This window comes from Paraburkholderia atlantica, from assembly GCF_009362785.1.
Taxonomy (GTDB): domain Bacteria; phylum Pseudomonadota; class Gammaproteobacteria; order Burkholderiales; family Burkholderiaceae; genus Paraburkholderia; species Paraburkholderia atlantica.
Genome location: NZ_WHNQ01000005.1, coordinates 1 through 56,496, shown reverse-complemented (window position 1 = coordinate 56,496; position 56,496 = coordinate 1). Strand labels below are relative to the sequence as shown.

At 63.9% G+C, this 56,496-nt stretch carries 54 protein-coding genes (1 of these 54 only partly in view); 22 read left to right on the top strand and 32 right to left on the bottom strand.

Going from position 1 to position 56,496, the window contains the following annotated elements:
* On the top strand, window positions 1-139 hold the end of the coding sequence (locus tag GCT19_RS08915; RefSeq protein WP_018436961.1) for a LysE family translocator. The gene continues 449 nt to the left of window position 1, outside the view; 139 of the gene's 588 nt are visible here — the last part of the coding sequence; its start codon lies beyond the left edge, outside the window; it ends in the stop codon at window positions 137-139.
* Between the two features lie 48 nt (window positions 140-187).
* Here the strand turns inward: GCT19_RS08915 and GCT19_RS08910 are convergent, their stop codons facing one another.
* From GCT19_RS08910 to cadR, 6 genes are all read right to left on the bottom strand, one after another.
* Complete coding sequence (locus tag GCT19_RS08910; protein ID WP_152851674.1) at window positions 188-1,054, bottom strand: AraC family transcriptional regulator; 867 nt, start codon at window positions 1,052-1,054, stop codon at window positions 188-190.
* A gap of 141 nt (window positions 1,055-1,195) precedes the next feature.
* The gene (locus GCT19_RS08905) at window positions 1,196-1,990 is read right to left on the bottom strand and encodes an ABC transporter substrate-binding protein (RefSeq protein ID WP_152851673.1); all 795 of its coding nucleotides are present in this window, start codon (window positions 1,988-1,990) and stop codon (window positions 1,196-1,198) included.
* A 64-nt stretch (window positions 1,991-2,054) separates the two neighbouring features.
* Window positions 2,055-3,209, bottom strand: a complete 1,155-nt coding sequence (locus GCT19_RS08900; protein ID WP_152851672.1) for a pyridoxal phosphate-dependent aminotransferase — start codon at window positions 3,207-3,209, stop codon at window positions 2,055-2,057.
* A 345-nt stretch (window positions 3,210-3,554) separates the two neighbouring features.
* Window positions 3,555-4,958 carry an ATP-dependent RNA helicase DbpA gene (gene dbpA, locus GCT19_RS08895; RefSeq protein WP_018436965.1) on the bottom strand — a complete coding sequence of 468 codons (1,404 nt, stop codon included), beginning with the start codon at window positions 4,956-4,958 and terminating at the stop codon, window positions 3,555-3,557.
* A 23-nt stretch (window positions 4,959-4,981) separates the two neighbouring features.
* Window positions 4,982-5,182, bottom strand: coding sequence for a hypothetical protein (locus GCT19_RS08890; RefSeq protein ID WP_008918000.1), 201 nt, complete (start codon window positions 5,180-5,182; stop codon window positions 4,982-4,984).
* Window positions 5,183-5,307: 125 nt separating this feature from the next.
* Entirely contained in the window at window positions 5,308-5,739 is a 432-nt protein-coding gene (gene cadR / locus GCT19_RS08885) for a Cd(II)/Pb(II)-responsive transcriptional regulator (RefSeq protein WP_013088029.1), read from the bottom strand.
* Window positions 5,740-5,820: 81 nt separating this feature from the next.
* Here cadR and GCT19_RS08880 point away from each other — a divergent pair, with 81 nt between their 5' ends.
* Entirely contained in the window at window positions 5,821-8,271 is a 2,451-nt protein-coding gene (locus GCT19_RS08880) for a heavy metal translocating P-type ATPase (protein ID WP_152851671.1), read from the top strand.
* 31 nt (window positions 8,272-8,302) lie between these two features.
* Here GCT19_RS08880 and eutC read toward each other — a convergent pair whose 3' ends face one another.
* From eutC to dnaA, 5 genes are all read right to left on the bottom strand, one after another.
* On the bottom strand, window positions 8,303-9,094 hold the full coding sequence (gene eutC, locus GCT19_RS08875; RefSeq protein ID WP_152851670.1) for an ethanolamine ammonia-lyase subunit EutC: 792 nt from the start codon (window positions 9,092-9,094) through the stop codon (window positions 8,303-8,305).
* Window positions 9,091-10,485, bottom strand: coding sequence for an ethanolamine ammonia-lyase subunit EutB (locus GCT19_RS08870; protein ID WP_152851669.1), 1,395 nt, complete (start codon window positions 10,483-10,485; stop codon window positions 9,091-9,093). Before GCT19_RS08870 ends, eutC begins: the two co-directional genes overlap by 4 nt.
* Window positions 10,486-11,789: 1,304 nt before the next feature.
* The gene (gene gyrB, locus GCT19_RS08860) at window positions 11,790-14,261 is read right to left on the bottom strand and encodes a DNA topoisomerase (ATP-hydrolyzing) subunit B (protein ID WP_152851668.1); all 2,472 of its coding nucleotides are present in this window, start codon (window positions 14,259-14,261) and stop codon (window positions 11,790-11,792) included.
* A 114-nt stretch (window positions 14,262-14,375) separates the two neighbouring features.
* A complete protein-coding gene (dnaN, locus tag GCT19_RS08855; protein ID WP_013088024.1) occupies window positions 14,376-15,479 on the bottom strand; it encodes a DNA polymerase III subunit beta in 1,104 nt (367 codons plus the stop codon).
* 487 nt (window positions 15,480-15,966) lie between these two features.
* The gene (dnaA, locus tag GCT19_RS08850; protein ID WP_018436971.1) at window positions 15,967-17,565 is read right to left on the bottom strand and encodes a chromosomal replication initiator protein DnaA; all 1,599 of its coding nucleotides are present in this window, start codon (window positions 17,563-17,565) and stop codon (window positions 15,967-15,969) included.
* A 384-nt stretch (window positions 17,566-17,949) separates the two neighbouring features.
* Between dnaA and rpmH the strand changes: the two genes are divergently transcribed.
* The 4 genes from rpmH (at window position 17,950) to yidC (ending at window position 20,615) form a co-directional block, all read left to right on the top strand.
* Window positions 17,950-18,084 (top strand): 50S ribosomal protein L34, encoded by a 135-nt coding sequence (gene rpmH / locus GCT19_RS08845; protein WP_004198824.1) that lies wholly within the window; start codon window positions 17,950-17,952, stop codon window positions 18,082-18,084.
* Window positions 18,085-18,103: 19 nt separating this feature from the next.
* Window positions 18,104-18,583 (top strand): ribonuclease P protein component, encoded by a 480-nt coding sequence (rnpA, locus tag GCT19_RS08840; RefSeq protein WP_013091033.1) that lies wholly within the window; start codon window positions 18,104-18,106, stop codon window positions 18,581-18,583.
* A 112-nt stretch (window positions 18,584-18,695) separates the two neighbouring features.
* The gene (gene yidD, locus GCT19_RS08835; RefSeq protein WP_013091032.1) at window positions 18,696-18,926 is read left to right on the top strand and encodes a membrane protein insertion efficiency factor YidD; all 231 of its coding nucleotides are present in this window, start codon (window positions 18,696-18,698) and stop codon (window positions 18,924-18,926) included.
* A gap of 30 nt (window positions 18,927-18,956) precedes the next feature.
* Entirely contained in the window at window positions 18,957-20,615 is a 1,659-nt protein-coding gene (yidC, locus tag GCT19_RS08830; RefSeq protein ID WP_152851666.1) for a membrane protein insertase YidC, read from the top strand.
* Window positions 20,616-20,752: 137 nt separating this feature from the next.
* Here yidC and GCT19_RS08825 read toward each other — a convergent pair whose 3' ends face one another.
* The gene (locus GCT19_RS08825) at window positions 20,753-21,160 is read right to left on the bottom strand and encodes a transcriptional regulator (protein ID WP_013091030.1); all 408 of its coding nucleotides are present in this window, start codon (window positions 21,158-21,160) and stop codon (window positions 20,753-20,755) included.
* A gap of 380 nt (window positions 21,161-21,540) precedes the next feature.
* On the opposite strand from GCT19_RS08825, the gene mnmE reads away from it, so the two are divergent.
* The 3 genes from mnmE to GCT19_RS42660 all read left to right on the top strand — a co-directional run bounded on the left by mnmE (window position 21,541) and on the right by GCT19_RS42660 (window position 24,719).
* Window positions 21,541-22,935 carry a tRNA uridine-5-carboxymethylaminomethyl(34) synthesis GTPase MnmE gene (mnmE, locus tag GCT19_RS08820; RefSeq protein WP_152851665.1) on the top strand — a complete coding sequence of 465 codons (1,395 nt, stop codon included), beginning with the start codon at window positions 21,541-21,543 and terminating at the stop codon, window positions 22,933-22,935.
* Window positions 22,936-23,120: 185 nt separating this feature from the next.
* Entirely contained in the window at window positions 23,121-24,311 is a 1,191-nt protein-coding gene (locus GCT19_RS08815; protein WP_152851664.1) for a tyrosine-type recombinase/integrase, read from the top strand.
* A 246-nt stretch (window positions 24,312-24,557) separates the two neighbouring features.
* On the top strand, window positions 24,558-24,719 hold the full coding sequence (locus tag GCT19_RS42660) for a hypothetical protein (RefSeq protein WP_013091027.1): 162 nt from the start codon (window positions 24,558-24,560) through the stop codon (window positions 24,717-24,719).
* 97 nt (window positions 24,720-24,816) lie between these two features.
* Here GCT19_RS42660 and GCT19_RS08810 read toward each other — a convergent pair whose 3' ends face one another.
* Window positions 24,817-25,146, bottom strand: coding sequence for a hypothetical protein (locus GCT19_RS08810; RefSeq protein WP_013091026.1), 330 nt, complete (start codon window positions 25,144-25,146; stop codon window positions 24,817-24,819).
* A 273-nt stretch (window positions 25,147-25,419) separates the two neighbouring features.
* On the opposite strand from GCT19_RS08810, the gene GCT19_RS08805 reads away from it, so the two are divergent.
* Window positions 25,420-26,535, top strand: a complete 1,116-nt coding sequence (locus GCT19_RS08805; protein ID WP_152851663.1) for a diguanylate cyclase — start codon at window positions 25,420-25,422, stop codon at window positions 26,533-26,535.
* A 41-nt stretch (window positions 26,536-26,576) separates the two neighbouring features.
* On the opposite strand, the gene GCT19_RS08800 is transcribed toward GCT19_RS08805, so the two are convergent.
* Window positions 26,577-27,416, bottom strand: coding sequence for an SDR family NAD(P)-dependent oxidoreductase (locus tag GCT19_RS08800; RefSeq protein WP_152851662.1), 840 nt, complete (start codon window positions 27,414-27,416; stop codon window positions 26,577-26,579).
* A 175-nt stretch (window positions 27,417-27,591) separates the two neighbouring features.
* On the opposite strand from GCT19_RS08800, the gene GCT19_RS08795 reads away from it, so the two are divergent.
* Together GCT19_RS08795 and GCT19_RS08790 are read left to right on the top strand one after the other, a co-directional pair.
* Entirely contained in the window at window positions 27,592-28,527 is a 936-nt protein-coding gene (locus GCT19_RS08795) for a GlxA family transcriptional regulator (RefSeq protein WP_152851661.1), read from the top strand.
* Window positions 28,528-28,630: 103 nt separating this feature from the next.
* Entirely contained in the window at window positions 28,631-29,056 is a 426-nt protein-coding gene (locus GCT19_RS08790; RefSeq protein ID WP_152851660.1) for an HIT family protein, read from the top strand.
* A gap of 204 nt (window positions 29,057-29,260) precedes the next feature.
* Here GCT19_RS08790 and GCT19_RS08785 read toward each other — a convergent pair whose 3' ends face one another.
* A complete protein-coding gene (locus GCT19_RS08785) occupies window positions 29,261-29,440 on the bottom strand; it encodes a hypothetical protein (RefSeq protein ID WP_013091021.1) in 180 nt (59 codons plus the stop codon).
* A gap of 493 nt (window positions 29,441-29,933) precedes the next feature.
* Between GCT19_RS08785 and sap1 the strand changes: the two genes are divergently transcribed.
* Window positions 29,934-30,272 carry a surface attachment protein Sap1 gene (sap1, locus tag GCT19_RS08780; protein WP_013091020.1) on the top strand — a complete coding sequence of 113 codons (339 nt, stop codon included), beginning with the start codon at window positions 29,934-29,936 and terminating at the stop codon, window positions 30,270-30,272.
* 254 nt (window positions 30,273-30,526) lie between these two features.
* Here the strand turns inward: sap1 and araH are convergent, their stop codons facing one another.
* The 4 genes from araH to GCT19_RS08760 all read right to left on the bottom strand — a co-directional run bounded on the left by araH (window position 30,527) and on the right by GCT19_RS08760 (window position 35,891).
* A complete protein-coding gene (araH, locus tag GCT19_RS08775; protein WP_018436979.1) occupies window positions 30,527-31,531 on the bottom strand; it encodes an L-arabinose ABC transporter permease AraH in 1,005 nt (334 codons plus the stop codon).
* Window positions 31,532-31,605: 74 nt separating this feature from the next.
* Complete coding sequence (araG, locus tag GCT19_RS08770; protein ID WP_152851659.1) at window positions 31,606-33,165, bottom strand: L-arabinose ABC transporter ATP-binding protein AraG; 1,560 nt, start codon at window positions 33,163-33,165, stop codon at window positions 31,606-31,608.
* A gap of 93 nt (window positions 33,166-33,258) precedes the next feature.
* Window positions 33,259-34,263, bottom strand: a complete 1,005-nt coding sequence (locus GCT19_RS08765) for an arabinose ABC transporter substrate-binding protein (RefSeq protein WP_013091017.1) — start codon at window positions 34,261-34,263, stop codon at window positions 33,259-33,261.
* Window positions 34,264-34,442: 179 nt separating this feature from the next.
* Window positions 34,443-35,891, bottom strand: a complete 1,449-nt coding sequence (locus GCT19_RS08760) for an aldehyde dehydrogenase family protein (RefSeq protein ID WP_152851658.1) — start codon at window positions 35,889-35,891, stop codon at window positions 34,443-34,445.
* Between the two features lie 171 nt (window positions 35,892-36,062).
* Here GCT19_RS08760 and GCT19_RS08755 point away from each other — a divergent pair, with 171 nt between their 5' ends.
* Together GCT19_RS08755 and GCT19_RS08750 are read left to right on the top strand one after the other, a co-directional pair.
* Entirely contained in the window at window positions 36,063-37,040 is a 978-nt protein-coding gene (locus tag GCT19_RS08755; RefSeq protein WP_018436982.1) for a LysR family transcriptional regulator, read from the top strand.
* A gap of 142 nt (window positions 37,041-37,182) precedes the next feature.
* Entirely contained in the window at window positions 37,183-37,737 is a 555-nt protein-coding gene (locus tag GCT19_RS08750; protein WP_026228986.1) for a YaeQ family protein, read from the top strand.
* A gap of 45 nt (window positions 37,738-37,782) precedes the next feature.
* Here the strand turns inward: GCT19_RS08750 and GCT19_RS08745 are convergent, their stop codons facing one another.
* Window positions 37,783-38,208: a VOC family protein gene (locus GCT19_RS08745; RefSeq protein WP_152851657.1), complete on the bottom strand. Its 426-nt coding sequence runs from the start codon at window positions 38,206-38,208 to the stop codon at window positions 37,783-37,785.
* Window positions 38,209-38,644: 436 nt separating this feature from the next.
* Between GCT19_RS08745 and ada the strand changes: the two genes are divergently transcribed.
* The 4 genes from ada (at window position 38,645) to GCT19_RS08725 (ending at window position 43,296) form a co-directional block, all read left to right on the top strand.
* Window positions 38,645-39,805, top strand: a complete 1,161-nt coding sequence (gene ada, locus GCT19_RS08740; RefSeq protein ID WP_152851836.1) for a bifunctional DNA-binding transcriptional regulator/O6-methylguanine-DNA methyltransferase Ada — start codon at window positions 38,645-38,647, stop codon at window positions 39,803-39,805.
* The gene (locus GCT19_RS08735; protein WP_152851656.1) at window positions 39,802-40,722 is read left to right on the top strand and encodes a DNA-3-methyladenine glycosylase family protein; all 921 of its coding nucleotides are present in this window, start codon (window positions 39,802-39,804) and stop codon (window positions 40,720-40,722) included. Before ada ends, GCT19_RS08735 begins: the two co-directional genes overlap by 4 nt.
* Window positions 40,723-40,939: 217 nt before the next feature.
* Window positions 40,940-42,556, top strand: a complete 1,617-nt coding sequence (gene gshA, locus GCT19_RS08730; RefSeq protein WP_152851655.1) for a glutamate--cysteine ligase — start codon at window positions 40,940-40,942, stop codon at window positions 42,554-42,556.
* 224 nt (window positions 42,557-42,780) lie between these two features.
* A complete protein-coding gene (locus GCT19_RS08725; RefSeq protein ID WP_026228987.1) occupies window positions 42,781-43,296 on the top strand; it encodes a hypothetical protein in 516 nt (171 codons plus the stop codon).
* A gap of 51 nt (window positions 43,297-43,347) precedes the next feature.
* Here GCT19_RS08725 and GCT19_RS08720 read toward each other — a convergent pair whose 3' ends face one another.
* Window positions 43,348-44,910 (bottom strand): DHA2 family efflux MFS transporter permease subunit, encoded by a 1,563-nt coding sequence (locus tag GCT19_RS08720; RefSeq protein ID WP_152851654.1) that lies wholly within the window; start codon window positions 44,908-44,910, stop codon window positions 43,348-43,350.
* A gap of 211 nt (window positions 44,911-45,121) precedes the next feature.
* Window positions 45,122-45,631, bottom strand: coding sequence for a MarR family winged helix-turn-helix transcriptional regulator (locus tag GCT19_RS08715; protein ID WP_013091006.1), 510 nt, complete (start codon window positions 45,629-45,631; stop codon window positions 45,122-45,124).
* A gap of 259 nt (window positions 45,632-45,890) precedes the next feature.
* Between GCT19_RS08715 and GCT19_RS08710 the strand changes: the two genes are divergently transcribed.
* Window positions 45,891-46,295, top strand: coding sequence for a hypothetical protein (locus tag GCT19_RS08710; RefSeq protein ID WP_152851653.1), 405 nt, complete (start codon window positions 45,891-45,893; stop codon window positions 46,293-46,295).
* A gap of 258 nt (window positions 46,296-46,553) precedes the next feature.
* Window positions 46,554-48,164 (top strand): efflux transporter outer membrane subunit, encoded by a 1,611-nt coding sequence (locus tag GCT19_RS08705; RefSeq protein WP_152851652.1) that lies wholly within the window; start codon window positions 46,554-46,556, stop codon window positions 48,162-48,164.
* Between the two features lie 108 nt (window positions 48,165-48,272).
* Here the strand turns inward: GCT19_RS08705 and GCT19_RS08700 are convergent, their stop codons facing one another.
* From GCT19_RS08700 to gspG, 8 genes are all read right to left on the bottom strand, one after another.
* A complete protein-coding gene (locus GCT19_RS08700) occupies window positions 48,273-49,052 on the bottom strand; it encodes a type II secretion system protein N (protein ID WP_018436990.1) in 780 nt (259 codons plus the stop codon).
* 28 nt (window positions 49,053-49,080) lie between these two features.
* On the bottom strand, window positions 49,081-49,584 hold the full coding sequence (locus GCT19_RS08695; RefSeq protein ID WP_018436991.1) for a type II secretion system protein M: 504 nt from the start codon (window positions 49,582-49,584) through the stop codon (window positions 49,081-49,083).
* A complete protein-coding gene (gene gspL, locus GCT19_RS08690) occupies window positions 49,581-50,990 on the bottom strand; it encodes a type II secretion system protein GspL (protein WP_018436992.1) in 1,410 nt (469 codons plus the stop codon). Before gspL ends, GCT19_RS08695 begins: the two co-directional genes overlap by 4 nt.
* Window positions 50,991-51,018: 28 nt before the next feature.
* Window positions 51,019-52,128, bottom strand: a complete 1,110-nt coding sequence (gspK, locus tag GCT19_RS08685) for a type II secretion system minor pseudopilin GspK (protein WP_152851651.1) — start codon at window positions 52,126-52,128, stop codon at window positions 51,019-51,021.
* 1 nt (window position 52,129) lies between these two features.
* The gene (locus GCT19_RS08680) at window positions 52,130-52,804 is read right to left on the bottom strand and encodes a PulJ/GspJ family protein (protein WP_152851650.1); all 675 of its coding nucleotides are present in this window, start codon (window positions 52,802-52,804) and stop codon (window positions 52,130-52,132) included.
* The gene (gspI, locus tag GCT19_RS08675; protein WP_152851649.1) at window positions 52,782-53,174 is read right to left on the bottom strand and encodes a type II secretion system minor pseudopilin GspI; all 393 of its coding nucleotides are present in this window, start codon (window positions 53,172-53,174) and stop codon (window positions 52,782-52,784) included. The genes GCT19_RS08680 and gspI overlap by 23 nt, the downstream gene beginning before the upstream one ends.
* A 52-nt stretch (window positions 53,175-53,226) precedes the next feature.
* On the bottom strand, window positions 53,227-53,766 hold the full coding sequence (locus tag GCT19_RS08670; RefSeq protein WP_013090997.1) for a GspH/FimT family pseudopilin: 540 nt from the start codon (window positions 53,764-53,766) through the stop codon (window positions 53,227-53,229).
* A gap of 118 nt (window positions 53,767-53,884) precedes the next feature.
* Entirely contained in the window at window positions 53,885-54,349 is a 465-nt protein-coding gene (gspG, locus tag GCT19_RS08665; protein WP_013090996.1) for a type II secretion system major pseudopilin GspG, read from the bottom strand.
* Between the two features lie 136 nt (window positions 54,350-54,485).
* Here gspG and GCT19_RS08660 point away from each other — a divergent pair, with 136 nt between their 5' ends.
* Window positions 54,486-54,899, top strand: coding sequence for a type II secretion system protein N (locus GCT19_RS08660; RefSeq protein WP_018438261.1), 414 nt, complete (start codon window positions 54,486-54,488; stop codon window positions 54,897-54,899).
* 76 nt (window positions 54,900-54,975) lie between these two features.
* On the opposite strand, the gene gspF is transcribed toward GCT19_RS08660, so the two are convergent.
* Entirely contained in the window at window positions 54,976-56,193 is a 1,218-nt protein-coding gene (gene gspF / locus GCT19_RS08655) for a type II secretion system inner membrane protein GspF (RefSeq protein ID WP_013090994.1), read from the bottom strand.
* A 4-nt stretch (window positions 56,194-56,197) separates the two neighbouring features.
* Window positions 56,198-56,496 (bottom strand): ATPase, T2SS/T4P/T4SS family (locus GCT19_RS08650; protein ID WP_456299579.1); only part of this gene is annotated, 299 nt, incomplete at its 5' end.

The window sequence follows — 56,496 nt, the reverse complement described above, 5'->3', positions numbered from 1 at the left end:
CTATCTATCGATAGCGAGCTGGGCCTATGCCGGCACGTTCTTGCGCAGACATCTGCGTGAGGCGAAGCGGGTCCGCGTGTTCAATCGCGTGATGGCGGCGCTGCTCGCGCTCAGTGCGATGTATCTGCTCGTGGAATGACCCGAGTCGCGCCTGCTCGCCGATGCGGCTTCATGCGCCGCGAAACGCTCAGCTGCGATATTGGCCCGGCGTCGCCGCCACCAGCCGCTTGAAGGTGCGCTGCAAGTGCGCCTGATCGGCGAAGCCGGCATCGAGCGCGACCTCGGCGATCAGCGCCCCGCGCCGCAGTTGCGCGCGACTGTACTGAATGCGTCGGTTGATCAGATATGCGTGCGGCGTCATGCCGTAGCGCAGCTTGAACGCGCGTATCAGATGTGAAGCGGACAGCCCGGCGGCTGCGCACACGTCGTCGAGTTTCAGCGCGCTCGTGCAGTTTTCGGCGATGTACTCCGCGGCGCGCGCGAGCTGGCCGCTCGCGGCGCGCTCGGGCAGTCCCGCCGGATTGAGCGTTTGCTGCACGTTGGAGAAGAAAGTGATGGCTGCGCTTTCCTTGCGCAGCGTGTCGATGTCGTCGTCGTTGCTGGTGAGAATCGCGCACAGCCGGTTCAAGCCGTCGAACAACGCGGCGTCGAGCGTCATGATTTGCGAAAACGCCCGGAACGCATGGTTCTCGTTGAAGCCCAGCTCGTGCTGCAGTTTGGTGAACCACGCAACGTCGACGTGCAGCATCCGATACGACCAGCGCTCGCCGGCAACCGGATTGCACGCGTGCACATCGTCGGGGTTCATCATCACGACGGCGCCCGCGCCGATCCATTCTCGCGCGTGGCGGTTCAGATACACGCTGCGGCCACCCGTCACCGCGCCGATCGAAAACGTTTCGTGCGAATGTTTGGCGTAGCAGACCTTGCGGCCATCGTCGATGGAGCGCGCTTCGATGAACGGCAGCGCGTCGCTGCGCCAGAAGCGTGGAGCGTCTGCGCCATTTGCGCGTGCGGTGTTCGCAGCGCCTGCCGCTTCGATCTTCTCGCTCATGCGCGCTCTCCGGTTGATCCGCCGCCTTCGCCGTTGTCTGCGACTTCGTGAAGCCTACGTATCCTAGCCGTCAAACGCATGGCCAACAAGCGAGCGCGCGGCGCCGCTCACGAACGGCGCCGCCAGCCGAACACGATGCGATTATTTCGCGCTGACGTCGATATTGCCGAGGTATTTCGCGGCGAGCGTCTTCACCGTGCCATCGGCTTGCACCTTCGCGATCGCGGCGTTCAACTGATCGCGCAGCGCGGTATCGCCCTTGCGAATGCCGTATGCGATGCCGCTGCCGAGAATCTTGTCGTCACGCACCGGCTGACCGACGAACCCGTAGCCCTTACCTTCGGGCTTCGACAGAAAACCCGTTTGACCGGCCGGCGCGAGCACCAGCGTGCCGTCGAGACGGCCCGCGGTCAGATCGATATAGACCTGGTTCTGATCCTGATACGGCAGCACGGTCACGCCGGCCGGTTCCCAATGCACCTTCGCGAAGGTCTCCTGAATCGAGCCTTGCAGCACGCCGATGCGCTTGCCTTTCAGCGACTCAGGCGTCGGCTGCAGGCCGCTGTCGCTGCGCGCGATCAGCTGCGACGGCACGCGATAGACGACGGTCGTGAAATCGATCGCCTGGCGGCGCTGTTCGGTCGCGTTCATCGCCGAATTGATCGCGTCGAACTTGCGGCCCTGCAGCGCCGGAATCAGGCCGTCGAACGAGGTCTCGACCCACTTGCACGTCATATGCGCGGCCGCGCAGACCGCGTTGCCCACGTCGATATCGAGTCCTTGCAGTTCGCCGTTCGGTCCTTTCGATTCGAACGGCGGGTACTGCGCTTCGAGGCCGAAACGCAGCGTCGCGGTATCGGCGGCACTGGCGGCCGACCATGTGGCGAGCGACGCGCCGGCACAGGCCAGCGCCAACAAGCACTTGAGTAATTTCATAATGTCTCCCTTCTTGCTTCGAATACCTTGATCACTTCGATACCTGGAGTGCGCTCTCGCGCGCTCAGATTTCACACAGGCGCCGCGCGCCTTCGAGCAGCGTCGCGTCGTCCTTCGAGAAACTCAGGCGAATCAGCCCCGAATCCGTACCGTCGGTGTAGAACGCCGACAACGGAATCGTCGCGACGCGCGCATCGCGAATCAGGCGCAGCACGAAATCGCTGTCGCTCTCATCGGAGAAGCCGCGGAACCGGGCGAGCATAAAGAAACTGCCTTCACTCGGCAACAGCTCGAAGCGCGATTCGCGCAGCGCGTGAATGAGCAGATCGCGTTTCTTCTGATAGAAGCCGGACAGGCCGAGGTAGCTGTCGCGATTGGCGAGCGCGTCGACGAACGCGTGTTGCATCGGCGTATCGGCGGAGAACACCATGAACTGATGGACCTTGCGGATTTCGTCCATCAGCGCGGCGGGCGCGAGGCAATAGCCGACGCGCCAGCCGGTCACGTGATACGACTTGCCGAACGACGACACGATCACGCTGCGCTCCGCGAGTTCGCGATGGCGCGCCATGCTCTGATGCTTCGCGCCGTCGAACACCACGTGCTCGTAGACCTCGTCGGACAGAATCACGATGTCGGTGCTGCGCGTGAGCGCCTTCAGCCGCTGGATATCGGCGTCGCTAAAAATCGTCGCGGTCGGATTGTGCGGCGTGTTGACGATGATCATGCGCGTCTTCGGCGTGATCGCGGCGGCGACTTCGTCCCAGTTCACGCGGAAGTGATCGAGCGACAGCTTGATCGCGACCGGCTTCGCGCCCTGCAGGCGCACGATCGGGGCGTAGCTGTCGAACGACGGCTCGAAGTAGATCACTTCGTCGCCCGGATGCACGAGCGCGCTGATCGTCGAATAGAGCCCTTCGCTCGCGCTCGCGAGTACGGTCACTTCGCTGGCCGGGTCGTAGCGCACGCCGTACAGCGTTTCGACCTTGTCGGCGAGCGCTTCGCGCAGCGCGCCGATGCCGGCCATCGGCGCGTACTGATTGTGGCCGGCGCGCATCGCTTGCGCGACACCGTCGACGAGCTGCGGGTCCGGCGCGAAGTTCGGCGCGCCCTGCGACAGGTTCAACGCATCGTGTTTCGCGGCCAGTTGGCCAATCACGGTAAAGATGGTGGTGCCGACGTCCGGCAATTTCGAGCGGGCTTGCATGGCGCTCTGCATAAGACTTTCTCCCTTTCTTCAGCCGCGGGCGGCCGCACGGAACGGCGACGGCGGGGCGTTCCTTCCAGTGGGGTGATTAGGCATCAGCCAAAGAATGCTCACAATCGAAACTTTGTCATGCGTGGCATGCATTTTCGTCATGGCTCGCGCGAAGCCGCCCGACGCGGGCCAAAGCAGGCGGGATCACGGTTTGCGGGAACGCGGCGGGGACTTCGGGGGCTGCGGGTAACTGCGTAGGTATGAAGGAATGTGATGCTATGCGGCCCGGTTGCGAAAACGGCCGCTGACGCGGCCGCTCTTTTTCGAGTTATCGGACTTTCAAGGAAAGCCGGCGCTTCGGGTGAATCAGGCTTCGTCCATCAAACGAACCTTGACCTTGCGCCCCTTCAGCTTGCCCGCGCTGAGCCGGCGCACCGCCTCGCGCGCGATGCTGCGCTCCACCGCAACATAGGTCGACATGTCGGTCACGTTGATCTTGCCGATCTGCGAGCCCGCGAAACCGGCGTCGCCGGTCAGCGCGCCGAGCACATCGCCGGGACGGATCTTGTCCTTGCGGCCGCCGAGGATCTGCAGCGTTTCCATCGGCGGCAGCAGCGGGTCGTTGCTGGCCGCCTTCAGCTCGGCCAGCTTGTGCCATTCGACGTCGCGCTTGTGCGCCTGCTCGATCCCGCCGACACGCCCCATCTCGTCCATGCTCGCGAGACTCAGCGCCCAGCCTTCCTGGTCGGCGCGGCCCGTGCGGCCGATGCGGTGCGTGTGCACTTCCGGGTCCGGCGTCACGTCGACATTGATCACCGCTTCGAGTTGCGCGATGTCGAGGCCGCGCGCGGCGACGTCGGTCGCGACGAGCACCGAGCAGCTGCGGTTCGCGAACTGGATCAGCACCTGATCGCGCTCGCGTTGATCGAGTTCGCCGTGCAGCGCGAGCGCATGAAAGCCCTGCGCGCGCAGCACGTCGAGCAGATCGCGACACTGCTGCTTCGTGTTGCAGAACGCGATCGTACTGACCGGACGATAGTGATTCAACAGCAGGCCGACCGCGTGCAGACGCTCGTCTTCGGTCACTTCGTAGAAGCGCTGACGGATCTTGCTGTCGTCGTGCCGCTCGGCGAGTTTGACTTCCTTCGGGTTGCGCAGGAATTGCTGGCTCAGCTTCGCGATGCCCTCCGGGTACGTCGCCGAAAACAGCAGCGTTTGCCGCTCCTTCGGGCATTGCCGCGCGACCTTCGCGATGTCGTCGAAGAAGCCCATGTCGAGCATGCGGTCGGCTTCGTCGAGGACCAGCGTGTTCAGCGCTTGCAGCACGAGCGTGCCGCGTTCGAGGTGATCCATGATGCGGCCCGGCGTGCCGACCACGACGTGCGCGCCGTGTTCGAGGCTTGCCGTCTGCGGACGCATCGGCGTTCCGCCGCACAAGGTCAGCACCTTGATGTTTTCTTCCGCGCGCGCGAGACGGCGGATTTCCTGCGTGACCTGATCGGCGAGTTCGCGCGTCGGACACAGCACCATTGCCTGCGTGTCGAACTTGCGCGCGTCGAGACGCGCGAGCAGCGCCAGCGAAAACGCCGCGGTCTTGCCGCTGCCGGTTTTAGCCTGGGCGATCAGATCATGGCCGCCGAGCGCGATCGGCAGACTGGCGGCCTGGATCGGCGTCATTTCGACGTAGCCGAGCTGCGTCAGATTCGCGAGCGTCGCGGGCGGTAGCGGCAGTTCGCTGAATGCGGCGCCGGCGGGGGTGGGACTGTTCATAGTGTCGTCTGTAGGAATCGCGATTACTCGGCCATCGGGCCTTGATCCGGGCGGCCCGGCAGCTGCTCGTACAGCACCTCGCCGTCGTCGCCGTCGAAACGCTCGACGTAATTGCGCGCGCCGCACAGCGGACAGCGGAACAGGAGCCCCTGACCTTCGTTCTTGATGACGACGTCGGATTGCTCCCACTGAGCGCCGCAGGACTGGTTTCTACAGGTGAACACGTTGATTCTCCAACTGGATTCGATGATCGAACGGCAAGGTCGCACGCGCGGCCTTGCCGTGTATGGGGTTGTTGCGCCGGCGCTGCGTCGTGTCGCGATAGCGTCGTTCGAAGGCCGGCACGGCGTCAGCCGAGATGCGTATGCCGCGGACGCGGCACGGCCACATCCATGTCGGTCAGGCCGTGCACGATGCCGCAGTCTTCGACCGGATGCTCGCCGTGGCATTGGTCACGCAGCGTTGTCAGTTGCGCCTTCAGCTGCTGCAGTTCTTCGATACGCGTGTCGACGTGCGCGACGTGCTCGTCTATCAGCGCATGCATGCCGCCGCAGCCGTTCGCCGGCGCGTCGGTCAGACGCAGCAAGGCGCGGATTTCGTCGTGGGTCATGTCGAGCGCGCGGCAATTGCGGATGAAACGCAGGCGCTCGACATGCTTTGCCGTGTAACTGCGGTAATTGGCTTCGGTGCGCTCCGCCTCGGGCAGCAGGCGCTCTTTCTCGTAGAAACGGATGGTTTCCGTCGTGCAATGGGCGATTTTCGCCAGTTCGCCGATTTTCATGAACCCTTCCTCCACGCGGCCTTGACCTTGTAGTGGCTTCAAGGTGTTTACTAGACCACAAAACTCACGAGGAAGCCACCAATGCCTGACACCAGCCGTATTGCCACGGATCGTTCGGAACTGGACGAAGCCTGTACGCACGAGGGTTGCGGCGACGTCGATGCGGGCCACGGCGATGCTCATGGCAGGGGCACGGGTGACGGGTGCGGGCATGCGAATGGTGGTGAACGTGCTTGTGGCGCCGACGTGGGCGGCGGTCATCGGCATGAAGGGCATGATCATCACGATGGTCATGATCATGATCATGTGCACGGCCATGCCCGCGATCACGCTGCTGGCGCTTGCTGCGGCTCCTCCACCGGGTTCGCGCCGGCGTCGGTGCGGCTGCCGCCTTCCGAAGCTGTCGGCGGCGATCTGCGCACCGCAATGCGCATCCTGCAGATGGACTGCCCGACCGAGGAAGCGCTGATCCGCAAGAAGCTCGGCCGTATGCCCGCTGTGCGCAGCATGCACTTCAACCTGATGCAGCGCGTGCTGACCGTGGTCCACGCGCCGGAGGCGCTCGAATCGGTTCTCGCCGCGCTGCGTTCGCTCGACTTCACGCCCGAACTGGCAAGCGACGCTGGCAGCGGTGCCAACGCCAACGCGGCACCCCAACCGATGACGGACGCCACGCGCAAGCCATGGTGGCCCCTGATCGTCGCTGGCATCGTCGCGGGGGCCGCAGAAGCCGCTGGCTGGCTCGGCGCGCCCACCTGGGTCGTGGCGGCTATGGCGATCGTCGCCATCGTCTCGTGCGGCCTCACGACGTATCGCAAGGGCTGGCTCGCGCTGCGCAACGGCAATATGAACATCAACGCGCTGATGAGCATCGCCGTGACCGGCGCGGCGCTGCTCGGTCAGTGGCCCGAAGCGGCGATGGTGATGGTGCTGTTTACGATTGCCGAGCTGATCGAGGCGCGCTCGCTCGACCGCGCGCGCAACGCGATCGAAGGACTGATGCGGCTCGCACCCGAAGAAACCAGCGTGCAGCAGCGCGATGGCGCGTGGCAACTCGTCCGCGTCGACGCGATCGTGCCAGGGACGCTCGTGCGCGTGAAACCGGGCGAGCGGATCGCGCTCGATGGCGAAATCGTCGCGGGCCGCTCGAGCGTCGATCAGGCGCCGATCACCGGCGAGAGCCTGCCTGTCGACAAAGCGACTGGCGACGCCGTGTTCGCCGGCACGATCAACCAGGCGGGTTCGTTCGAGTATCGCGTGACGGCGGCTGCCGGCAACACGACGCTCGCACGCATCATCCATGCGGTCGAGGAGGCGCAGGGCACGAAGGCGCCGACGCAGCGCTTCGTCGATGAATTCGCGCGCGTTTATACGCCGATCGTGTTCGCGATTGCGCTCGCCGTCGCTCTGGTCCCGCCGCTGGTGTTCGGTGGGGCGTGGCACGCGTGGGTGTACAAGGCGCTGGTGCTGCTCGTGATCGCGTGTCCGTGCGCGCTCGTGATTTCGACGCCGGTGACGATCGTCAGCGGACTCGCGGCAGCGGCGCGCAAGGGGATTTTGATCAAGGGCGGCGTTTATCTCGAACAGGGGCGCAAGCTGACCCGGCTCGCGTTCGATAAAACCGGGACCATTACGCATGGCAAGCCGGTGCAGACGGAATTTGCGGTGGTCGGCGATGAGGCCGACGCCCTCCGCTATCGCATGCTCGCGGCAAGCCTCGCCGGTCGCTCCGATCATCCTGTTTCGATGGCGATTGCTGCTGCCGCAAATGACGACCGCGTCGAACACCTGCACGTCGATGCGTTCGAAGCGATCGCTGGACGTGGCGTGCGCGGTGACATCGACGATATCGGCTACTGGCTCGGCAATCATCGCCTGATCGAAGAGCTGGGCCGCTGCTCGCCGCAACTCGAAGCGCGTCTCGATGCGCTCGAACTGCAGGGCAAAACCGTCGTGATGCTCGCCGACGCGCAGCGCGTGCTCGCGCTGTTTGCGGTTGCTGACACGGTGAAGGACACGAGCCGCGCCGCCGTCGCCGAATTGCGGCGGCTCGGCGTCGGCACCGCGATGCTGACCGGCGACAACCGTCACACCGCCGAGGCGATCGCGCGGCAGGTCGGCGTCGATGAAGCGCGCGGCGATCAGTTGCCCGAGGACAAGCTCGATGCGGTCGCGCAATGGTCCAGTGATGGCGCGACGGTCGGCATGGTCGGCGACGGCATCAACGATGCGCCCGCGCTCGCACGCGCCGACATCGGCTTCGCGATGGGTGCGATGGGCACCGACACCGCGATCGAAACCGCCGACGTCGCGCTGATGGACGACGATCTGCGCAAGATTCCGGCGTTCATCCGGCTGTCGAAAGCGACGTATGCGGTGCTGGTGCAGAACATCTCGCTCGCGCTGGGCATCAAGAGCGTGTTTCTCGTGCTGACGTTGATGGGCTTCGGCACCATGTGGATGGCGGTGTTTGCCGATGTCGGTGCGAGCTTGCTGGTGGTGGGAAATGGGTTGAGGTTGTTGCGAAAGTGAGCGGGCGTGCGAGGTTGACGCTCGCTGCGTCCTACGTTGAACCGTCGCTCACTGCTGGGTGCGCCGGCACGCTCGCCAGTTGCTGATCGCTGTCGTCTTTCAAACCCACTCCTGTGAGTCTCAGTTTCTTCGCCTGCGTAAGCAGATAGTGCAGCTTGTGCGCGGCCTGCGGATAGCCGAGCCCTTCGGGGCGCACGTTCGAAATGCAGTTGCGCTGCGCGTCGCTGCAACCCACTTTCGGCGCGTACGTGATGTAGATGCCGAGGCTATCGGGCGAACTCAAGCCCGGCCGCTCGCCGATCAGCATCACGACGATTTTCGCGTCGAGCAATTCGCCGATCTCATCGCCGAGTGCAACGCGCGCCTGACGCGCGATCACTACAGGACCGATGGTCCAATCCGCGAGCTTTGGATGTATAGCTTGCAGCAACGGTACAGCCTGCTTCGATGCGGCGAACGCCGATAGGCCATCACCGATCACGAACAGCACATCGCTCGATTGCGTGGGCAGTTGCGCAAGCGTCGCGCGGCTCTCATCCGACAGACGCCGCCCCAAATCAGGCCGCCTCAAATAATGCTCGCGATCCGGCGCGGCGGTATGCACGTCGAGTGTGTCGAAACCTTGTTCTTGTAATTGTGCGTGGAGCGCGCCCGCATCGAGCGGATGATGCACAGCGTCGCGTGCCTGCGCGTGCGCAAGATTGAACGCGAGCAATGGCGCGGTCGGCAGGCTGTTGCCCGCGCGGCCCAACGCAATGCGCGCCTGCGTAAACCGACGCAGCGCGTTCCACGGGTCCTTGTCGGGTGCGTCGTTCTCGCTCATGCGATCCCCATCCAGTCGCGCGCGCCTTCGAGCAGCGGTTGCCGCGCCGATGCGCCGATCAACGCGCCGCGTTCGTCGATGATCTGCATGGACTCCAGCCATTCCTCGAATTCAGGCGCGCGCCGTAAACCGAGCACGTCGCGCACGTACAGCGCATCGTGAAAGGACGTACTCTGATAGTTGAGCATCACGTCGTCCGCACCCGGCACGCCCATGATGAAATTGATGCCCGCGACGCCGAGCAGCGTCAGCAGATTGTCCATGTCGTCCTGATCCGCTTCGGCGTGGTTCGTGTAGCAGATGTCGCAGCCCATCGGCACGCCGAGCAGCTTGCCGCAGAAATGATCCTCGAGACCCGCGCGTGTGATCTGCTTGCCGTCGTACAGGTACTCGGGGCCGATGAATCCGACCACCGTGTTCACCAGAAACGGCTTGAACTTGCGCGCGACCGCGTAGGCGCGCGCCTCACAGGTCTGCTGGTCGACGCCGAAATGCGCATCGGCCGACAGCGCACTGCCCTGCCCCGTTTCGAAGTACATCAGATTGCTGCCGACTGTGCCGCGTTTGAGCGACAACCCCGCGTCGTACGCTTCCTGCAGTAGAGCGAGCGAGATGCCGAAGCTCGCATTCGCTTTCTCGGTGCCGGCGATCGACTGGAACACCAGATCGACAGGCGCACCCTTTTCGATCGCGGCGATCGTGCTCGTTACGTGCGTGAGCACGCACGATTGCGTCGGGACCTGATAGCGCTGACGGAAGTCGTCGATCATCAGCAGCAGTTTTGTGATCGCGGCGAGGTTGTCGCTGGCGGGATTGATGCCGATTAGGGCGTCGCCGCAGCCGTACATCAGGCCGTCGAGCATCGAGGCGGCGATGCCTTTGACGTCGTCGGTTGGGTGGTTCGGTTGCAGGCGTACGGACATGCGGCCCGGTAAACCGACCGTGTTGCGAAAGCGGGTGATCACCGGGCGTTTACGGGAGGCGGCGATCAGGTCCTGGTTGCGCATCAGCTTCGACACCGCGGCGACCATTTCTGGTGTGAGGCCCTGGGTGATGCGGGTGAGTGCGTCGGTGTCGGTTGCGGTGCTGAGCAGCCAGTTGCGGAAGTCGCCTACGGTCAGATGGGAGATTTCGGCGAAGGCTTGGGGCGAGTGCTCGTCGATGATCAGGCGGGTGACTTCGTCGGATTCGTAGGGGATCAGCGGGTCGTTCAGGAACGTACGTAGCGGCACTTGGGCTAGCGCCATCTTGGCGGCGACTCGCTCTTCTTCGCACGCTGCTGCGATGCCTGCGAGTTGGTCTCCCGAGCGTTGCGGGCTCGATTTGGCGAGCAGGGTCTTCAAATCGGCGAAGCGGTATGTGCGACTGCCGATGGACTCGGTGTAGCTCATGGTTGCGGCTCCATTGCTTCGCGCGAACGTGAAGAGGAATTGGAACGAGGGTTAGATGCTGCGGTTGCTTGCGGGTTGCTTGCGGGTTGCTTGCGGGTTGCTTGCGGGTTGCTTGCGGGTTGCTTGCTGCTGGCGACTTGCTGCTGGTGGTGTGTATTACACGATAGCGCCAAATTGGGGCAGCGTCACGTTACGGGGGTTGGGGTGTTTACCGGTGCTGCGCGTTTGGCACTCGCGCTCACGCGCGTGCGCATTTCGCGGTCAACAGGCGCTTAATCCGCGTGTCGCGGACCGCGTTAAATCCACAGGTTTTGGTAAACGGCCGACACGCACCGGCGTGATACTTTGTTCGCATCCTCTCGCGCCAATTTTCTGAGGTCTAGCCTGTCATGCGCGAATCAGATCATCGGGCTCGATACGAAACGCGGTTCGCACGCGTGCTCGGCCATATCTACGATCACCTCGACGAACCACTGGATATCGGATGGTGCAGAGATTGCCTGTTTGCCAGCGTATCACTGGCACCGGATTTATCAGGCTATGTGTGGCGAGACGGTCGCGACGACCGTGCGGCATTTACGGTTGCATCGCGCAGCGAGATTTCTTGCGAATGGGGGTTCTCTGCGCCTGCTTGTCGGGATGTTGCTGTCGTTGTGCGCGTAGACGTTGCGCGGGCTCTGGCTTGCGTCTCTGGTTTTATGGTCTTTGTATATGTATACGTAGTAATAGTTAACAAGCGGCGCGTTCGGCTGTGGATAACTTGGAAGTTCGTTTACGGATCAATGCGCTGCGGAATCGATAACCCTCGGGAGCGCGGGCGGACAGGTTAACGGAGCAAGGGACAATTTTTTGTCGGCCTGTAAACGTTGCGCATTTATCAAGATTTCGCCCACAGCGTGTTCGGCTGCTTTTACAAAGGTTTTCCAGAGCCGGGTGTGGATAAGTTGCGCTCGATTGTCGGGGTCACAATGCTGACTGGCAAATAAGTTGTTGCAACTGTGACTTTTGCGTCTGCAACGAGCTTCGTCGCCATGACGCAGTTGTATGGGTCAGTTCCGCTTCATACGGAGACGGGCGTGTCCTTCCATTTTCCATCACTGTCTTCGCGACAACCGGCGATCCACAGGGTATCCGCCATGTCGACAAATCGAACTGGTCAGACTCACGCCGGGGTGTGTATCGGTTCGGTACGTTGTCACGTATGCCGGAGCAACAACGAATGATCTATTAACGAAAACGGGCCCATAAGTTTCTCAACTTATGGGCCCGTTTTTCTCAGGGTATGTGGCTATCTACACCAACCCTCAAACATCAATATTCCCCGCCCTCAACGCATTAGACTCAATGAAAGCCCTACGCGGCTCCACATCATCACCCATGAGAGTAGTAAAGATGCCATCAGCAGCAATCGCATCCTCAATCTGCACCCGAAGAAGACGCCGCACTTGCGGATCCATGGTCGTCTCCCAAAGCTGCTCAGGATTCATCTCCCCGAGGCCTTTATAGCGCTGCTTGGACATATTCCGCTCAGCATCAGCCAGCAACCACTTCATTGCGCTCTTGAAGTCGGTGACAGCCATACTCCGCTCCCCACGCTTGATCACAGCACCCGCACCGATCAAGCCTTTGAACGTATTAGCGGTATTAACAAGCTGCTGGTAATCCGCAGTCAACTGAAACTCTTCGTCGATCACGGAAATCTTCTGATTCCCATGATGCGTCCGCGCGACGCGCAGAGACCGCAGTTCCCGCACAGGGTCATACATCGTGGTCACGGTCACATCAGGCTTCAGCGCATCATCCCGCAGTTTGGCTTCGAGCGCGCGAGCCGAAGCCTCGGCCGCCTGCTCGCTGGAGAGATCGACAGCGACGCCATCCATCACCGCCTCGAGTGCCCCAGCGTCATACAGCCGGCTCAAACGATCGACCACCGCCTGTGCCAACAGATAAGACCGAGCCAACTCACCGAGTGCATCCCCAGTAATCGGTGTCGCACCTTCGGAGGCCACCAGCTCCGACCCTTGCAACGCGAGCCGAAGAATATGAGCATTAACTTCCGACTCATCCTTCAGATACCGCTCGTCCTTCCCCGCCTTGATCTTGTACAGCGGCGGCTGCGCGATATAGATATACCCGCGCTCGATCATCTCCGGCATCTGCCGATAAAAGAACGTCAGCAACAGCGTCCGAATGTGCGCACCGTCCACGTCAGCATCGGTCATGATGATGATGCGGTGATAACGCAGCTTGTCGAGGTTGTAGTCTTCCTTGCCGATCCCGCACCCGAGCGCCGTAATCAGCGTAACGATCTGCTCGGAAGACAGCAGCTTGTCGTAACGCGCCTTCTCGACGTTCAACACCTTACCGCGCAGCGGCAAGATAGCCTGAAACTTCCGATCCCGGCCCTGCTTCGCCGATCCACCCGCCGAGTCACCCTCGACGATATAAATCTCCGACTTCGCCGGATCCTTCTCCTGACAATCCGCCAGCTTCCCAGGCAAACCAACGCCATCGAGCACGCCCTTACGACGCGTCATCTCACGCGCCTTGCGCGCCGCGTCGCGCGCACGCGCCGCATCGACGATCTTGCCGCAGATGATCTTCGCGTCGCCCGGCGTTTCGAGCAGGAATTCCTCGAGCGCCTTCGCGACCACTTCTTCCACCGGCGCGCGCACTTCCGACGACACCAGCTTGTCCTTCGTCTGCGAGCTGAACTTCGGCTCCGGCACCTTCACCGACAGCACGCACGACAGCCCTTCACGCATATCGTCGCCCGAGGTTTCGACCTTCGCCTTCTTCGCGACCTCATGATCGGCGATGTACTTGTTCAGCACGCGCGTCATCGCCGCACGCAGCCCCGTAAGGTGCGTGCCGCCGTCGCGCTGTGGAATGTTGTTCGTGAAGCACAGCACGTTTTCGTTGTAGCTGTCGTTCCACTGCATCGCCACTTCGACGCCCACACCATCCTTTTCACCCATGATGTGGAAGATGTTCGGGTGCAGTACGGACTTGTTCTTGTTGATGTACTCGACAAAACCCTTCACGCCGCCGACGAACGCGAAGTCTTCCTCTTTGCCCGAGCGCTGATCCAGCAATCGAATCCGCACGCCGTTATTGAGGAACGACAGTTCGCGAATCCGCTTCGCGAGAATGTCGTAGTGGTATTCGACGTTGCCGAAGATCGTCTCATCGGCCATGAAATGCACTTCGGTGCCGCGGTTTTCGGTGTCGCCGATCACCTGTATCGGCGACGTGACCACGCCGTCGATTTCTTCGAGCACGCGGTTCTGCGGCACGCCACGGTGGAATTCCATGAAGTGCTTCTTGCCGTCGCGGCGCACCGTCAGGCGCAGCCACGCCGACAGCGCGTTCACGCACGACACGCCCACGCCGTGCAGGCCGCCCGACACCTTATAGCTGTTCTGGTCGAACTTGCCGCCGGCGTGCAGCTCGGTCATCACGATTTCGGCGGCGCTGCGCTTCGGATCGTGCTTGTCGTCCATCTTCAGGCCGGTCGGCACGCCGCGGCCGTTGTCTGTGATCGACACGGAGTTGTCCGCGTGGATGATCACCTGAATGTCGTTGCAATGCCCGGCGAGGGCTTCGTCGATCGAGTTGTCGAGCACTTCGAACACGAGGTGATGCAGACCGGTGCCATCCGATGTATCCCCGATGTACATCCCAGGCCGCTTGCGCACGGCTTCCAGACCTTCGAGGATCTGGATGGACGAGGCGCCGTAGCTGTTATCGGGCTGCGTATTGTTCATGTCAGTCATGGATTTTTTCCGGTTCTGCGTTACTGCGAGATTGCTGCTCTGGACTTTTCAAAACGCCATAAAAACGCCAAAGGGGCGCTGCGCCCCTTGGTGTTCTTCTTGATGTTGGACGCGTCAGATGCGCATCGGCATCACCACGTACTTGAATTCGTCGTTCTCGGGAATCGTGATCAACGCGCTGGAGCTGGCATCACCCAGGCTCACCTGCAACATGTCGACCTTCAGGTTCGCAAGCACGTCGAGCAGATACGTGACGTTGAACCCGATATCGACGCTGTCGCCGTCGTATGCGATTTCCAGTTCTTCCTGTGCCTCTTCCTGATCGGCGTTGGTCGACATGATCTTCAACTGGCCCGGCTCGACGATGCAGCGCACGCCCTTGAACTTATCCGACGTCAGAATCGCCGCGCGTTGCAGCGAGCGCTGCAGTTCTTCACGGCCGATCTGGAATTTGTTCTTGTGCGACTTCGGAATCACGCGCTGGAAGTCGGGGAACTTGCCTTCCACGAGCTTCGACACGAGTTCGACCTGGCCGAACGTGAACTTGACCTGCGTCTGCGCGATGTCGATGTTCAGCGTGTCGTCGATGTCTTCGAGCAGGCGCTGCAGCTCGAGAATCGTCTTGCGCGGAATGATCACTTCCTGGCGCGCGAACGAGCCCTCGATCTTCATCGACGAGAACGCGAGACGGTGGCCGTCCGTTGCGACCGCCATCAGCTGATCGCCGTCCACCACCAGCAACATGCCGTTCAGGTAGTAGCGGATGTCCTGCTGGGCCATCGAGAAATGGACCATGCCGAGCAGCTGGCGGAAGGTCTTTTGCGGAACCACGAGGCTCGCGCCGTAGTCTTTAGCCTGAGCAACGGTCGGGAATTCGTCCGCGGCGAGCGTTTGCAGCGCAAAGCGGCTCTTGCCGGATTGCACGGTCAGGCGCTTGTCATTCAGCGTCAGCGTGACCTGGCCGTCGGGCATCGCGCGCAGAATGTCGAGGAGCTTGCGCGCCGCCACCGTGGTCGCGACCGAATCGCCGCCGACACCGAAATCGGCGCGCGTGGTGATCTGCAACTCGAGGTCGGTCGACAGGAACGATACGTCAGGACCGTTCTTGGTGATCAGCAAATTGGCGAGGATCGGCAACGTATGGCGGCGTTCGACGATGCCGCTCACGGTTTGCAGCGGCCTGAGGAGGTTGTCGCGTTCGGTCTTGACCAGTTGCATAGGGTTCCTTCGTTGATATAACGGCCTGCACGCCTTACGGGACAAGCATTTCAGCGTGCAGCCACGGCTCCCCGCCGGCGCCACGAAAAGCGCCCGACACGGCGTGAAATCCGCCCGTCGCCGCCGGGCGGTTAAACCTGTATTGTGCCTGAAAACGGGACCGCCCCACTAAAATGGGGGCGAGTTCGGGAATAAACAGGTCGATTTTGCGGGGCGTGGTCCGGGTTGCTGATGGTCTCTCACGCCGCTGCCCGGTGCTACCGGTTCGCGGGCGCGTTTTTCCGCCACTTCGGGCCGGTCGCGTCGCAGATTCGTCACGGGTTCGCCGCGCCTTTGCGTCGCTGCGGCTCGTTTACCGTCGCGTTCCTTTTCATTCCCCGTCAGGACCCGGCTGCGCCGCCGGGTTGTTGGTCCCCTGCCCGTTTCTCTACTTCGCACCAATTCCTGCCGCCCACGTCCGTTTCACGGTCGCGTGTGGCCAGCTCGTTTAGCCCTTCAGCGTCTGTTCCAGCACGTGCAGTTCGTGGTTCAACTGCGCGTCCTTGCTGCGCTCGTCGGCGATCTTGCGCACCGCGTGCAGTACCGTCGTGTGGTCGCGCCCGCCGAACAGCTCGCCGATTTCCGGCAGGCTCTTCTGCGTCAGTTCCTTCGCCAGGTACATCGCGATCTGCCGCGGCCGCGCGATGTTCGCCGGACGCTTCTTCGAATACATGTCCGCGACCTTGATGCTGTAAAAGTCGGCGACCGTCTTCTGGATGTTTTCCACCGAAATCTGCCGGTTCTGCACCGTCAGCAGGTCTTTCAGCGCTTCCTTGGTCAGTTCGATCGTGATTTCGCGGCCGTGGAACTTCGAATACGCGAGGATCTTGCGAAGCGCGCCCTCGAGCTCGCGCACGTTCGAGCGCAGATGCTTCGCGACGAAGAATGCCACGTCCTCGTTCAGGCTCACGAACTCCGATTGCGCCTTGCGCATCAGAATCGCGACGCGCATTTCGAGTTCGGGCGGCTCGATCGCCACCGTCAGGCCGGAGTCGAAGCGCGAGATCAGGCGATCGTCGATACCCGAAATTTCCTTCGGATACGTATCGCTCGTGATGATCACCTGCGCCTTGTTTGCGACCAGCGCCTCGAACGCGTAGAAGAATTCCTCTTGCGTGCGCGACTTGCCCGAAAAGAACTGAATATCGTCGATCAGCAGCAGGTCGAGCGAGTGGTAGTAGCGCTTGAAGTCGTCGAACGCCTTGCGCTGGTACGCCTTCACGACATCGGACACGTACTGTTCAGCGTGAATGTAGCGAATCCGCGCGCCGGGTTTGTCCATCAGCAACTGGTTGCCGATCGCGTGGATTAGGTGGGTCTTGCCGAGGCCGACGCCACCGTACAGGAACAGCGGGTTATATGAGATGCCGGGGTTGTCGGCGACCTGGATCGCCGCGGCACGCGCAAGCTGATTCGCCTTACCGGTCACGAAGTTGTCGAAGGTCAGGACGGGGTTCAGCTTCGAGCGCTCGTACATCGAGTCGCTTTCGCTGGTTGCCGCCGCGCCCGCGCCCTGGCCGGGCCGCCACGTGCGACGCCCAGCGGCGGCTTCGTTCGCGTCGAGGCTCGGCAGATCGAGGTCGGCAGCGTCTTCGGCGGCGCTGCGCGGATTCGCGCTTTGTGCGGCGAGCGCCGCTGCCGCGGCCGCGGGATTCGCGCGCGCGGCATGCGCGGCCTGCACGGCGCCGACAGCGGCATCCACGGCTGCGCCGCCGCCGGCATTACCGCCTTGCGGCGCGGTCGAAGCCGGGCGCGCCGACGACGGAGCCGGCGCTGCGGCCGCCGGGCCGCGCATACCGGCCTTCGGGTCCAGTACGAATTGCACGTCCACCGGCGCGTGCCAGAAATCGCGGGCCATATCCGCGATGCGGCCGGAGAACTGGCTCTTGACCCAGTCGAGCTTGAAGCGGTTCGGCGCGGCAATGCTCAACGTGTTCGCATCGGCGTCGAAGGCGACCGGGGCCAAGGGTTTGATCCACGTCACGTACTGCTGGGGCGTAAGCTCACGCTCCAGCAATGCGGAACAGTGTTGCCAGAATTCGTTCATCAAGTTGCTATCGTTATGGTGTGCACGGCGGTCGCCGCTGCCCCTGTCGCGCGCGCGCAACAAGGCCCTGAGCAGCCAGGCGTAACGGCCCCAGGCGCTTGTGCCACAAGGGGTCTGCGGGACAAACGTGCCGGAGCGACGTGCAACATTTTTGGGAAGTAAGGCGAGATTCTAACGCCAAAACGGAGCCGAAAGTGAGTTATCCACAGGGACCGATCACATCGCCCGGGAAACGTCGGCTGCGTCAGAAGCGGGCTAAACTATTGACGGCCAACGGAAAACCGGTTTAAATAGCGGGTTCCGCGAAAACCAATTCCAGTAAACCACCGGCCATTGCGCTTTCAGCGATGATCGCGCGGTTTTTTTCGATCAAGTGAGAGCAACATGAAACGTACTTACCAACCTTCCGTTACCCGTCGCAAGCGCACCCATGGCTTCCGCGTTCGCATGAAGACCGCTGGCGGCCGCAAGGTCATCAATGCACGTCGCGCAAAGGGCCGCAAGCGCCTCGCGATCTAAGGCAAGCGGATTGCGCGCTGTGACCGAAGCCTGCGGCGAAGCGGGAGCGGCCGGGGCGCAGCAACCGGGCTCGGTTCCGTTGCGAGCGCAAGCCGCCTTCCCCAAAGCCGCAAGGCTGCTAAAAACGGATGAATTTTCATCCGTTTTTCGTTTGCGGCCGTGGCGCCGTACCGCGCACTTCGTCGTGTACGGCCGGCCCACCGGCAATGAGGCGCGTCTTGGCCTCGTGATCGGCAAGAAGTATGCGCCGCGCGCAGCCACGCGTAATCTGGTGCGTCGGATCGCGCGTGAAGCCTTCCGGCTGCGTCGCGCGGAATTCGGCGGTTGGGATGTGCTGCTGCGTCTACACACGCGTTTCGACAAAAAAGCTTTGCCGAGCGCGTCGTCGTCGCCGTTAAAGGCGCTGTGCCGCAGCGAAATCGAGGCGTTGCTCGACAAGGCAGCGCGCGAAATTACCCGTCGTCAGGCGCCGCCCGCGGAGGCGCCCAGGACGGAATGACGCAGTGACCGCCCACAATAAGGTCGCTGCAACGGGCGTTACGCCGGCAGCTTCACGGCGCAGGCGTCGCCCGGTACTTCACGTTGCGCGGCGCCGTACGGCCGCACCTGCCATGCAAACGGTACTTCTCGCTTTATTGCGTTTTTACAAGCTTGCCGTGAGCCCCATGCTCGGCAACCGGTGCCGTTTTTACCCTTCCTGCTCTGATTACGCGCGCGAGGCAATCCAGTATCATGGCGCCGCGCGCGGGACTTATCTCGCCGTGAGGCGTGTTTGCCGCTGCCACCCGTTTTCCGCGGGTGGCATCGATCTCGTCCCGCCACCCACTTCTGAAAAGCGCTGACGCGCCGTTCCATCGACACTGAGACAACGCATGGATATCAAACGCACCGTCCTATGGGTCATCTTTTTTATGTCAGCTGTCATGCTGTTCGACAACTGGCAACGCGACCACGGACGCCCGTCGATGTTCTTCCCGAGCACGACGCCGACCCAGACCGCCGGCACTGCCGCGCCGGGCACAACGACGCCGGGCACCCAGCCGGCCGATCTGCCGGCCACTAACGCGGCCGCCCCCGGCAACGCGCCGGCGACCGAGCAATCGCAACTCGTGAAGTTCGGCACAGACGTCTACACCGGCGAAATCGACACCCGCGGCGGCACACTGTCGCGCCTGTCGCTCATCAAGCAGGGCGACGGCAAGCAGCCGGATCTCGTGATCACACTGTTCGACAAGACGAACAGCCACACGTATCTGGCGCGCACCGGCCTGCTCGGCGGTGACTTCCCGAATCACAACGACGTCTTCACGCTGATGCCGAATCAGCCTACCCACCTGGCTGACGGTCAGAACTCGTTCCAGATGAGCTTCGAGTCGCCGGAAAAGGGCGGCCTCCGGGTCATCAAGACGTATACGTTCACGCGCGGCAGCTATGTGATCGGCGTCGAGACGAAGGTTCAGAACGTCGGCACCGCGCCGGTGACGCCGCAGGTCTATATGGAACTCGTGCGCGACGACCAGCCGGTCGAAACGCCGCGCTTCTCGCACACGTTCATCGGACCGGCTGTTTACACGAACGAACATCATTTCCAGAAGATGACGTTCGGCGATCTCGACAAGAACAAGCAGGACTTCGCGACGTCGGCCAACGACGGTTGGGTTGCGATGGTCCAGCATTACTTCGCGTCGGCCTGGATTCCGCAGGAAGGCGTGAAGCGTGACTTCTACGCCGAGAAGATCGATCCGTCGCTGTATCGCGTCGGCATGAAGCAGGCGATGCCGACCATCCAGCCGGGCCAGACCGTCAGCGTGTCCGCGCGTCTGTTCGCCGGTCCGGAAGAAGAGCAGATGCTCGCGGGCATCGCGCCGGGCCTCGATCTGGTGAAGGACTACGGTTGGGTCACGATCATCGCTAAGCCGCTGTTCTGGCTGCTGTCGAAGATCCACAGCTATGTCGGCAACTGGGGCTGGTCGATCGTACTGCTCACGCTGCTGATCAAGGCGGTGTTCTTCCCGCTGTCGGCCGCGAGCTACAAGTCGATGGCGCGCATGAAGGCGATCACGCCGCGCATGCAGGCGCTGCGCGAGCGCTTCAAGGGCGATCCGCAGAAGATGAACGCGGCGCTGATGGAGCTGTACAAGACCGAGAAGGTCAATCCGTTCGGCGGCTGTCTGCCGGTCGTGATCCAGATTCCGGTGTTCATCTCGCTGTACTGGGTGCTGCTGTCGTCGGTTGAAATGCGCGGCGCGCCGTGGATTTGGTGGATTCAGGATCTGTCGCAACAGGACCCGTACTTCATCCTGCCGGTGCTGATGGCCGTGTCGATGTTCCTGCAGACCAAGCTGAACCCGACGCCGCCGGACCCGGTTCAGGCGAAGATGATGATGTTCATGCCGATCGCGTTCTCGGTGATGTTCTTCTTCTTCCCCGCGGGTCTCGTGCTGTACTACGTCGTGAACAACGTGCTGTCGATTGCGCAGCAGTACTACATCACGCGGATGATGGGTGCCTCGAAGGCGAAGCCGGCCTGATGTTCCGTCCCGCGGCGGCCTGCATGGCCGCCGTGACGCAAAGCTGAAAACGAAAAGCCGCCCGGTGCGAACCGGGCGGCTTTTTTTATGGTGCGGTCGATGAAATGCGACGGGCGGCTGCGCTTAGGTTGCGGCGTTCACTCTTCGTCGGAATCTTCGCCGTAAAAGCGCACGATCATTTCCTCGACCAGATTCCGATCCTTCGGCGTCAACGATGCAATCTTCGAAGCGAGTTCGATCGTTTCGGGTGTCGGTGGATACTTTTCGCCACGTGCCATCGGTCGTGTACTAGCGCCGGGCGGAGGTCCGTAATGAAGCCAGTGCTCGTTGACGTTCAACCATTCGGCGAGCGTGCGCAACTTGTCCGGCTTCGGAATCGTCGTGCCCGTCAGCCATTTGTGCGCGGTCTGGGGTGTCACGGGACGCTCGCCGTGATAGCGAAGATTGAACTGCTCGGCGAGTTTGGTCCCGCCGCGGATTTTCAGCGGCTCGAGCAGATCCTTCAGCCTCTTGGCGAAGGCGGCTTTTTCTTTGTCGGTCGGCATGGGCCAGATTGTGCAATTCAGCGTTCAACCAGTTGACAACCGACCAAGCTTTGTTTTCTCTTATTTGAGATAGTTTTAGCTTGCAGCGTGCGCCCGATAAAGCGTTGCGCGAATTCGATTTTTTTCATCTCTTTATTGCCTGGCTTGGCTTTGCCTGAGCTACAGCTGCTGCCGAGTCTCAATTATTCTTAAGTAGCGCGATAATAATCCTAGCTTACTTGGGATAAATCTGAGATGTTCAACCGATAGAGCGAGCAGGCACGTCTTCCGCCTCGCGTCCTTGCCGCGAGCCCTTTCGTCCGAAGCGCGCGCGTTACAATGCCTCGCGCCGACTCGACCAACACGGCACTGCCCTTCCCCTCCCGTTTCGCCGATCTCACATGCTCACGACCGACTCCGATCCCATCGTTGCCATTGCTACCGCGCCCGGCCGGGGAGGCATCGGCGTCGTGCGGATTTCGTTCGGCCGCGCCGGCGCGGCGGCGGCCCAGCCGTTGATGCAAGCGCTCACCGGCCAGACGCTCACCGCGCGGCACGCGAGCTATGTACCGTTTCTCGACGCGAGCGGCAATCCGCTCGATCGCGGCATCGCGTTGTACTTTCCGGCGCCGCATTCGTACACCGGCGAGCACGTGCTCGAACTGCAGGGCCATGGCGGCCCGGTCGTGCTGCAGTTGGTCCTGCAGCGCTGCATCGACGCCGGCCGCGCGTTCGGTCTGCGGCTCGCCGAGCCGGGCGAATTCACGCGTCGCGCGTTTTTGAACGACAAGCTCGACCTCGCGCAGGCCGAAGCCGTCGCCGATCTGATCGAGGCGAGCACCGAGGCGGCGGCGCGTTCGGCCGGCCGCTCGCTCGACGGCGCGTTCTCGCGCGACATCCACGCGCTGGTCGAAGAAGTGATCACACTGCGGATGCTCGTCGAAGCGACGCTCGACTTCCCGGAAGAGGAAATCGACTTTCTCGAAGCCGCCGACGCGCGCGGCAAACTCGCGCGCATTCGCGAGCGTCTCGCTCATGTGCTGAGCGAGGCGCGCCAAGGGGCGTTGCTGCGCGAGGGTTTGTCGGTCGTGCTGGCGGGGCAGCCGAACGTCGGCAAATCGTCGCTGCTGAATGCGCTCGCTGGCGCCGAACTCGCGATCGTCACGCCGATCGCCGGCACGACGCGCGACAAGGTCGCGCAGACGATCCAGATCGAAGGCATCCCGCTCCACGTGATCGACACGGCGGGCCTGCGCGACACCGAGGACGAGGTCGAGAAGATCGGCATCGAGCGCACGTGGGGCGAGATCGAGCGCGCGGACGTGGTGCTGCATCTGCTCGATGCGCGCGCCGGCATGACGACCGACGACGAAACGATCGCCCGACGCTTTCCGCGCGGCGTGCCGGTCGTGCGCGTGTTGAACAAGACCGACCTGACCGGACTCGCGCCCGCGACGCAGGCACTCGACGCCGATCTCGAACTCAGCGAGGTGCAGCTGTCAGCGAAGCAGGGTGACGGCGTCGCGTTGCTGCGCGACGAGCTGCTGCGGATTGCCGGCTGGCAGGCTGGCGCGGAGAGCGTCTATCTCGCGCGCGAGCGGCATTTGATCGCATTACGCGCGGCCGACGAGCATCTGGCGACCGCCGCCGCGCATGCAGAGCAGAACGCGCAGGCGCTCGATTTGTTCGCCGAGGAATTGCGGCTCGCGCAGGATCAGTTGAACTCGATCACAGGTGAGTTCAGCTCGGACGATCTGCTCGGAGTGATTTTCAGCCGATTCTGTATTGGCAAGTAACGCCGATCTTGCGCGTCGGCGCAATCCCGGCGTTATATAGGGTCTTGCGGTCGGATAGGGGCGGCTGCTTCGCAATCGAAAATCACGCTTGGTGAACCAAAAACGCAGCGAATTTTTGGTACACAGCCGTGGCAAAAGTTAAAATCCCCGCTGTCCGAATCTAAACGTACAGCGCTCCCAAAAGCATGCCTCGCCTCGCCACCCCGCTCACCGAATCCGAGATCCGCGCGCTCGAACCGCGCGCGACTCGCTACTGCGTCGCCGACGGCAACGGTCTCGTGATCGAAGTCATGACGACCGGCACCAAGATCTGGCGCTTCCGCTATACGTTGAATGGCAAGCGTCAGCCACTCGCGACGATCGGCGATTACCGGATGATTTCGCTGCGCGTCGCGCGCGCGAAGGCCCAGAGGTACGCGGCACTCGTCGCGCAGGGCATCTCGCCGGTCGCGACCGCGCGGCGCGATCGTGGCGCCGAGAGCAAGGCCGATGTGCTGCGCGAAGCCGCCGAGCTTTATGTCACGACGGCGCTGGCCGGCAAGTCGGACGAATATCGCCGCACTACGCGGCGCGCGCTCGACAAGGACGTGCTGCCCGCGATCGGCAACAAGCCGATCGGCGCAGTCACCGCCGACGACGTCGTCGCGATCTGCGAGCGCATCAAAAGCCGCGGCGCGCCGAAAATGGCGCTGCACACGCGCAACGTCGTGAAGCGCCTGTACGCATACCTGATCGCACGTCAGCTCGCGACCAGCAACCCAGCGGAAGTCGTGCCGGCGCGCTCGATCGCGACCTTCGACAGCCGCACCCGCGTGCTGTCCGGCGCCGAGATCGGTGTCATGCTGCGCACGATCGACACGTCGAGTATCCGCCGCCCGCTGAAGCTAGCGCTGCATCTGCTGGTGCTGACTATGGCGCGCAAATCCGACCTCATCGAATCCAGATGGGCCGAGTTCGATCTCGACAACGCGCTGTGGACGATCCCCGCTGCGCGTGTGAACGCGCGCGAGGACCGCATCGTCCGTCTGCCGCGTCAGGCGGTTGCGCTGCTGCGTGAGCTGCAGCGCGCGCGCACCAGCGAGACGTTCGTGTTCCCGAGCGTCAGAGGCGACGATCGGCCGATCGCGAAAAGCACGTTGAACCAGGCGGTCAAAGCATTGGGGCTCGACGTGGAGCATTTCGTGCTGCATGACTTTCGTCGCACTGCGTCGACGCATCTGCGCGACATGGAGCAGCAATCAGCCGCGGGGGCCGACATCACGAATCGTGAAGCAACCGACGAAGCGGCGCGGGACCGTCGCACGCTTCAGAGTTGGGCGGACTTTGTCGATAGCCAGATGGAACTCGCACGGCAGACTGTGGACGGGACGGCTTGACGGCATTGTCATGGGTTTTGGCGTGATGTGACGTTTGCTGTCATGCCGGAAACGGGATGGTACACAGGCCGAGGCGACCTCGTCCCAAACCCAAGCAAACAAAGGAAAGAATCATAAAAAACAAGGTTTCCAAACTGGGCGAAAATGCGCCCTTTTCCGCTCCTTGCGACCGTTTCACATCGTCGTTCTTTCCCCGCTTCCTTCGCCTACACTGAGAGATGGATGCAAGTCGATACGGAGGTTCCGATGCCTGAATCAATGCTCGCCTATCTGATGGGGCCTGCCGTCATGCTGGTGGTCGGCGTTGCCATCTGGATGATGTCGCGTCACCGCGACCCATCCAAACCGCCCAAGCTCGAGCGCTGGCTCGACACGCATTACGCGGAGTGGCTGCATCACAAGCATTAAGGCGTGCCTCAAATGAAAAGGCCGTCGCGTTGAGCGACGGCCTTTTTGTCTGCGCGTGGCTAGTCTGAATCATCTCCGCATCAGAGCCTTGCCGCGTTCACCACTGCGGCTCGGGTTGCGGTTGTGCATAGCCGTACTGTCCGGGCGGCGGTGCGCCGCACGCGACATAGGCGCGCTGATACTGGTCATAGCAATATCCGGGCGGCGGTGCCACATAGGCCGGCGCGGGCTGATACGCGGGCTCGGCATAGACTGGCTGCGGATACGCGACCACCGGCGCCGGTGTCAACACCGAGCTAACCACCGCGCCCAGCACCGCGCCGCCGATCAGCGCACCCACCACGTCGCCGCCGTGTCCGTGTGCGGACGCTTGGCCCGCCACCGTCAAACTACCCGCCATTACCAACGCCACTGCGATCTTTTTCATATTGAGCTCCCGCCGTTCAGGCATGGACGAATTGTCGCTGGCGCGGGCGGAAATAGATGCTGCAGTTGGTAACCGGACATTAACTCTGTAACAGGCGCATAACGTCAGATGCGTCAGCCCACACATCGCGTTGCGTAGCTACAGCGAGGACGATTGCCGTGCTGGTCTTGTTCCGGGCGCCGACTATTATCTGACCAATGGAAGTGATCAATGGGCGCCTCGCCTCCCCGCAACCTCATGTGCCTTTCCTGACCTTCATTCGGGCTGAACCGCATGGACACCTCTAAACCCCAGCAGAACGCCGCAACGCTGCATCCCGCAGGCGAAGCACAGGCGCAGGCACACGCGCTCGTCGCGGAGAATGCGCCCGGCCTCGCCATCGACGACTCGCTCGCGCGCATCCTCGCTGCCCCGCCGGCGGCCGAGTGCCCGATCACGGTGTTGTTGGTCGACGACCAGGCGGTCATCGCCGACGGGGTGCGCGAGGCGCTCGCCGACGAGCCGGGGGTGGACTTCCACTACTGCGCATCATGGGAAGACGCGGTGCGCTGCGCCGAGGAAACGCGCGCAACAGTGATCCTGCAAGATCTCGCGATGCCGGGCACCGACGGTCTGACGCTGGTGCAGCAATACCGGCTGAATCCGGCCACGCGCGATATTCCGATCATCGCGCTGTCGACCAGGGAAGAGCCGCTCGTCAAAAGTGCGGCGTTCGCGGCCGGCTCGAACGATTACCTCGTGAAACTGCCGGATCGCATCGAGCTGATCGCGCGCCTCCGCTATCACTCGCGTTCGTATCTGAACCTGCGGCAACGCGACGAGGCGTACCGCGCGCTGCGGCAGTCACAGCAGCAACTGCTGGCGACGAATCTGGAGTTGCAGCGGCTCACGCATTCGGACGGTCTCACCGGCCTGTCGAACCACCGCTACCTGGACCAGCATCTGGCCGACGAATGGCGCCGCGGCACTCGCGACAAGACCGGCCTCGGCCTCCTGATGATCGACGTCGACAACTTCAAGGCCTACAACGACACCTACGGGCACGTCGCCGGCGACGAAGTGCTGAAGAGCGTCGCGCATACGATCGAAGCGTGCCTCCGCCATTCACCGGATCTCGCCGCGCGCTTCGGCGGCGAGGAGTTCGCGGTGGTCGTGCCGGGCACGTCGGCGGGCGGCTTGCGGCTGCTCGCGGAGAAAATCCGCATCGCGGTCGAAGACCTCGCGATCACCCATGCGGGCTCGGCAGAAGGCGTCGTCACGATCAGCATCGGCGCGGCGCTGATGGTGCCGTCGGCGGCCGAACCGGTCACGACGCTGATCGAGGCCGCCGGTGTCGGCCTGTATCGCGCGAAACACGACGGTAAGAATCAGGTGGCGGTGAGCGGCTGAGTCTTGCGGCGCCCCACCCCCACCACCCGCCACCCGCTGTTTCACGCCGCCACGGCGCGCGTATAGCGCTCGGCCGGCGCGCTGCGCGACAGATTCGGCTGCAGATGCAGACGCGCGCTGTTCAGACGCTCCCAGTCGGCGGCATCGGGCAACGACGGGATCGTCACCAGCTCGCCCTGGTCGAGACCGGCCAGCGCCGCGTCGACCATGTCCTCGGCGCTCATCACGATCTGCGAAGGCAGGTTCTCGACCGCCAGACCCGCGCGATCCCAGAACGCCGTGCTCGTCGCGCCCGGCAACACCGCCTGCAGCCGCACGCCCTTGCCGCCCACCTCGTGATGCAGCGACTGCGTGAGGTTCAGCACGTACGCCTTGGTGCCGCTATAGGTGCCGTTCAGCAATTCCGGTGACAGCGCGACGATCGACGAGATATTGATCACCGTCCCCGCGCCACGCACGATGAAACCCGGCAACACTGCCGCCGTCAGGCGCGTGAGCGACGTCACATTCAGATCGATCATCTTCTCGAGTTCATCGATGTCGGAATCGAGCAGCGTCGCGGTCGCGCCGACGCCCGCGTTGTTGACCAGCATCGTGATGCCGCGCTCGGCGCGCAACTGGTTCTCGATGCGCCGCACGTCGGCCTTGTCGGTCAGATCGGCGCTGACGGTGCTCACGCGCCGGCCGGTCTCCTTCGTCAGCCGATCGGCGAGGCTGCCGAGGCGCGCGCCGTCGCGCGCGATCAGCAGCAGATCGTAGCCGCGTCGCGCGAGCCGGTCCGCGTAGACCGCGCCGATACCCGACGATGCGCCCGTGACCACCGCCGTGCCCTTGCCTTCGTTCGAATCGCCTTGTATGCCCTTGTCTGCATGCGTTGCCATTGAAACTCTCCTTGCGGGCTGCGCCTGATGCGACCGCCCTGTCCGATGAATGGGAACATCCGTGAACTCGCTGCCTCGCGGCTTTCGCGCTGATGCGGCAGTGTTGACGGAGTGAGTTTAGGCGCGTACCTTTTTGTCTCAAATGTCGTATTTCCCTCGTTTAAGGACATCGCAGATGAAACGCATCGGCATAGTGGTGTTTCCGGGCTTCCAGATCCTCGACATGGTCGCGGTATCGATTTTCGAACTCGCCAATCAGGACACCGACGAGCCCGCATACGATGTCGCGCTGATCTCCGAGCACGGCGGCATGGTGCGCAGTTCGGCGGGCGTCGAGGTCGCGACGCGGCCGTTCGGCGATCCCGCCTACGACACGGTGATCGTCACCGGCGCGATGGAAATCGCCCCGTCGTCGCCGGGGCTGCTCGCGTTTCTGAACGACGCCCTCGCCGCCTCGCGCCGCACCGCGAGCATCTGCACCGGCGCGTTCGTGCTCGCCGAAGCGGGCATCCTCGACGGCCGCCACGCGACCACGCACTGGGCGCATGCCCGCGATCTGCAGCGGCGCTTTCCGCGCGCGCGGGTCGACGAGGACCGCATCTTCATCGTCGACGGCTCGGTGTGGACCTCGGCCGGCATGACCGCGTGCATCGATCTGTGCCTCGCGCTGGTCGAGAACGACCTCGGCGTCGCGGTGTCGCGCGCGATCGCGAAGAAGCTCGTCGTCTATCACCGCCGCACCGGCGGACAATCGCAGTACTCGGCGATGCTCGATCTCGAGCCGAAGTCCGATCGGATCCAGAATGCGCTGTCGTATGCGAAGAGTCATCTGCACGAGCCGCTGAGCGTCGAACAGCTAGCCGAGGTCGCGCATCTGAGCCCGCGCCAGTTCAGCCGCGCGTTCCGCGACGAGACGCGCCAGTCGCCGGCCCGAGCGATCGAAGCGCTGCGCGTCGAAGCGGCCCGCACGATGCTCGAAACCGGCCGTCATTCGATCGAAACGGTCGCAGCCGACACTGGCTTCATCGACCCCGAGCGGATGCGGCGCGCGTTTTTGCGCGCGTTCGGCCAGCCGCCTCAAGCGATCCGGCGCGCCGCACGCGTGCCGTAAGCATTCGGGTGGAAAATAGGCAACCCGCGATGCAAAGCTGCGCGAAACAGCAGTGTCCCGCTCGACCCATGAATCGAAACCAGATCAAACGAAAGGAAACGCGATGAGCTACAACGACAGCAACCCGTTCGCCAAAATCTTGCGCGGCGAACTACCGTGCATCAAGGTGGCCGAAAACGACCAGGCGCTGGCTTTCATGGACCTGATGCCGCAAGCCGACGGTCATCTGCTCGTCGTGCCGAAGGAAGCGGTCGCGGAGATTTTCGATCTGTCGGATGTGGCGCTCGTCGCTTCGGCGCGCATGGCGCAAAAGCTCGCGATCGCGGTACGCGCGGCGCTGCGTCCGGACGGCGTGTTCATCGGCCAGTTCAATGGCGCGGCGGCGGGACAGACGGTGTCGCATGTCCATTTCCATGTGATTCCGCGCTGGGAAGGTCAGCCGCTGAAGCTGCATGCGCGGGAGGTCGCCGACGCCGACACACTTGAAGCGCTCGCCAAACGGATTCGCGCGCACTGGCGCGCCCATTGAAGCGCGACGCGTGGGCCTGCCGACACAAGGCCGCGCCCAGCATCACGGTCACGTGCGGTAACAACTGTAAAAACCGTTGAAACCACCGCTTGGCGCGTCGCGACTAGACTGCTATTGCCTTGTGTTCAAGGCATTGAGTGTGGATCTCTTTTTTCAGCCTGCCCCTGTGGCAGGCTTTTTTCTTGGTGGACCCGTTTCGCAATCTCAGGACCGATCGCGGGAACGGCGCAGCGGATGGCGCCAGTCGATGCGTCGGGGGCGCGCTGACAACGGCCGTCCGTCATGCAGGTCGCGATGCTCCTGCCACAACTCGTCGGAAAAAAGAAACATCACGATCAGCAGCGGCACGACCAGAAAAATCCCGAGTATCACGTGCTCGTTCACGGTAGCCTCCAGGTGCAGGGGATTTGTTTCAATTGTAGAGCACCGCCTGTACCCGCAAGCCGTTGCAAGCCTTTACGAAAGCTCGCGAGCGGCGGCTGGCACTGTTTATTTTCAGCACTTGCCGCGTTATTGCATGTAACGCCTTTTGCCTGCCGGATGACTTTGTGTGCGATGCACAAACGGGTGGATTAAATTGTATTAGGTCGCTTAATTGGCGCTACGCGTTTACGCGAATGCGCGCGCAAAGCTTTACCAGCTAAAGCGATGAGCGAGCTAGGCTTTTTAGTTATTCATTTCATTGCCCTTCGATCAGACGGCTGCTCAAGCTTTAATCAGCCACCACAGCGGGTGCGACAATTCGCCACTGTTGCGACCGCACACAAGATGTGCTTGTCGTTCTTATTGATTCTCCTAAAGTGCAAGCTGTGGGTTCACCGTTAAAGTTAAATACATAGCTAACCGAGTATTTTTTCGGCCCGCCCCGGAGGAATAAATGAAAACTCGAATTGCCGTTGTTTTCGCCATCGCGGGTTTGGCTGCCGCTAGCGTTCAGGCACAAGACGTCGTGATCAAGCCGCAGCAAACGATCCAATTCAAGGCCAATGCGTACGGCTGCGTATCGAAGGACAAGCTCGATGCCGTCGATCACCACGCGCAAGCCGGTGAGCAGCAGCAGATGCAGGAATTCTTCTCCGGATATCAATGCGTATCGACACCAACCGACTCGAGTTTCCGGGTGGTGCGCGTGGTCGGCCACGACGTCGAGTTCGTGAATGCAGCCAATAGCGACACCGAGGGACTCTGGGCAAACGACCGATTTATCAAGCAATAAGTACAACACCGGTATTCCGGCAAAAGCCGGAATACGGTCGCATGCGTATCAACTGCGGCTTTGAAGTCGCAGGCGTGAACGCGTGAGCTAAAAAAGGACGGCTTGGGCATTCAGATGCCAAGCCGTTTTTTTATTGCTTTTCATACAGACAGGCTTCACGTGCAATAAAAAAAACCGATGCGGGTTTTATCGACCCGCATCGGCAGTACGCCTTCTCGCAAAGCGCAGGAAACCGCCCAGCTGCAACCGGCGCGTCAGTGCACGCGCTTGCTGCGGCGAAACTGGTCGAACAGTACCGCGAGCAGCAGAATGCCGCCGCGGATCAGGTACTGATAGAACGTCGGCACGTTAAGCAGGCTCATGGCGTCCTGTACCGAGCCCATGATCAGCACGCCGACCAGCACGCCGGAGATGGTCGCGACGCCGCCTGTCAGCGATACGCCGCCGAGCACGCACGCGGAAATCACGCCGAGTTCGAGCCCGACCGACGTCTTCGGATCGCCGAGGCTCATGCGCGACGCGAGCATCACGCCCGCAAAGCCGGTCACGAGCCCCTGCAGCACGAAAACCGTGATCTTGATCCGCGTGACCGGCAGCCCGGCCAGCACTGCCGCTTCGCTATTGCCGCCGACGGCCAGCACGTTCTTGCCGAACACTGTCTTCTTCAGCAGGAAGCCGAACAGCACGAAGCCGATGATGTTGCTCCAGATCGGATAAGAAATGCCGAGGAACGAGCCGCCGCCGAGATCGAAGAAGCGCTCCTCGGAGATCATCACCGCGTCGCCGTTCGAGGTGATGTAGGCGAGGCCACGCACGACCTCCATCATCGCGAGCGTGACGATCAGCGAGTTGATCTTGTAGCGCGCGACCAGCGTGCCGTTGACGAGTCCGACCGCGCCGCCCGCAAGCACGCCGGCCGCGACGCCGACGAACACGCTATGCGTCGCGGTAATCAGCACGGAGGCCACCACGCCGGAAAACGCGACGATCGACGCGACCGACAGGTCCACCTCGCCGAGCGCCAGCACGAACATCATCGTGACGGAGATCGAGCCGATCAGCGTGACCGACAGCAGCAGGCCCTGGATATTGCGCGAGCTCAGAAAGCCGGGGACCGTGAATGACAGCACCGCGAACAGGATGATGAACACCATCACGATGCCGGATTTGTTGATCAGGTCCCAGGTGCGCGCGGCACGCGCGGTCAAACCGGCGGAGGCGACGGCGGGGGTCGAGGAATCGGTCGAAGGTATGCTCATGATGTCTGTTCCATTCAATGCCGTTTTCGTTGCGGTATTCGGTAAGAGGTCTGGTGGCGCGAGCCATTGGCCGATCAGCGCGGCAACGCCAGCTTGATCAGCGCATCCGGCGTGGCCTGCGCCTTCGGAAGATCGCCGACGATGCGGCCTTCCTTCATCACGATCACGCGATCGGTCACGCCGATCACTTCGGCGAGATCGCTCGACACGACGATGACTGTGCGGCCTGCCTCGGCGAGCCCATACAGCAGCCCGTAGATCTCGCTGCGCGCCCCGACGTCGATGCCGCGCGTCGGCTCGTCCATCAAGAACACGTCGATCTCTTCGGCGAGCCAGCGCGACAGGATCACCTTCTGCTGATTGCCGCCGGACAGCGTGCCGATCGGCGTGTCGCCGTTGCGGGTCTTGATCGCGAGCTTGCCGATGTAGTCGCGCGTGGTCTGCGCTTCCTTGCGGCCGTTGAGCACGTGGAAGCGACTGAAGTGGCGGCGGCAGCTGATGTTCAGGTTGTCCGACACCGACGCGATCGACACGATGCCTTCCTGCTTGCGATCCTCGGGACACAGCGCGACACCGGCGCGCACCGCGTCGCGCGGCGTGGCGAACTGCACGCGCTTGCCCTTTAGCGCGACCCCGCCGGCGCTCGGCTTGACCGCGCCGTAGATCAGCTTCATCAGCTCGGAGCGGCCTGCGCCGACGAGCCCGAAAAAGCCGACGATCTCGCCCTTGCGCGCCGAAAACGACACCGGTTCGCGCAGGCCCGGTCCCATCAGGCCGTCGACCTGAAGCTGCACGTCGCCGTGCTCGCGCGCGCGATAGCCGTACACATCGGTGATCGAGCGGCCCACCATGCAACTGATCAGCCGATCGCGATCGAGTCCCGCGCCGGCTTCGAAGGTGTCGATGCGGCGGCCGTCGCGAAACACGGTGACGCGATCGCACAGCTCGTAGACTTCGTCCATCCGGTGCGTGACGTAGATGATCGCGCGGCCTTCGGCCTTCAGCGCGCGGATGATGCGGAACAGTTGCGTGGTTTCGCGCGACGACAGCGAGCTGGTCGGTTCGTCGAACGCGATCACGCGCGCGTCGCGCATCAGCGCCTTGCCGATTTCGATCATCTGCCGCTGACCGATCGACAGATGCTTGACCTGCTGCGACGGATCGAGCTTTTCGCCGAGCCGTTCGAGCTCGCGCATCGCGCGCGCGACCAAGGCCTTTTCGTCCAGAACCCCGAAGCGATTCGGCAGCGCGCCGAGCATCAGGTTCTCGGCGACGGTCAGCTCCGGCACCAGATGCAGTTCCTGATAGATGATCGCGATGCCCGCGGCGATCGCCGCCTTGGTCGTCGCGAACTGCTGCTCGACGCCATCGAGCGACAGCGTGCCCGACACGGGATGATTGACGCCGGACAGCACCTTCAGCAGCGTCGACTTGCCGGCGCCGTTTTCGCCCATCAGGCCGTGCACCTCGCCGCGGCGCACTTCGAGCGACACCTGGTCGAGCGCAAGCACGCCCGGGAAGCGCACGGTGATGCCGTCGAGCTGCAGATAGGGGGCGTCGGATGCGGGCGTCGATGCAGGCGAGGGCGCAAGCGCCGCGTCGCCGGCATGAGACCCGGTGAATAGGGACGTCATCGGAAAAACCTCGAACGGATGTAACCAGAGCGGGCCACGCTCACGCTAAACGCAAGGCGCGATGCGGCCCGCCGTCTGCTGCGAGAACTTCGCTTAAATGCCCAGTTCCTTGCGCACGTCCTGCCAGTTGCTACGCACCATCAGCTTGCCGGTGGTCTGCGTATCGGCAGGCGGCTGCTTGCCGCCCTTGATCCATTCGACGAGGTTTTCGGTGCTCTCCTTGCCGTGGTTCGTCGAGCTGACCGCGATCGTGCCGTAGAAGCCCGTCGGTTCCTTCTTCTGGAACTCGGCGAACGCCTCGCCCGCGCCGTTGATGCCGACGCCGATCACGTCCGTCCCCGGAATATGCAGCTGTTCGGTCGCACGCACGCCGCCGAGCACGCTTTCCTCATTGAGCGCGAAGATCACCCACTTCTTGATGTTCGGATGCTGCGCGAGCACCGGCGACACCGCGTTGAAGCCGCCTTCGTCGTCGGTGGTTTTCTGCGGCGCGTCGAAGATGTTTTCCTTCTTGAAGCCGCCGGCGAGCAGCGACTGCGTCGCGCCGTCGGTGCGCAGCTTCGCGGTCGGCAGTTCGTAGTCGGTGATGCGCAGCGCGCCGACTTCCTCGGGCTTCCAGCCGCGGCGCTTCATTTCGTCGGAGATCGCCTGGCCCACCTGGTTGCCGATCTTGAACGCCGACATGCCGAGGTGCGGCACGTTCGCAAGCGGCTTGCCGGTCGAATCGACCAGCTGGTCGTCGACGGTCACGAACTTCATGTTGTAGCGCTTCGCGCGCGCCTGGATCGCCGGTCCGAGACGCACATCGGGCGCGCAGATCACGAAGCCCTTCGCACCTTGCGCGCCGAGGTTGTCGATCGCGGCCAGCACTTTTTCGCCGTCGGGCGTACCGATGTTGACGACCGAGAATCCGTCCTTCTGGCCGAGCGCGGTCGCGGCTTTCTGTTCGTTGATGAACCACGCCTGTTCCGGCATCTTCACGAGGAAGCCGACTTTGAGCGGCTCATCCGCATGCGCGGACAGTTGCGCGGCAAACGGCGCGGCGAGGGCGGCGGCGGCCATCGCGGTCAGGGTCAAACGGCGAAGCTTGCTGGTCATCTACTGTCTCCTGAGGTTGAAAAGCTGCATTGATGTCGTGGTAGTTGCAGCGGGGTAACACGGGCGGCGTCAGCCGACGCGCCGATTGGGGGTGGATCCGGGCCCGGCAAGCCGGGCGATTCGTGAAACGGGGCGCACGACGGGTGGCGCAGCGAAAAGCGTGATGCGGCTCATCGGTTCTAGCCCGCCACGTACGCCGTTTTTACGGCGGTCCAGAACGCGGCATCGCTCGCGCCATAGGCCGACGCCTTGCGCCCGCCGCCTGGTCCGTGATGCTCGACGGCCGTGGTCGGCAGGTTGATCGTGACGAGACCGCTCTGCACGTGGCGGCGAAAATGGCGCGCGCGTTCGAGCGAGCGCGTGCAGATGCCTGCGCACAATCCGTAGGTGGTGTCGTTCGCGAGATGCAGCGCGTGTTCGTAATCGTCCGCGCGCAGCACGACCGCGAGCGGCCCGAAAATCTCTTCGCGCGCGATGCGATGCTCCGGTTCGCCGATAAACAGCGCCGGTTCGAAAAAATAGCCGCGCGTCGCGCGCTCCAGCTGCCGTCCGCCCCGCAGCAACTGCGCGCCTTCCTGCTCGCCGATGCGCACGTATTCGAGATTGCGTTCGAGCTGCGCGGCGTTCGCCACCGGGCCGATGTCGGTGCCGTGCTTCAACGCGTGATCGACGGTGAGTTTCGCGAGCTTTTCCTGCAACGCGTCGACGAACGGCGCGAACACCGCGCGTTCGACGATCAGCCGCGCGGCCGCGGTGCTGCGCTGGCCCGTCGCGCTGAAGGCGCCGGTCAGCGCCGCATCGACCGCGCCGTCGAGATTGGCGTCGGCCAGCACGACGAACGGATTCTTGCCGCCCATCTCGAGCTGCACGCGCGCCTGGCGCGTAGCGGCGGCCTGCAGCACACGCGTGCCGGTATCGGACGAACCGGTGAAGCTGATCGCCGCGACGAGCGGATGCGCGACGATTCGCGCACCGACTTTGCGGCCGCTGCCCATCACGAGGTTGAATACGCCGGCCGGCAAGCCCGCGCGACTGATGATCGACGCAAGCGCCGCCGCGCAGGCCGGCACCGATTCGGCCGGCTTGTACACGACGCAGTTGCCATGTGCGAGCGCGGCGCCGATCTTCGCCGCGGCGATCGCGAGCGGCGCGCTCCACGGCGCGATGATGCCGACTACGCCGAGCGGCTCGCGCGTCACGTCGATTTCGACGCCGGCACGCGCGGACGCGAGCGGCTCGGCGAACGCGCGCAGCGCCTCGGCCGCGAACAGCTTGAACAGTTGCCCCGCGCGCGTCGCTTCCGCGAGCGCCTCGGGCAGCACCTTGCCGACTTCACGCGCGAGGAGACGCGCCAGTTCCTCGCGGCGCGCGAGCATTTCGCTGCCGATCGCGTCGAGCGCGTCGGCGCGGCGCTGCGCGGAAGCGAGCGACCAGTCGCGAAACGCCGCGTGCGCGGCCTCGATCGCGCTGTCGGTCTGCCGCACGTCGGCGCGCACGTATTCGCCGACCGGCTCGTCGAGATCCGACGGATTGAGCGACACGCCCGCGGTCGCACCCGTCTCCCATCCGCCATTGATGTAATGGCGAAACGGGCTGGTAACGAGCGGGACGAGCGGATCGCGGTTCATCGGCGGAAAAGGCGCACCGGAAGTTCACAAAAGTCCACGAATGGTATGAGCCGTCCCAATAACTTTCCAATCCCTTTTTAGGCTTCTCCGATATCAGTTTCGATATGGCATCATGGAAACTTCGGAGGAAGAACGTACAAACATCGCTCGAAAAGACCTGGAGACCCTGCAATGACGCGTAGCTATTCGAACTGGTTCGTGCGCGCGCGGCTGAAGACGCGCCAGTTGCTGCTGCTTGCCGCGATGGAAGAGGAGGGCAACGTGCGCCGCGCGGCCGACGTGCTCGGCATGACGCAGCCGGCCGCGTCGCGCCTGCTGAAAGAACTGGAGGACATGCTCGGCGTGAGCCTGTTCGACCGCACACCGCACGGCATGCACGCGACGCTGTATGGCGAGGTGATGATCCGCCACGCGCGCATGGTGCTGTCGAACCTGAGCCAGGCACACGACGAAATCTCGGCGCTGCGCTCGGGGCTCGCGGGTCAGGTGCGCATCGGCGTGATCGCCGCGGCCGCCGCGACGATGGTGCCGCGCGCGATCGCGAGCGTGAAGGAGCGTTATCCGCAACTGCAGATTTGGACCGAAGTCGAGACCTCGGACGTGATGCTGCCGCGGCTCGCCGAAGGCGATCTCGACATCATGATCGGCCGCGTGCTGGAACGGCAGAACCAGTTCAAGACCGACGTGCGCTACGAACCGCTCGCCGACGAACCGTTGTGCGTGGTCGCGCGTCCCGGCCATCCGCTCGAAAACGAAACGGGTTTGACGCTGCGCGGTATCGTCAACGCGGCGTGGGTGCTGCATCCGCCCGGCAGCGTGCTGCGCCACCGCTTCGATCTGATGTTTTCGCAAATTGGCCTGAATCCGCCGCAGAACGTCGTCAATACGAACAACTTCCTCGCGATTTCGAGTCTGCTGCTGCAAAGCGACATGTTGGCTGTATTGCCCGATGAAGTGGCGCGTCAGTACCAACAGTACGGGGTATTGAAGCGTGTACCGATCGATTTACCGTGCAGGATGGACACATTCGGTATCATCACGCGCCAGTCGCATCTGTTATCTCCGGCGGCCGCTGTCGTGCTCGAGGCGCTGCGAGAGGCGGCTCGCGACGTGTACGGCACCGCCATGGAAGCAGCGGTGGCCCGGTAAATGCTTCCTTCCGTGTCATAGGCACCGGCTGACGGCGCGGGAGGAACAGACGATGTACAGCAAACACAAGAAACGGCAACGCGCCGTCGACGATTCATTTTCGCTGCGCTCCGGTGGAGCGAGCGCCTGGTTTAGCAACGGCATGGCTCTCAAATCGACGATATACAAGGCGGAATTGCAGATCGCGGACATGGACCGGCACTATTACGCCGACCATTCGCTGACGATCGCCCGTCACCCCTCGGAAACTGACGAACGGATGATGGTCCGCGTCGCCGCGTTTGCGCTGTTCGCGCAGGAGCGGCTGGAGTTTTGCAAAGGTTTGTCGGATGTCGACGAGCCGGATCTGTGGGCGAAGGATCTGACCGGCGCGATCGATACCTGGATCGAGGTCGGCCAGCCCGATGAGCGCCGTATCGCGAAGGCGAGCGGCCGGGCCAATCACGTGGTCGTGATCGCGTATGGCGGGCGCACCTCGGAAATCTGGTGGCAGGGTGTGCGCAACAAGGTCGAGCGCCTGCGCAACGTGACGGTCTGGACGCTCGGCGAGGACGTCGCGGCATCGCTCGGCTCACTCGCCGAGCGCACGATGCGGCTGCAATGCACCGTGCAGGACGGCGAAGCCTGGCTCGGCAGCGCCGAAGCCGATGCGGTGAAGATCGACTGGACCGTACTCAAAGCGCCCGCCGACGCCTGATGGCACAGGGTCTTAGCCGGCTTTTGCGCTGCTTCGTTGGCGCATTCAGAGCGACGTGAGTCGTGCCGCCTCCGGCGGCCCCTTCAGTTCGACCATGTTGCCCTCCGGGTCGAACAGATACAGCGACGGCCCGAATCCGTCCGCACCGTAACGCACCCCCTGTTCGCCGAGCCGCGCGCCATGCGCGCTCAGATGCGCCTTCAGCGCGTCGGCATCGAAGGACTCGACGCGCAGACACAGGTGATCCATGTTGCGCCCCGTGCCCGCCTCACCATTTTCCGCGCGATCGAGCTTCGCGCCGACCTGCAGCAGATCGATCAGCGATCGGCCCGCGCGCAGTTGCGTGAGGCCGAGTTCGCGCTGCTCCTTTTCAACGCTGCAACCGAGTACGTCGCAGTAAAAGCGCGCGAGGGATTCGACGTGCGTCGCCCGGATTACGACGTGGTCGATCTCGCGAATGTGGATTTTCATGTCGAACGCCCTTTCGCCAGTACGGAGAACCGATTAGGAAGTGTAGGAGAAAGGGCGGGGGCGGATCGGCGGGCAAAAAAAAAGCCCGCTCAATTGGAGCGGGCTGAATCCATATCAGGAGGAGACATGGAGGAGACAGGTACTAATATACACATCGGCTTGGTGCGACGCAATAACTTTTTAAGGGAAAACCCGACATCGTGCGAAATTGTCGCACTTTTGGGCAAAACGCCCGGCCGCGGGCCGTTCCGCGGCGCTTCATCCTACTAATTGCCGGGTTTGACCCCACTACGGATAAGGGCAAGCGCGACCGAATGACAGAGCAAGAACCGGCGCGTACTGTGTAGTGAAGGGGCCTAGATTGATGAGCATCGACACTGACTGCCCATCCGGGCCCCAGGACATCATGAACGCAACCACTCGCCATTCCACCCAAATGCGCACCTCCGCCGACGTCGACACCACCCAGTGGCGCACGGACGAGGAACGCTGGGACGCCGTCACCCACCGCGACCGCGATGCCGACGGTTCATTCTTCTACGCGGTCAGAACGACCGGGGTGTTCTGCCGGCCGTCGTGCGCGTCGCGCCAGCCGCGCCGCGAAAACGTCGCCTTTTTCACCGATGCCGCCGCCGCGCGCGCCGCGGGCTTTCGCGATTGCAAGCGCTGCCAGCCCGGCGGCCTGCCGCGCGAACTCGACATCGTCGCGAGGGCGTGCGCCGCGCTCGACGCCGATCCGCAGCAGCGCCTCACGCTCGCGCAACTCAGCGACGCCGTGCACGTGAGCCCGTTCCATTTGCAGCGCCTGTTCAAGCGCGTGGTCGGCGTGTCGCCGCGTCAGTACCAGGCCGCGCAGCGCGGCGCCGCGTTGCGCGATGCACTGCAGGGCGGCGCCGACGTCACGCGCGCGACGCTCGACGCCGGTTTCGGCTCGCCGTCGCGCATGTACGACAGCGCGCCGGCCGAGCTCGGCATGGCGCCGTCCGCGTACCGGCGCAAGGGCGCCGGGCTCACGGTGCGCTACGCGAGCGCGCCGACCTCGCTCGGCTTCGTGCTGGTCGCGGCGACCGATAAGGGCATCTGCAAGATCGGTTTCGGCGACGACACCGCGCTGCTGATCGACGAATTGCGTGGCGAGTTCGCGAACGCCGAGCTGCGCGAAGACGCCGGGCGGCTCGCGCCGTTCATCGCGCAGATCGACGCATATCTGCGCGGCACACGCCAGGACTTCGACCTGCCGCTCGATATCGCGTCGACCGCGTTCAAGCAGCGCGTGTGGGATGCGCTGCGGCGCATTCCGTACGGCGAGACGCGCAGCTACTCGCAGATCGCCGAGGCGGTCGGCTCGCCGCGCGCTGTGCGCGCCGTCGCGAGCGCATGCGCGACCAATCCGGTCGCGCTCGCGATTCCTTGCCATCGCGTCGTGCAGAAGGGCGGGGCGCTCGCCGGCTATCGCTGGGGGCTGCCGCGCAAGGCCGCCTTGCTCGACAATGAGGCTCAGCACGCAAGCGACGCTTCAGCCAGCGACGCGCCACGCCGTCGCGCAAGCCGCCCCGATGCCGACCCCCACCACTCCAAACTGGATCACGCCGCTTGAGCACGCTTAACGACGTCGCAACTCTCGAATTACCGTTCAAGGCACCGTTCGACTGGCCGCGGCTGCTGCGTTTCTTCAGCGGCCGCGCGACGCCTGGCGTCGAAGCCGTCGAAGACGGCGCGTATCGTCGCGCGATCGACTGGGACGGCGACAGCGGCACACTCAGCGTGCGCTTGCATCCGCGCAAGCGCTGCATCGTCGCTAGCATTGAAGGGCCGGCGAGCCGGCATGCCGATGCACTCGCCGCGCCAATCGCGAAGATGTTTGATCTGCGCACCGATCCGAAGAAGATCGCCGCCGGACTCGCCGCGGACCCGTGGCTCGCGCCGCTCGTCGCCGCGGTGCCTGGCCTGCGAGTGCCGGGCGCATGGTCGGGCTTCGAACTGGTGGTGCGTGCGATCGTCGGTCAACAGGTCAGCGTGAAGGCCGCGACGACCATCATCGGACGGCTCGTGCAGCGCGCGGGCCAACGCATCGACGGCCATCCGCACCAGAACACCGCGTGGCGTTTTCCGACGCCGGCCGCGCTCGCCGAAGTCGATCTCGCGCAGATCGGCATGCCTGGTAAACGCGTCGCCGCGTTGCAAGGCTTCGCGCGCGCGGTCGCGAGCGGCGACGTGCCGCTCGACAGCAGCGACACCGTCGACGCCGCAAGCCTGCGCGCTGCGTTGCTCGCGCTCGCGGGCATCGGCCCATGGACCGTCGAATACGTCGCGATGCGCGCATGGCGCGATCCCGATGCATGGCCCGCGTCGGATCTCGTGCTGATGCAATCGATCAGCGCGCGCGATCCTTCGCTGATACGGCCCGCGCAGCAGCGCAAACGCACCGACGCGTGGCGGCCCTATCGCGCGTATGCCGCGATGCATCTGTGGAACGAGGTAGCGGATCGGGCGGGCGCGGCACGCGGCGGGTAAGTTGAGCTGAGCGTCGTCACGACGCGTGATGGCGATGGCGTCGTTCAGCGTGACCTCGACGTACCCGCTCAAATCCCGCCGAAGCGGCCGCAAGCAGCCGTTCTGGCGAGATGTTAAAGTGCCCGCTACTGAAAATTCCGCCGAACGTTGTCAGCCGCTACATCGTCTGTGAATCGTCTGGCGATACACGGCGGCCGGCAACGCCCGACTTGCATCAATGCCAAACACCACACCATCCTGCACGACCGACGCGCTTTCGCACCGCCTGGCCGTGCTCGACTCGAGCCCGCAGCGCGATGCGCTGATACGCGGCCTGCGCGGCATCGAAAGGGAAAGCCTGCGCGTAACGCGCGACGGCCAGCTCGCGATGACGCCGCATCCTCGCGCGCTCGGCTCGGCGCTCACACATCCGTCGCTGACGACCGACTACTCCGAGGCACTGCTCGAGCTGATCACGTCGGCCGAGCAGGACGCCGCCGAAACGCTCGAGCAGCTCGACGTGCTGCATCGTTTCGTCTACGCGGAGCTCGGCGACGAGATCCTGTGGAACAACTCGATGCCGGGGCTGTTGCCCGCCACCGACGACGGCATTCCGATCGCGCACTACGGCACGTCGAACATCGGCAAGCTGAAGTACGTGTACCGGGTCGGCCTCGCGCTGCGCTATGGCCGCACGATGCAGTGCATCGCGGGCATTCACTACAACTATTCGCTGAACGAAGAAGTGTGGCGCCTGCTGCACGCCGATCAGCAATCCACCGCGAACGCCGTCGACTTCCAGTCCGACCGCTACCTCGCGCTGATCCGCAATTTCCGCCGCACGAACTGGCTGCTGATGTATCTGTTCGGCGCGTCGCCGGCGCTCGATCGTCGATTTCTCCGCGATCGCAAACACACGCTCGACACGTTCGACGCCGACACGCTTTATCGCCCGTACGCGACGAGCCTGCGCATGAGCGACCTCGGCTATTCGAACACGACCGCGCAAGCCGCGCTGCACGCCGACTACGACACGCTGCCCGGCTATCTTGACGCGCTCGCGAAAGCCGTGAGCCAGCCGTATCCCGCCTACGAGCAGATCGGTACGCAACGCGACGGCGAGTGGGTGCAGATCAACACCAACGTTCTGCAAATCGAAAACGAGTTCTATTCGACGATTCGTCCGAAACGCGTCACGTATCCGGGTGAGCGGCCGCTGCATGCGCTCGCCGTGCGCGGCGTGCAATACGTCGAAGTGCGTTGCATGGACATCGATCCGTTCGAGCCGAACGGCATTTCGCTCGAAACATCGCGCTTTCTCGACGCTTACCTGCTCGTGTGTGCGCTCGACGACAGCGCGCCGCTGCCTCCGCCCGCATACACCGAAGCGAATCAGAACTTCGGCCGCGTGACGATGGAAGGCCGCAAGCCGGGCCTCGATCTGGTTCGCGACGGCAAGCCGGTCGCGATGATCGACTGGGCCGACGAACTGCTCGTGAAAATCGACGCGGCGGCGGCCGTGCTCGATCGGTTGAAGGGCGGCGACGAACACGCGCGCGCGGTCGCCGCGCAACGCGCGAAGCTCGCGGACGTATCGCTGACGCCATCGGCGCGCGTGCTGCAAACGATGCGTGACCAGCAGCAGAGCTTCCTCGCGTTCGGCCTCGCGCAAAGTGAAGCGCACGCCGCGTACTTCCGCGCGCGTCCGCTCGATGCCGAACAGTCCAAGGCGTTTGCGGCCCTCGCGGTGCAATCGCTCGACGAACAGGCGAAGCTCGAACGCGAGGAGGTCGGTTCGTTCGATGCGTTCGTCGCTGCGTATCGGGCCTATACGCTCAATCGTTTCAGTGTCTGAGCGTTCGGACCACAGTGACTGCAGAAGTGATTCAAGCGGCCCATGTGGCCGCTTTTTCTTTGCCCCGAATCACACGCAGGTAACCTCTACGGATCGCGCTGTTAAGCCGTGCGTGGAATCGGCAAATACTCCGCGCGTCGTCGCGATTCTCTGATCTGGGTGAAACACCGCTTCGATGAGGTGGTCCAAAATGTTATGACAGGCTCCACAGCGGAGGTGGCGACGTGAAGAACAAAGCTCTGTTGGCCGCACTGTGTCTCGTAGCGACAGTGGGATGTTCAACGCAGGGTCAGGTCAATCCGGACGTCATGCAGATCGCGACCAAGCCGTTGACGTGTTCGAACAAGGCCGAATGCGACCTCTGGTGGCAACGGGCGCAAACATGGGTCGCAAGCCATTCGAAGTACGAGATCGAGACCGCTAACGACTCGCTGATCCAGACCGCCGGCCCCGACGGCGGCAAGCGCGCGCTCGCGTTTCAGATCACGCGCGCCGCGGGTCCCGATGGCACCGTTACGATCGGCTTTTCCGCACACTGCGACAGCTCGCTCGGCTGCAAGCCGAATCCTTGGGAAGCCGGTGCCGATTTCAAGCAGTATGTGAGAGGCACCACAGGCACAGCCGCCAGCGCGCCGCAAGGCAGTGCGACGCCATCGCAGAACGCACCCGATGCGACGCATCCGGAGACGATGCCCGGAAAGACCACTACGCTGCCGAATGGCGAGGCGATGTCGCAATAGCTGAAGCTGCGGCGGCAGCGGCGATACATTCGCCACTGCCGCGTGTTCGCTTCAGTGTCCTAATGAGGGCCCGGCGCCCTTGCGTGGCTTAGTGATCCACACGAGCACGGCCAGCACGATAAACGCCGCGGACGAGATGCGGAAAAAGTCATTGGTGGCCATCATGTACGCCTGGCTCGTCACCACCTGGTTCAACTGCGCGGTCAGGCCATCGCCGGACAGCCCGGCTCCCGCGAGCGCATTCGTATAGGCGTTGGTGTTCGCCGAATACGTGTTGACCGTATCGGCGAGCATCGCGTGATGATAGATCGTGTCGTTTTCCCAGAACGTCGTGCTGATCGCGGTGCCGATCGCGCCCGACAACGTGCGGAAAAAGTTCGACAGACCCGACGCGCTCGCAAGACGCTCGTCGGGCACGCTCGACAGCGTGATCGTCGTCATCGGCACGAAGAAGCACGCGACGCCGATGCCCTGCACGAGCCGCGGCAAGATCACGTGGCCGAACGGCACGTCGAGCGTGAACGTCGAGTTCCAGAACGACACGATCGCGAACACGATGAACGCGAAGCTCGCGACCATGCGCAAATTCAGCCGGTGCATGTTCTTGCCGATCATCGGCGATAAAAACAGCGCGAGCAATCCGACCGGTGCGGTGGCGAGGCCCGCGAGGCCGGCCGTGTAGCCCATCACCGTTTGCAGCCATAGCGGAAAGATCACGACCGAGCCAAAGAACGCCATGAAGCCGAACGAAATGATCACGACGCCAAGCGCGAAATTGCGATCCTTGAACAGCGACAGGTCGACGATCGGCTCCTCCTCGGTCAATTCCCACACGAGGAGAAACGCGATCGACACCAGCGCGATCACGGCGAGCGCGACGATGAACGTCGAGTTGAACCAGTCGCGGTCCTTGCCGAGATCGAGCATCATCTGCAGACACGACACGCCGGTCACGAGCAGCACGAGACCCACCACGTCGATGCGCTGGCGCGTCGTCCGGGTCTCGCGGCCCCGCAGCAGCAGATATGCGCAGAACGCCGAAAACAGGCCGATCGGAACGTTGATGTAGAAGATCCACGGCCACGTGAAGTGATCGGTGATATAGCCGCCCATCACCGGGCCGAAGATCGGCGCGCAGATCACGGTCATCGCCCATAAGCCTAGCGCGAGGCCACGTTTCTCGGGCGGGTAGGAGCGCATCAGGATCGTCTGCGACAGCGGCACCATCGGGCCGGACACCAGCCCTTGCGCAAGCCGGAATGCGATTAGCGATTCGAAGTTATGGGCGAAACCGCAGGCCGCCGACGCGATCGTGAATAGCAGCACCGACAACGTGAAGAGTCGTACCTCGCCGACGCGTCGCGCGAGCCAGCCGGTGAGCGGCACGGCGATCGCCGAAGCGACCGAGTACGACGAGATCACCCAGGTGCCCTGGCTGGCCGCGACGCCGAGGCTGCCGGAAATGGTCGGCACCGCGACGTTCGCAATCGAGGTGTCGAGCACCTCCATGAAGGTGCCGAGCGCAAGGCCGACGGTCAACAGCGCGAGCGTGCCGCCTTTGAGCGGAGCGGGTTCGGCTGCGGGCAGCGCGGCGTTGGGGGCCGTGGCATCCATAGGTTTGGTTCTCCTCAGGCGGAAAAGCTTGTCGTGGCAGCTTTATCAGGTCTTTCAAACACGATGCTTACATGCCACATCACCCTCTGCCCAGACAGATATCCAGTGACAATGATGCGTGGGAAAGGCGTCTCGTGATTGTCTTGCTAGTACTTCGTGATGAAGCGCCGCCGCCATCCGACGACGACCGCGCTTCGACGCATGCTTCGGCTCATCGCCGCGGTTCGTCCGGCGGTGGTGGCGGCGGTCCGCAACCCACGTCGGCTTCTCCCTCGGGACCGTTTGCGATGAAACGGGCGAGCAGGTGAATCAGCGTCGCGTGCTCCTCGGCGGTAAAGCCGCGCAGTTGGTCGTTCAGCACGGTCGCGCCCAGGTTCGGCAACTGCCGCGCGGCCTCATGGCCCTGTGGCGTCAGTTCCAGCTTCACCATGCGTCGGTCGTCGTTGCTACGCGTGCGCACGACGAAGCCTTTCTTTTCCAGGCGATCCAGCAGTCGCGTCATCGAGCCGCTGTCGTACGACATTGCGCGCGACAGCTCGAAAGGCGTGCTCGCGCGTCTCGACGACAGCATCAGAATCACGCCGATCTGCTGCGCGGTGAGCCCGAGCGGCTTGACCGCACGGTCCGTGCGCTCGACCAGCACATTGCGCGCTTTCGTCAGATAGTAGCCAAGACTGCTCGTCAGCTCGACTTCGTCCGCTTTGTAGGGGCCATCAACCATGGGGTATCCGAAACATCCAGGCAAGACGAAGTTTAGCTGCCTAAGCAGACAAGTCAAATCACATTTTGCGGTGCGCAACCAGCCAACCTAAAAACAACAGTCGAATCATTTGCGCCGCACAGTATCTTGAAATTTGCTTGCCTGGTCAATATTATGACAAGCAATGAGTTTCGCGCGTTCTGCGCCATTCGAGACCATGCTCTGACCGATCGACCGCACGCCGCTCACTTCGCGAGGTGCGCCAAAGGATTTCCCCCCAATGCTGTACCTCAAAAACACGCTTGGCGGCCTCAGCCGCTCACTGACCGATTCCGCACTCCATAGCTTTCAGGGCCGGCACCGCTGGTGGAAGCTCGCATTATTCGCGGGACTGTTCGTGCTGCCGGGAGGGTCGGTGGGTGTCGCGCTGCTCGCTTGGGCCGAGCGTCGACGGGAAACGAAGCGGGCGAAGAAGGGCAACGCCATGGTCGCGGAATCCAGCGAGATCGTATTGCCGAAGGACAGCTTCGCGATTGTGCCGGAAAAGGTCGTCGCTGCGACGGCCGGCAGCGGCAACGCTTGCCTCGCATCCGGCGGGGCGTCATGCCGGGCCTCGGCTGGCAAGCTCGCGTGCCAGCATCAGCGTCAACGCCAGCAGGCCCAATCCGCAGAAACGAGGCTCTGAAGGCGCATCGATTCGCCGCGGACTTTTCTCGCCATCTGAACCACCGCAAACCCGCAGCCCCTCGCGCTGCCGGTAACAACGCGTAACCATCGCGGCACGGCAAGTAACACACCTGCGCGCCGCCTCGCATTAACCTTTCAGCTTTCAGTTTCCCGCGCTCGCGCGGGCCCATACGCTAACATTCCGGCAGACCACGATCTCGCCCGGCCGGTGGCGCCGTTCCCGGCCATACCGCGGCGTCCAGAAGGAATTCATTGCATGCAGTCTGTTCGAATCTCGCGCGCGCGGGCAATTGCGCCGCGCGTCCTGTCCCTTGCCGTCAGCGTGGCCTGCGCGGCACTCGTCGCCGCCTGCGCGGTCGGCCCGAACTATCAACGGCCGGCCACCGAGATCCCCGCGTCGTTTAAAGAAGCCGCACCGGGCTGGAAAGTCGCCGAACCCGCCGATCAACACGACCGCGGCGACTGGTGGGCGATCTACGAAGACCCGAAGCTCAACGAACTCGAAGACAAGCTCAACGCCGCCAACCAGACGATCGCGCAATTCGCCGCGAACTACCGGCAGGCGCGCGCGCTCGTTGGAGAAGCGCGGGCCGCGTACTTCCCGGTCATCGGTGCGTCGGCGGGTGCGACCCGCTCGGGCAACGGCACGCAGACCGGTGGCAATGCGACGACGGCGACCAGTCGCGAGGGCATCAATAACAGCTTCAACGTCCAGATGACGGCAAGCTGGGAGCCGGACCTGTGGGGCTCGGTCACGCGCTCGGTCAACGCACAGAAAGCCGGCCAGCAGGGCGCGGCCGCCGACCTCGCGAACGCGCGCCTATCCGCTCAGGCCACGCTCGCGCAGACCTACTTCCTGCTGCGCGCGCTCGACTCCACGCAGAAGCTGCTCGACGACACCGTCCTCGCCTATCAGCGCTCGCTGCAGCTCACGCAGAATCAGTACGCGGCCGGCGTCGCCGCGCGCTCGGACGTGATCCAGGCGCAAACGCAGCTGCAATCGGCGCAGGCCGCCGCGATCGACAACGGCATCCAGCGCGCGCAGGACGAGCACGCGATCGCGGTGCTGATCGGCGTGCCCGCGTCGATGTTCTCGCTGCCGCCGATGCCGCTCACCGCGACGCCGCCCGCCGTGCCCGCGCAGATGCCGTCCGCGCTGCTCGAACGCAGGCCGGATATCGCATCGGCGGAACGCAAGGCCGCGGCGGCGAACGAGCAGATCGGCGTGGCGATCGCCGCGTTCTTCCCGTCGCTGACGCTGTCGGCGACCGGCGGCTTCGAAAATTCGGTGTTCTCGCAATTGTTGTCGTTGCCGTCGCGCTTCTGGACGCTCGGCCCGCAACTGGCCGGGACGATCTTCGACGCCGGCCTGCGCAAGGCGCAAACCGAGGCCGCCCGCGCCACCTATGACGCGGATGTCGCGACCTATCGGCAGACGGTGCTCGCCGCGTTCCAGGACGTCGAGGACAACCTCGCGTCGCTGCGCATCCTCGAGCAGGAAATCGTCGTGCAGCGGCAGGCGGTCGACTCGGCGCGCCAGGCGCTCGCCATCGTGACGAACGAGTACAAGGCGGGTACGGTCGGCTTCGTCAATGTGCTGACCGCGCAGACCACGGCGTTCACGGCCGAACAGAAGCTCGAGAACATCGCCGGGCAGCGGATGGTGTCGTCGGTGGGCCTGGTGAAGGCGCTCGGCGGCGGCTGGGATGCGTCGCAGATGAATCGCGAGACCGGCGATGTCGCGGCGCCCGCACCGCTGCCTGCATCGGCTCCTGCGGCTGCGGCTGCGACGGTCGGCGCTGCGTCCATCGCACAGAGCAGCGCGCGAGCCGCGGACGCGCCGCAAGCGCGGGTGCAAAGCAAATAATTGCCCGCTGCGCCCGCCGCGCAGCATCACCACAAAAGAGAAGAGGCATGACCGCGACCCGCGGCCATGCCCCTTTTTTTTCATCGCGCCATGCGCGCGAAGCGCACCTCAGTGCATGAACGTGAGCGCCACCGTATCTGGCCCGCTCGGCCGGCCAAGCAGATTCAGCAGGCCCGCGAGGTTATCGTGCTGTTCCGGCGCGGCGCTCGCCGTGCCATGAAACGACGTCGATGCGGCCGACACCGTGCCGCTGCCGGTCAGCGTCAACGGGCCCTTGATCGTACTCAGATCGAGCGCCGACGACTTGCCCTGCGCCTGGAATCTGACCCGGTACGACCCGAGCGGCTTGACGAGCGACACGCGTGAGCTGACGTCGTCGAGCGTCATCGTCAGTTGGCCGAACGCTTCGCCGTTGAAACTGCGCCAGTCGGTCCACGACAGCTGCACGTTGCCCTGCAGATCGAGCGTGTTGAATGGCGCGCCCAGCCCCGCGAGCAGCGACGCCGGCACCGCGAGCAGGCCGGGCGTAACGGTCGCGCCGCGCGGCGTCGCATCGACGGTGATCGGGTCCGGCATTGCCTCGCTATGACGCATGACCATGCGCACCCGGCCGGTAAAAAGCGGCCAGAACCCAGTGCGCCATTCGATCCGCCCAGGCAGCAGCGTCGCCGCGCTCATATCGGAGCCGGCGGCCAGCATCAGCGTCGCCGAGCCGTGCCACAGTGAGCCCTCGGCGTCGACGAGATTGACGTGCCCATGCGTTTGCCGCGCGAACTGCGGCGTAATCCAGGCGGCCGGCAGCAACGCGAGCGTCACCGCCGCCACCGACAAAACGGCGACCACCAGCCACGGCAGCGCCCTACGCAGGCGCCACATCCAGTAATTCATGCGAGATCCTGTAGCGAGCGGCGCGTCGTTATTTCGCGGTTGACGGTTGCAGCGCGACCGTCAGATCCACCTGGCCGTCGTCTTTCAACGCGGTGATGTGCGCCTCGGAGACCTGCACCTTGAACTGCTTGCGCACGTCATCGACCCATGTGGTCCAGGCCGGAAACGCCACGTTTTTCATCTGCACCTGTACCGCGTTGCCGACGAACTGCACCTGCGTCGCGGCGAGGCCATGCTCGCCGAGCGATGCGGAGAGCGCATCCTTCAGCGCCGCGCCGGTCGGCGCGACACCTTGCGCGGCCGCGGATAACGAACGCGCCTCGTTCGCCTGCGCGGTCATCTGAGCAAGCTGCCGCTGCAGGCTGGGCAGCGATTCCCGCAGATGCGCGCGGCCTTCCTGCGCGGGCGCCCATAGCACCGACCACGCGATCGCCACGGCGAGCGCGGCGCCACCCCACGTCAGCAGCGCCTTTTCGCGATCGGTGCGCTGGTCCCAGAAGCCAGCCCAGGTTTGAGCGAGTTGAGCTTTCATTGTCCGTTCCTGATGGTCCACTTGCCGGTGCTGCTGTCGATCGCGCCAGTCAGGCCATTGCGCGCGAGGCGCTTGGCGAAGTCGGGGTCGACCTTGATCGCGGGTTTGAAGGTCACGTCGAGGCGGTGCTCGTGATAGTCGAGCGCGGCGATGCCGTTGACGGGCAGTGGCGACAGCGAGCGTGCGAGGCCGTCGGCGAGCGATAGAAAATCCTCCGGCGACAGCTCACCCGCCGCGACGCGCAGCTGTTGCAACTGACGCGCCATCTGATCGGGCGCGTCGAGTACGACGGTCGTCTTCGGGAACGTGTTGAGCAGCAGCTCCGTCATCTGCGTGTTGATCGCGTCGCGCTGACGCGCGAGCATCAGCCACTGCACGTTCGCGCCGATGATCGCGACGACGAGCGCGGCGACCGCGAGCACGATCGGCAGACGCAGACGCCGCAGCGTCGCACGATCGAGACGCCACGGCTGCGACGCGAATTCGAACTGGCACAGGTCGAAGCGGCATTCGAGCGCGCGCCGCGCGAGCTGCTCGAACGGCAGCGGACTCGCGCCGTGGATATGCGAGGCGAGCCGCGCGGGACTCGTCGTGGGATGGTTCGGCTCATTACCCGGCACCTCGGTCAGCATGTACAGCGACACCGGCGCCGCTCCCGCTAGCGCGGAGAGCGTCGCGTTCACCGCATTGGCCGGTGCCGCGAGACCCTCGCCCTGCACGCCGCGCGCAATCGCCAGTTCGACGCGCGGCACGCCGCTGTCGACCGCGCCTTCGACCAGCAGCGCGGGCGCGGTCTGCACGACCGCACCGAGCACCGCGGCCACCATCGGCACGATGGACGGCGCTTCGGGCGCGACTACCGGGGCGACGCCCGGCAGCGACGTCGCCACGTTCGCCGCGCCGGCCATCACCGGCTCGCGCACTTCGACTGTTTCGTCGACGTTCGCGGCAGCTTCGGTCACCGGCGCCGGCGGCAGGCAACGCGTGACCGGCACCGCCCGCAGACTGCGATGACCGGCCGCCGTGAACGCCTCGCAGATGAATCGGAACCAGCCGCGATCGATGATCGCGAGCAGGTGCCGGCCTTCCCCAAGCCCCTGCGGATCGACCGCGATATGGCATGTCTGCGGGTCCTGGATCAGTTGATCCTCGACGATATTGGGCAGCGCCTGGCGCAGCTTCGGGCCGCGCAGCGGCGGCAGCGTCGCGGGCATCAGCAGCAGGTCGCGCGCGGCGACCATCAGCACCGTCGTGTTCGCGCGCGGCAGCAGCGCGAGCGCCGAGCGGCCGGCGCGCTGCGTGCGCCCGGCCTTGTCGAGCAGCACGAACGGCAGCTCGGGCAGTTGCCACTCCTGCGAGGGCACCGCCGGATCACGCGGCGGCAATAGGACGATCAGCGTGCTCAAAGGCCACTCTCTCTGTGGATTGCGATATTCATAGTTGGTCTTGTACCCGCACGATACGCGTAGTGTGAGTCAGCGGATCGCGATAGACGAGCGTCGTGCGATCCACTTCGGCGCGCTCGTGCTGCACACTGCCGTGGACTAAAAAGTAGCTCGAATTGACGTCGAACTGATTCGGATCGATCGACGCCGATTGCACGCCGGCGGCGGTCAGCGCGAGCTGCACGTCACCGGCGTTGCGGAAAAACACGGTCTGGCGCCGCGCGACCAAGGCCTGCGCCTGCGACACGGTCATGCCCGGCACCACCGCCGCGATCACTTCAGCCGACGCGGTGTTCATGTTGATCGCGGTGACCGTCGGCAGCACGGTGACGAACGGCCGCAGCTTTGCGACGATCTCCGGCGTATAGCCCGGAATGTCGAGCAGCGAATCGACGCCGATCATCAGCAGCGGCGCGACCGCGACGTTATCGTCGCCGTCCTCGATGCCGGGCTGGTTCGTGAAGTTGCCGCCCGTCATACCGCCGCCGCCGACCTGCGGCGAGCTGCTGATCGAGGTGCCGGTCTGAAAGCGCGTCGCCGATTGCGACAGCCCCGCGCGCACGTGCAGCGCGGTCACTTTGGCGAGCTGCCCGCTCAGGCCGAGCGACACCAGCAGGCGCTGATACGCGGCCATCTGCTCGGCGCTGATTTGCGTCACGCCGGGCGCCGGACTCGCTACCAGATTGCGCAGATTGAATCTGGACTGCGCATCCTCGATCGAGCCCGACAGGTACGTGGCCGCGCCTTGCTCAGCGCGCACCTCGCCGATCTGGCCGAGAAAATCCGACAGCCGCGTTTTCGCGATCGGCACGCCCCACAAGCCGCCCAGATACGTGATGCCCGCCGACGTGTCGCCTTCGGAGCGCAGGATCAGCCGGGTCCAGTCGAGCGCGCCGCGCGCGACCCATTGGGCCTGCGACAGCAGCCGCTGATTCTCGATGCGGCGGATCTGCACCTGCTGGCGCCACAACATGCCGGACACGAGGATCGCCGACAGCGCGACGACGAGCAGCGCGCTGATGATGGCCGCGCCGCGCTCGCGTGCACGTGCGCGAGAAGCGGATGCGGACTTCTTCGGCAACGACGAGGAGAACGTCATGTCATTCTCCGACCAGGAAAACGCGCGTGATCGGCTGTGCGAGCGATGTCGCGCCGATGCTGACCTGGAGCCCCGTCACCGAACGCGGCATCGGCGCATTGCCGAGCTGCGGCACCTTCAGGTTGTTGACGGCTTCGTTCATTGCGGTTTGTACGTCGTTCATCTGGATGGTCCAGCCGAGCTTCGGCACGTACATGCGCGCCGAGATCGAGCCGACGCCGCCCATCAGCGGCACCGCGCTCCAGCCTTCGTCGCTGCCGTGCAACGCGCGCCGCAGGTCGCCGACGTTGCCGAGCGGCGGCGACGCATAGCGCACCACCCGGCCGTTCGAGATCTGATAGCGCACCACCTGCAGACGCGGCGCGGTGGCCGGCAGCACCATGTGCCGCACGATCTGCAGCGTGTTGCCGGAGACCGAGACCGCGGTCTGGCTGGCCTCGTCGTCGCTGGCGGCCTGGCGCGCGTCGATGCGCATCTGGTCGAACAGCTGCGCGAACACCCGCTCGTCTTCCATCGCGTTCGTGATCGTCGTGCGGGCGCGGATGATCTGATCGAGCCCGCGCCACGACAACACGGCGATCACCGCGAGGATCGCGATCGCGACCAGCAGTTCGATCAGCGTGAAGCCGCGCGCGCCGTAACGGCGGCGGCGCTCACAGCGAGCGGTTGTTTTCATTCGCGACCACCGTGACCATCCGGGCGAGATTGCCGGACTGGCCAGGCATCGTCACCATCACTTCGACACGGCGAAACACCGGATTCGGCGTCGCCGTCACATGTTCAGTACAGCGCAGCTGCAGATTGCCTTGCGAGCAATCGAAGCTCGTCGAGCCGATGTTGGGCCATGCATGCTTCAGATGCAGGTCCGCGAGCGCGTTGTCCGCGCTCCAGCCGGCGAGCAGACGCCGGTGCAGATCGGCTTCGCCGCTCGCCAGACTGCCGACCGCGCGCAGCGACGCGGCAAGCGCGACCGCGATGATGGCGAGCGCGACCAGCACCTCGATCATCGTGAAGCCGCGCTCATTGCGGCACGCGATAGGGCGCATGTTGAAGAGAGGAGAGGCATGGGCGGCCCTGCCAGAACGACGCATCCGCATGTCAGCGCACCTCGTAGCGGCCATTGCCGGTACTGACGATCGTCGCCTGTCCGGCCGCCGAAAACAGCGTGACCTGCACCGGCACGTCGATCGCCTCGGTACCGAACACGATGCGATCCGCGTGCGAATCCGAGCCCGGATAACTGATCGCGACACCGGTCACGCCACCTTCCCACTTACGCGGCCCGAGCAGATCGTCGCGCAACGGACGCCAGCCGTCCTGGGTGCGCTGATCGAAACGGAAGCCGCCCTCGAACGGCTGCCACGCGATCGGCCGCGCGCGCACCTGCGCTTCGTCGCCAGCCGATTCGAACAGCAGCGCGAGACGCTGCGCTTCTTCGTTCAGATCGGTGCGCGGATTGCGGGTCATCGTAAGCGCGGTCAGCGACACGAGCAGGCCCGCGATCACGAGCACGACCATCATTTCGAGCAGCGTGAAGCCGGCCGCGCGGCCGCGGCGTGGCCGGGAGCGCGGCCGCGAAGCCGTACACGGAGTGTCCACACGGGACTTGCAAGCGGACGTTCGCATAATGCCGGCCATCGACGATCAACGAATATTCAAACAGCAATGCATCGGTGAAACCAGCGGCCAACCCAGTAACAAAGAGGGCGCGTGCGTGAACATCATCGAGCCTGGCGGGATGCTGGGTTCGCCGTGCCTATTGCCACGACCCGACGTCGGAATCGTTGCCTTCGCCGCCCGGTTTGCCATCGGCGCCGTAGCTGAACACATCGATCTCACCGTGCACGCCCGGATTCAGATACTGATACGCGTTGCCCCACGGATCGTTCGGCAGACGCTCGAGATAGCCGCCGTCCTTCCAGTTGTTCGGCACCGGGTCGGTGCTCGGCTTTTCGATCAGCGCGCGCAGGCCTTGCTCCTGGGTCGGATAACGGCCGTTGTCGAGGCGATAAAGCTTCAACGCCTGCATCACGGTGCCGATATCCTGCTTTGCGGCGACGCGCCGCGCTTCGTCCGGACGGCTCATGATCTTCGGCACGATCAGCGCGGCGAGAATGCCGAGAATCGCGATCACGACCATGATTTCGATCAGCGTGAAACCGCGTTGACGACGGCCGCGTGAACCCGCGTTGTCAGCGCGGCGAATGGTCGACAGTTGCATAGCTTGCTACCTCTTTTCAGGTGAAATTTTCGGCTCAGGTTGTCAGATTGAACACGCCGGGCCGGTCATTTTAATGTCATGTAGTTGAAGGCTTTCAACCCACCGCAATTTTCACAATAGTCCGTACAATGTGCGCATGAACGCCATCCAAATCCGCCTCTTGTCGCTCGCGCTGTTCGCCGCTTTCTGCGCGACGCTGACCTACTGGGTCATCACGCTCACTACGATGTCCGGCGCGCCGCTACCGGCAGCCGCCGCACACGCGCAGGTCTCGACCGACCAGGCCGCGACGCTGTTCGGCGGACAGCTCACGCGCAACGTCAATCAGGACATCCATCTGTTCGGCATCCTCGCGTTGAGCGAAGGCGCCGCGGCGATCGTCAGCGTCGGTGGCGAGCCGCCGCACGCGGTGTCGCTCGGCAGCACGCTGATGCAAGGCACCAGGCTCTCCGAAGTTCGCGCCCGCTCGATCATCATCGACCGCAACGGCGCACACTCGGAAATCTTCCTGCCCGCCAATTCCAGCGGTCCCACCATTTACGTGCGCTGAATCCTGAAGCGGTTGCGCGGCCGATACGGCACGCCGCGCAAATCCTTTCTCTTCCTTCCTCGCGGTACGGCTACCGCTACTGCACGAGGTTGTTCAGCTCGATGATCGGCAGCATCACCGCAAGCACGATCACCAGCACCACGCCCCCCATCGCCAGAATCAGCAGCGGCTCGAGCAGGCTCGTCAGGAACATCGTGCGACGCTCCAGCTCGCGCGCCTCGCCGTCGGCCGCGCGATCGAGCATCGTCGTCACGTCGCCGGTCGCTTCACCCGAGCGGATCAGGTGCACGAGCACCGGCGGAAACGTCTTCGTATTGCCGAGCGCGCGCGACAGCGACGTGCCTTCGCGCACCCGCACGATCGCATCGTCGATGTTCTCGCGCATCGCGTTGTTGCTGAGCGTATCGGCCGCGGCCTGCAACGCGCGCAGGATTGGCACGCCCGCCGCAGTGAGAATGCCGAGCGTGCTGGCGAAGCGCACGGTGTTATAGCCGCGCACGAGCTTGCCGAGCAGCGGCGCGGTCAGCAGCCAGCGGTCGAAGGCGAGACGCGGCCCCGGTTGCCTGAGCGTCGCGCGCACCAGATACACGACCACGATCACGCCGATCAGCATCGCCCACCACCAGTGCCGCACGAACCCGGACAGCGCCATCATCATGATCGTCAGAAACGGCAGTTGCTGCTTCGTGCTCGCGAACACGTTGACGACCTGCGGCACCACATAGCTGAGCAGGAACGTGACGATGCCGAACGCGATGATCGTGACGATCGTCGGATACGTGAACGCCAGCACGATCTTCTGCTTCAGCGCATTGCGCTGCTCGATGTAATCGGCGAGCCGCGACAGCACCAGGCCGAGCTTGCCCGTGTGCTCGCCGGCCGCGACGAGCGCCCGGTAGATTTCGGGGAAATCCTTCGGATGCTGCTGCAGCGCGTTCGCAAGCGAGTGACCACCGAGCACTTCGGCGCGAATCGCCGCCATCAGCTCGCGGATGTAGTCGCGCTCCGACTGCTCGGTCAGCACCGAGAGCGCTTCGTCGAGCGGCAGGCCCGCGATCAGCAGACTCGCGAGCTGCCGCGTCAGAATGGCCTGCTCGCGCTGCGATAGACGACGGCCAAGCGCGAGCCGCTGATTGCGCTCGCCGCGCGTGCGCGACGCCGCCGGTTCGACGACTAGCGGCGTGAGTCCCTGCGAGCGCAGGTTGGTGCGCGCGCCGCGTGCACTGTCGGCGTCGAGCACGCCTTTTTGTGCCTTGCCCGCCGCGTCGATCGCTTCAAAACGGAATGCCGGCATGCGCTTATGCTCCGCCCGTCACGCGAATCACTTCTTCGAGCGACGTCAGTCCCGACGCGAGCCAGCGCTCCGAATCCTCGCGCAGCGTGCGCATGCCTTGGGAGCGGCCCGCTTCGAGAATTTCGGCATCGGCCGCGTTGCGGTGGATCAGCGAGCGGATCGATTCGTCGATCAGCAACAGCTCGTAGACGCCGCGGCGTCCCGCGTAACCCGACTGGCCACAACGGTCGCAGCCGACCGGATGCCAGCGCTTGCTGCCGTCCTCTTCGGTGCGCTCTTCGCGGCACACCGGGCACAGGCGCC

What these genes read in the sequence shown, in the direction of transcription:
- GCT19_RS08880 (WP_152851671.1), top strand. Translation starts at nt 5,821, where the DNA reads ATGCCTGACACCAGCCGTATTGCCACGGATCGTTCGGAACTGGACGAA.
- cadR (WP_013088029.1), bottom strand. Translation starts at nt 5,739, where the DNA reads ATGAAAATCGGCGAACTGGCGAAAATCGCCCATTGCACGACGGAAACC.
- GCT19_RS08750 (WP_026228986.1), top strand. Translation starts at nt 37,183, where the DNA reads ATGGCTCTCAAATCGACGATATACAAGGCGGAATTGCAGATCGCGGAC.
- GCT19_RS08710 (WP_152851653.1), top strand. Translation starts at nt 45,891, where the DNA reads ATGCTGTACCTCAAAAACACGCTTGGCGGCCTCAGCCGCTCACTGACC.
- GCT19_RS08755 (WP_018436982.1), top strand. Translation starts at nt 36,063, where the DNA reads ATGACGCGTAGCTATTCGAACTGGTTCGTGCGCGCGCGGCTGAAGACG.
- GCT19_RS08680 (WP_152851650.1), bottom strand. Translation starts at nt 52,804, where the DNA reads ATGAAAACAACCGCTCGCTGTGAGCGCCGCCGCCGTTACGGCGCGCGC.
- GCT19_RS08715 (WP_013091006.1), bottom strand. Translation starts at nt 45,631, where the DNA reads ATGGTTGATGGCCCCTACAAAGCGGACGAAGTCGAGCTGACGAGCAGT.
- GCT19_RS08905 (WP_152851673.1), bottom strand. Translation starts at nt 1,990, where the DNA reads ATGAAATTACTCAAGTGCTTGTTGGCGCTGGCCTGTGCCGGCGCGTCG.
- GCT19_RS08870 (WP_152851669.1), bottom strand. Translation starts at nt 10,485, where the DNA reads ATGAGCTACACCGAGTCCATCGGCAGTCGCACATACCGCTTCGCCGAT.
- gshA (WP_152851655.1), top strand. Translation starts at nt 40,940, where the DNA reads ATGCCAAACACCACACCATCCTGCACGACCGACGCGCTTTCGCACCGC.
- GCT19_RS08910 (WP_152851674.1), bottom strand. Translation starts at nt 1,054, where the DNA reads ATGAGCGAGAAGATCGAAGCGGCAGGCGCTGCGAACACCGCACGCGCA.
- GCT19_RS08745 (WP_152851657.1), bottom strand. Translation starts at nt 38,208, where the DNA reads ATGAAAATCCACATTCGCGAGATCGACCACGTCGTAATCCGGGCGACG.
- GCT19_RS08670 (WP_013090997.1), bottom strand. Translation starts at nt 53,766, where the DNA reads ATGGCCGGCATTATGCGAACGTCCGCTTGCAAGTCCCGTGTGGACACT.
- araG (WP_152851659.1), bottom strand. Translation starts at nt 33,165, where the DNA reads ATGACGTCCCTATTCACCGGGTCTCATGCCGGCGACGCGGCGCTTGCG.
- dbpA (WP_018436965.1), bottom strand. Translation starts at nt 4,958, where the DNA reads ATGAACAGTCCCACCCCCGCCGGCGCCGCATTCAGCGAACTGCCGCTA.
- dnaA (WP_018436971.1), bottom strand. Translation starts at nt 17,565, where the DNA reads ATGAACGAATTCTGGCAACACTGTTCCGCATTGCTGGAGCGTGAGCTT.
- gspI (WP_152851649.1), bottom strand. Translation starts at nt 53,174, where the DNA reads ATGCGCCCTATCGCGTGCCGCAATGAGCGCGGCTTCACGATGATCGAG.
- GCT19_RS08900 (WP_152851672.1), bottom strand. Translation starts at nt 3,209, where the DNA reads ATGCAGAGCGCCATGCAAGCCCGCTCGAAATTGCCGGACGTCGGCACC.
- GCT19_RS08720 (WP_152851654.1), bottom strand. Translation starts at nt 44,910, where the DNA reads ATGGATGCCACGGCCCCCAACGCCGCGCTGCCCGCAGCCGAACCCGCT.
- GCT19_RS08810 (WP_013091026.1), bottom strand. Translation starts at nt 25,146, where the DNA reads ATGAAAAAGATCGCAGTGGCGTTGGTAATGGCGGGTAGTTTGACGGTG.
- rpmH (WP_004198824.1), top strand. Translation starts at nt 17,950, where the DNA reads ATGAAACGTACTTACCAACCTTCCGTTACCCGTCGCAAGCGCACCCAT.
- GCT19_RS08805 (WP_152851663.1), top strand. Translation starts at nt 25,420, where the DNA reads ATGGACACCTCTAAACCCCAGCAGAACGCCGCAACGCTGCATCCCGCA.
- dnaN (WP_013088024.1), bottom strand. Translation starts at nt 15,479, where the DNA reads ATGCAACTGGTCAAGACCGAACGCGACAACCTCCTCAGGCCGCTGCAA.
- gspK (WP_152851651.1), bottom strand. Translation starts at nt 52,128, where the DNA reads ATGACGTTCTCCTCGTCGTTGCCGAAGAAGTCCGCATCCGCTTCTCGC.
- yidD (WP_013091032.1), top strand. Translation starts at nt 18,696, where the DNA reads ATGCAAACGGTACTTCTCGCTTTATTGCGTTTTTACAAGCTTGCCGTG.
- GCT19_RS08795 (WP_152851661.1), top strand. Translation starts at nt 27,592, where the DNA reads ATGAAACGCATCGGCATAGTGGTGTTTCCGGGCTTCCAGATCCTCGAC.
- GCT19_RS08660 (WP_018438261.1), top strand. Translation starts at nt 54,486, where the DNA reads ATGAACGCCATCCAAATCCGCCTCTTGTCGCTCGCGCTGTTCGCCGCT.
- gyrB (WP_152851668.1), bottom strand. Translation starts at nt 14,261, where the DNA reads ATGACTGACATGAACAATACGCAGCCCGATAACAGCTACGGCGCCTCG.
- GCT19_RS08790 (WP_152851660.1), top strand. Translation starts at nt 28,631, where the DNA reads ATGAGCTACAACGACAGCAACCCGTTCGCCAAAATCTTGCGCGGCGAA.
- GCT19_RS08800 (WP_152851662.1), bottom strand. Translation starts at nt 27,416, where the DNA reads ATGGCAACGCATGCAGACAAGGGCATACAAGGCGATTCGAACGAAGGC.
- ada (WP_152851836.1), top strand. Translation starts at nt 38,645, where the DNA reads ATGCGCACCTCCGCCGACGTCGACACCACCCAGTGGCGCACGGACGAG.
- GCT19_RS08760 (WP_152851658.1), bottom strand. Translation starts at nt 35,891, where the DNA reads ATGAACCGCGATCCGCTCGTCCCGCTCGTTACCAGCCCGTTTCGCCAT.
- araH (WP_018436979.1), bottom strand. Translation starts at nt 31,531, where the DNA reads ATGAGCATACCTTCGACCGATTCCTCGACCCCCGCCGTCGCCTCCGCC.
- GCT19_RS08815 (WP_152851664.1), top strand. Translation starts at nt 23,121, where the DNA reads ATGCCTCGCCTCGCCACCCCGCTCACCGAATCCGAGATCCGCGCGCTC.
- GCT19_RS08825 (WP_013091030.1), bottom strand. Translation starts at nt 21,160, where the DNA reads ATGCCGACCGACAAAGAAAAAGCCGCCTTCGCCAAGAGGCTGAAGGAT.
- GCT19_RS08705 (WP_152851652.1), top strand. Translation starts at nt 46,554, where the DNA reads ATGCAGTCTGTTCGAATCTCGCGCGCGCGGGCAATTGCGCCGCGCGTC.
- GCT19_RS08700 (WP_018436990.1), bottom strand. Translation starts at nt 49,052, where the DNA reads ATGAATTACTGGATGTGGCGCCTGCGTAGGGCGCTGCCGTGGCTGGTG.
- gspG (WP_013090996.1), bottom strand. Translation starts at nt 54,349, where the DNA reads ATGCAACTGTCGACCATTCGCCGCGCTGACAACGCGGGTTCACGCGGC.
- gspF (WP_013090994.1), bottom strand. Translation starts at nt 56,193, where the DNA reads ATGCCGGCATTCCGTTTTGAAGCGATCGACGCGGCGGGCAAGGCACAA.
- GCT19_RS08765 (WP_013091017.1), bottom strand. Translation starts at nt 34,263, where the DNA reads ATGACCAGCAAGCTTCGCCGTTTGACCCTGACCGCGATGGCCGCCGCC.
- eutC (WP_152851670.1), bottom strand. Translation starts at nt 9,094, where the DNA reads ATGAGCGAGAACGACGCACCCGACAAGGACCCGTGGAACGCGCTGCGT.
- GCT19_RS42660 (WP_013091027.1), top strand. Translation starts at nt 24,558, where the DNA reads ATGCCTGAATCAATGCTCGCCTATCTGATGGGGCCTGCCGTCATGCTG.
- sap1 (WP_013091020.1), top strand. Translation starts at nt 29,934, where the DNA reads ATGAAAACTCGAATTGCCGTTGTTTTCGCCATCGCGGGTTTGGCTGCC.
- mnmE (WP_152851665.1), top strand. Translation starts at nt 21,541, where the DNA reads ATGCTCACGACCGACTCCGATCCCATCGTTGCCATTGCTACCGCGCCC.
- GCT19_RS08695 (WP_018436991.1), bottom strand. Translation starts at nt 49,584, where the DNA reads ATGAAAGCTCAACTCGCTCAAACCTGGGCTGGCTTCTGGGACCAGCGC.
- yidC (WP_152851666.1), top strand. Translation starts at nt 18,957, where the DNA reads ATGGATATCAAACGCACCGTCCTATGGGTCATCTTTTTTATGTCAGCT.